Origin of the sequence: Weissella sp. LMG 11983, from assembly GCF_025908495.1 — a bacterium.
GTDB classification, from domain to species: Bacteria; Bacillota; Bacilli; order Lactobacillales; family Lactobacillaceae; genus Weissella; species Weissella fermenti.
On record NZ_JAOZFD010000002.1, the window covers coordinates 403700 to 461370 of the forward strand.

Consider the following 57671-nt stretch of genomic DNA (forward strand, 5'->3'; position numbering starts at 1 on the left):
TGTTTTCCATCAAGATCAACAGCAATTCGTACTCACGCTTTGTCAAATTAATGATTTCGTTACCACGACGGGCAATGCGGTTTTCCTTTTCGACCGTCAAATCACGGTAACGAACAACGCTTTGGTGCGTGCTGTGCTCTTCCGTCTCAATGTTAATACGACGCAACAAAGCGCGAACACGGGCCAACAATTCTTCGATGGCGAATGGCTTAACGACGTAGTCATCCGCACCGTAATCAAGTCCAGAAACACGATCAATAACTAAATCGCGAGCTGTCATCATGATGATTGGTGTGTTCTTCACTTCGCGCAAACGACGTGCTACTTCTAAACCACTCAATTCCGGCAACATCAAATCCAACAAGATCAAATCGTAATCATTGTCCAATGCAGCTTGCAATCCACCACGACCGTTGTCTTCTACGTGCGTTTCATAACCTTCGTGTTGCAACTCTAGTTCAACGAAACGCGCCAAATTTACTTCATCTTCAATAACAAGGACACTACTCATGTGCGATACCTCATCTTACTTTCTACAGGATACGGTCACTCCCCTGAAGTCATGACATTTTAAAATTAGCATAACATGATTTTCTAATAATTCCTAGTCTTTTGCCATTCTGACGGTCATTCGGACTCTGAAAATCCATTAGATTTCCGGTTATGTTGATAAACAAAAATTGCTAACGTAATTGGCAGTACCAAAATGACACCTAAAATCGCGTACAACAATGACAACATTGATGACGTAAATAATTTCGCATTCATAATCTCACCGATGGTGTAATGCAATTTACCAAACCAAATTGCTAAGCTCAAAAAGTCAGCCATAAATCCAAATAAGACGGTGTTAACAGCCGTTCCAATGATTTGCTGACCAAGCTTTTGTCCTGTACGAATCAGCTGACTGGTCTTCATGTTTGGTTGATCATGACGTAGTTCGCCGACACCAGCAGCAATTGCGATGGCCGCCTCGGCAATCGCACCAAGGGTTGCAAGCAAGGCAGCTACGATACCTAACGTGACGAAATTAACATTAATACCTAATGATAATCCTTCTAGTTCTTCTGAATTTTCTTCAGCGAATCCTTGCGCCATCGCTAAATGTTCGGCTGGCAAAATCAGCAAAACCAAGGCGATCATGACAATGAAACTTGCAATCAAGGCGATTGACGTTGTTTCTTCATCGGCACCAGAACTCAAGATGGTGATGGTCAACAAAAAGGCACCACCGACTAGCAAAACTGCCATGGCGTTGAATTGGAAGTTAATCAACATAATCATGACAATCATGATACCAAAATTAACCCACAAGCTAGCAAAGGCGCCAACCCCTTTACCACCACCGATGGCGACCATTAAAACAAACAAAATAATGGCTAATACCATGGTTACTGTCATCTTGGCACCTCCGTCTTAATTCGGGTGAACCTACGAACTAGCAATACCCACATGATCCCGGCAGGCACCGTTAAGACAATCCCAATGGCACTAATCAACGTTTGCACCAACCCCAGTGACATATTCATCATGTACGTGAAGCCCCAATCGTTACCATTGCGCAAATACAAGACAGCCATTGGAATCTGTTCAGCAATGAAAATTAAGAATAGCGTATTACTCAAAGCACCGAAAATTTCTTGGCCAACGTGGCGACCGGACTGGATAATTTCACGAATTGTGATATTGGGACGTTCGCGTTCTAGGCTAAACAACGTCGCAATCATATCGGTTGCTTCATCCATAACGGCGCCCAAAACACCGACTAGGGTCATTGCCATAAACAACGGCTGCGGTAGCTGCGTAATAAACGACATCAGTTCAAAGTGCAAACCATGATTATTGGTCATCTTAAAGACAATCGACGCAATGATCATCGCCAATGCAGTTGCTGTCAAAACATTGGCGAACACGACCCAGGTCTGGCGTTGGCGGAACCCCATAACTAACCCCAGCGTGATTGCCGATGCTAGCACACTAAATAACATGAACAAGCCAAGGATATTGCCATTAGTCGTATGTAAATCCAAGGACACCGTCCCAATAAAGAGCACCACATTAACAGCCAGGGAAATCACGGTTAGGCGACCGGCGTGACCCATTGAAATAATCAAAATACCAAGTACTGCAATCATGATCGGTACCCAAACGGTATCACGTTTCATGGTCTGGACCGTCCAAGTTTGATGGTCAGCGCGATTTAAGAAAATTTGATTGCCAACTTTAAATGGTTGTTCAATCGCCATTGCGGCATCCGATGTATTCTTCACTGTGATGGTTTTACCGGCTTGATTGGTATTCAACAACTTTACGCGTAAAGACTGCGTGGTCTCTTTAACGTCATTGTTGTATTGGTCTGTTAATCGGTTGGTTTGTAGCACCTTGACCTGCGTCACTTGGCCCAGCGGCGTACGATACCAGCTAGCGTTGTGACGCAAAACAACCATACTTGTCAGAATAAGCAATATTAATACAAGCCAAGGCCACCACTGTTTCTTCTCAACATACTGCTTCATTAATCAAATACCCGACGATTGTCGCCAGCCATTTGAATTTCTTTGGCCAAGAAATGAATGCGTTGCATCAAACGTTCTGCCTTAACAGGCTCTGCACCACTCTTGGTAACTGTGAAATGCTCTTTTTCTAGCTGGTCCATTGAGAAGTTCGACGTGAAGAAAGTTGGTAACTCATTTTGCATACGATATTCAAGGATAACGCCCAAAATATCATCACGAATCCAAGCAGTAATCGATTCTGCCCCAATATCATCAAGCACCAAAATTGGCACACGCTTAATGGCATTAATCTTATCTTGTGGATTTTCCTTTGAATCAATTGACCCACGCATTTCAACAGCAAAGCTTGGGAAGTGCACCAACGTCACTGGAATGCCTTCTTGGGCTAGTTCGTTAGCCATGGCGCCCATCAAGTGGGTCTTACCGATACCGTATGACCCGTGAATATATAAACCACGGTGATAAGCCTTTGGGTCAGCGATATAAGCACTGACAAAATTGATAACTGCCGTTAATGCAGCTAATCGATCACCATCATCCTCAGAAAAGTCGTCCAAACGTGCCCGTTCAATGAGCTTTGGCATTCCAATTGATTGCACCAAATTTGCTTGCATTTGCAAACGTTGGGCGGCCAGTGTTTCTTCGTCAGGTTGGTAAACAATCACAATACGATTTTCAGTCACTTCAAGCATTGGCTTATAGCCACGGTGCACAACCGGCTTCCCAGCTGCTGCGTTCTTAACTTGTGTGTAGAATTCGTACAAGACGGCAAAGTCACGGTTCACAATGTCACGTGTTAAAACGTCCTTGTTTTGCTCGAAAAAGGCTTTGATACCAGGCTCAGCAAAAACCTCTTTTTGAATCGCCGCGTAACGGGCGTGTAAGTTCTTTTTGTTCATGAATTGATCGAGCGCTTGCCCAACATCCATCGGGTTATCCGAATCATTTTTGACGATTCAGATGAAATGTTTCATCAGCCATTGTTAATTCTCCTTGTTAGTCTGTTGTCGACGAGCGCGGAGTTGCGCCAGTTGATCCTTAGCGGCCTGAGCAGCCTCTTCAGAAACAGTTGAAGCTGTTTGGTTTTCCCAATCGGGTCGCGTTTCCTTAACCTGCGCTGGACGTTGCCATTGACGACCATTTGATCGACTCGCAACTTGCTTTTCTTGCTTGGTTTGGCGTGACTTCGCACGGCGTTGCAAGTACTCAAGTGCGCCGACAGCAGTGGTGACCTTTGCTTGTGCCCAATCGTTAACAATTGTTTGTAGCAACGCTTTATTCAGGGTTGCCTTCTTTTCAACAACTGTCAATTCGTAAAGCATCACATTCAAGACTTCCGGTGCTACTTTGTCTAATTGTGCAATGTCTTCCAACGCCTTGACTTCAGCATCGGTCACAAAGCCACCACTCACTTCGCGCAAGTTTTTTAAGAATACAAGTGGTGCGGTATTCTTAGCAGATTGAATAATCGCTTCAGCTGGACTCTTGACGTTCGTATCCGGCGTCGCCTGCGTTGCTTCGTCTGGCTTTGAGGTCGCCAATTCAGTATGGTGACGTTGGTCAGATTGATAGCTCTTTTTAAGCATTGTGCGAATCGCATCCATATCAATGCCGTTGTCAGGCGTAATCGTCGCCTGAATAACGCGTACCAAATCAACATCCCCTAAGCCATACAAATTTTTAACAATCGTCAAGTCCGCCTCATGCTTGCGAACGGTCGACGCAGACACACCAAATGTGCGTAGCATGTCAGTCAAAAGTGCCACGTCAACGGATTTGGCCGATTGATGCAGTTGCTTTTGCAAGTCGCTCTTCGTGTCGTCGTTGTTTAAGGGTGCTTCTGGCAACTTTTCAAATGACACATTACCCATCATGTCAAAGAAGGTTGTTGAAACATTCACACCCGGAATCATCGCGTCCTTTGGCTTAATGTCATCGACCAATTGTTGGAATAGTTCATCACCCAAATAATGCGCAAGTAAACTTGATAGCATGGTATCAGCCAAAAAGGCCTTCATGGTCATCGGTGGAAAGAGACGATAAACCCATTGTGACCCGAAACTTGTGTCTTGGCGATAGGTCTTAATTAGGCCCATTCCTTCCAGGTTCTGACGAGCTGACAAAAAATCGTGTTGGCTAATTGCTAATTGATCAAGCAAATCAACGTGCAGATTCTGAGCATCTGGCGTTTCGCCCATCATTGCCCAGGCTAAATAAAGTGTAAACGCATCACGCCCAATAATTGGCAAGTAAACCTTGGTTAGCGATTGTACAGCGCCAAGGTCAATTGGTTCATCATACATCAGCCGATAATGCTGACGAATTGAAAACTCAGCCATGTCGGCCTCCTTGTTAATTTAGTGTGGTAATGCTGCTAAAACAGCATCAACTTGTGCATAAGTTTCAGCAATAGTGCCTGAATTGTCGATGACATAGTCAGCTAATTTTTCTTTCTCTGCCATTGGCATTTGCGAATTCATGCGTTTGCGAGCCTCATCGGCCGATAATTGGTTACGAGCCATTAATCGTTCCTGCTGGACATCAGCCGGAACCGTTACAACCATGACTGCATCTGCGCCGGCTGCATTCTTCCCTTCCAATAACAATGGAATGTCCAACACAATGAGTGGTACACCTGCTGCTGCGTATGCGTCAGCCTGTGCTCGCATGCTTGCTTGGACACGCGGATGCGTAAATTGATTTAATTTCGCTAATTTCGCTGGGTTACCAAAGACAACAGAGCCTAATGCTTTGCGGTTCAGCGTGCCATCTGGTTGCAACATCTCTTCACCGAACTCAGCCACAATATCCATTAGTGCGGGTTGTCCAGGTTCGACAACTTCACGCGCAATGACATCCGCATCTAGTACCGGAATACCTAGTTCTTTAAAGTGGTTGGATACAGTTGACTTACCGGTCGCAATGCCACCAGTTAATCCCAATTTAAACATGTTTTTAATCCTTTACTACTTGGCAAACAGGGCAATAAGTTGTCCCACGTTGTGCAACTTTCATCTTCTCAAGTGGGTGTCCACAACGTAGACACGGTTCACCAACGCGACCGTATACTTGTAACTCGTTTTGGAATTCGCCTGCTTCACCAAACGCTGTTGTAAAGCTGTGCACAGTGGTGCCGTGGTGTTCAGTCGCGCGGGTGATTTCATGAATGATATTCTCACGCAAACGTGCCAGTTCATCCTCACTTAGCTTGTTAGCCGCTGTTAACGGGTGAATTTGTGATTGCCATAGTGTCTCATCAACATAAATATTGCCTAAACCAGCAATGTGGCTTTGATCAAGTAAAAATGGCTTGACGTGCATCCGTGACTTCGCAAATTCACTTACCATATATGCCAACGACAAATCCTTTTCAGTTGGCTCTGGACCAATTTTTGCCAGTCCAGCGACCTGTAATGCGTCAGCATCTGGAACCAGGTTCATGCGGCCAAATTTGCGTGTATCACGATAAAACAGGTCAATGCCCTCATCAAGATGGAATGTGACCAGGTCATGCTTACCAGGTTCAGTACCCGCTGGAACAGTGTAATAAGCCCCTTCCATACGTAAGTGTGACACCATGGTTAAGCCACCAGAGAATCGGAATAGCAAATATTTACCGCGTCGATCCACTTTTTCAATTGTTCGGCCAACTAATTCAGCATCAAATTCTTCTGGTGCCATGCCGCTGATTGTCTTTTCCCAGCGCACCTCTGTACCGAGTACTTTACGTCCTACTACTAGTCGTGTCAGACCACGACGAACTGTCTCAACTTCTGGTCCTTCTGGCATGATTAACCGCCTTTCCGACCGTTTATTTCATCTACGGTCATGTGTCATTTATCTTATTTAGTTTACCATTTTTAACAGGTGACGGTTAGACATAAAATACAATCTCAGCAACATAAATTTTTAGGTAAAAAACAGGTAACGTATATAAAAAGACTCGGCAAATGAATTGTCGAGTCTTCAAAATATCTATTACTTAGCGTCGTACCAGCTCTTACCTTCGTGACTAGCAACTGATAGTGGCACATCCAACTTAACAGCAGAATCCATGATGCGTGGCACAAGCTCATGCAATGCTTCAATTTCGCTTGCCGGAGCCTCGAAGATCAATTCGTCGTGCACCTGAAGCAACATCTTAGCTTGCAACCCGGCATCAGTAATGGCTTGTTGCATGTTAATCATTGCAATCTTGATAATGTCGGCGGCTGATCCCTGAATTGGTGAATTCATCGCCGTACGTTCCGCAAAACTACGAGCGTTAAAGTTCTTCGCCTTAATATCAGGCAAGTAACGGCGGCGGTGAGCAATCGTTTCAACATAGCCCTTTTCACGTGCTGACGCAATAATGTCTTCTGACCATTGCTTAACACCTGGGTATTGTTCAAAGTACGTGTCAATGATTTGCTTAGCTTGCTTACGTGACACACCAATGTTCTTAGCTAAACCAAAGTCAGAAATACCATAAACAATCCCAAAGTTCACGGCTTTCGCTTGACGACGAATGTTGCCATCAACCGTTTCCTCCGGCACTAGACCAAAGATACGACGAGCCGTGGCTGCGTGAATATCTTCACCGTTAATAAACGCTTCTTGTAAGTGCTTATCACCCGTGATGTGGGCCAAAACACGCAATTCAATCTGTGAATAGTCGGCACTAAAAATCATCCAGTCATCTTGACGCGGAATGAAGGCCTTACGAATACGACGACCTTCTTCAATACGCACCGGAATGTTTTGCAAGTTTGGCTCAACTGATGACAAACGACCAGTCTGCGTCAATGTTTGCAGGTAACGCGTGTGGACCTTTGAATCAGAACCGTGAATCACACGTAACAATCCTTCAACGTAGGTTGATTGAATCTTGGCGATTTGACGGTATTCCAAAATTGACGCAACTAGAGGGACATCCCCCATTTGCTCCAACACTTCAACACTGGTTGAATAACCAGTCTTCGTCTTTTTAATAGGTGTGTAGCCCATTTCTTCAAACAAAATCACCCCTAATTGCTTAGGTGATTGAATATTGAATTCATGACCTGCTTGTTGATAAATCGTTTGCTCGAGTTCTGACAAACGTTCCGTCAACTTGCTACGCATTTCAAGTAACGTGTTGGCATCGACCGTAATACCCGTAGCTTCCATGTCAGCTAGCACATAGGTCAATGGCAACTCGATTTCTTCGTACAAATTCGTTTGCTCATGATCAGCTAACTTTTTAGTCAACGGCGCCTTCAAGTACTGAATAGCCATTGCTTTGCGTCCAAGGTGTTCAAACAAGTCCTCATCAGCTTCAGGAATGGCAAACTTAGCTCCCTTGCCATAAACCTCTTCATCAGTACGAACGGCATAGTAGCCGTTTTCGTGGGCTAATGCGCCTAAATCGTTGTTATTGTCGTTTGTGTCTAGCAAGTAAGCGACTAACAACAAGTCGAAATCAACTGCTGGGAACGTTACACCCAGACGACGCAACGCAACGATGGTTTCCTTAGCGTTAAAGACGTTCTTTTTAATGGCTGGGTCTTGCAACAGCTTGTTGACAGGTGTACCTTGCACCAACAACTCAATATCGCGGCTGACAAAGTAGCCATGTTCATTATTACCAATTGCGAAACCAACAGGTGCGGCTGTGTGGTAATTATCGCCATCAAGCTCTAGATAAAAGCTGACCTCATCACCCAATTGTTCAATATGGGTCAAGTTCGTAGCTGTTAACTCACGAACTTCCAATGCTGTATTGCTCATATCGTGAACAGGATCACCGTTCTCATCAGCCGCATCGTGTAGCGGTGCCGGAATAGTGTGACCTTGATTAGCCAGCTTCACTAGTTGTGCCTTGAAGTCTAGATGTTGATAAAACGGAATAATCGCATCATAGTCCGGCCCTTGATAAGTTAAGTCAGTCAATGTGTAATCAACTGGTGCATTCGTGCGAATTGTGGCCAAGTCACGTGACAACAATGCATCTTCCTTACCAGCGACCAACTTTTCCTTTTGCTTAGAGGCCTTCATTTCATCAATGCGCTCATACATTTCTGGAATGGTGTGGTATTCCTTCATCAACTTAATCGCTGTCTTAGGACCGATACCAGCAACACCAGGATAATTGTCACTCGTGTCACCTTGAAGGCCCTTAACCTCAACGATTTGGGCGGCTGTCAAACCATCATACACTTCAGCAACCATTGCTGGTGTGTAGTGGTCCATTTCAGTAATTCCCTTTTTAGTTACCCAAACAGAAACATCGTCGGTTACCAATTGCGTCATATCACGGTCTCCCGTCACAATCGTCACCGTATATCCGGCTGCTTCTCCCATACGGGCAGTTGTCCCGATGATATCGTCGGCTTCGTAACCAGGAAGTTCGTAAGACTTGATACCGTGCAATTCAACCATCTTACGCAATGGCTCAAATTGTTCAACCAATTCTTGAGGCGTCTTATCGGTTTCCCTTATAGTTGTCAAACTTTCCTGTACGGAAGGTCGTCTTACCGGCATCCCACGCAACCAACGCCAAATCAGGCTTAAACGGATCAACAATACCGTCCAACAGGTTATTGAAGCCTACCAAAGCGTTTGTGTGTAGTCCTTCGTGATTTACAAAACGGTCAACTTGGTTAATCAGTGCATAAAACGCACGAAAAGCCAGTGAGTTACCATCAATCAATAGTAATGTTGGTTTTGCCATGTTTATCTCATTTCCGGGTGACGTTTCACCCACCGTAGTCATATCTTAAGTGTAACAGAAAAGCGCCTCGCAAGTAACGAGACGCTTTAATATTTGTAACGGTTTTAATCGCGTGATCCACCGAATGCAGTGAACAATTGAATCATGTAGATGAACAAGTTGATGAAGTCCATGTATAGTGACAAAGCACCAGACACGGCCATACCTTGTTCCATATCTGCATCACCAGCAAATTGCATGTACATTGCCTTCAAACGGTTCATGTCGTATGCCGTAAACAATGCGAAGACAATCACACCAACAACTGACAAGAACATGTAGACAATGCTGTTAAAGAAGAACAAGTTGATAATCCCACCGATAATCAACGCAATCAATGAACCAAACAAGATAGATGACATTGATGCCATTGACTTCTTAGTTGTCACACCGTACAAAGCCATACCAGCAAACAAGAAGGCTGTCGTCAAAAACGCCGTTGCCAACGTTCCGATTGGTGTTACCATACCGATTACCGTGAACATCAAACCGTTCAGCACCGCAAATCCCATCAACATACCGAATGCTTGGGCTGGATTTTGGTAAACACGCTTACCGAACAAGTAAACGAAACCGAACACAACCCCAATCATGATGATTGATGAAATTGGGCTACTGAAAATCGTTGCGATTTGGCGCGCAAACATGGTAATACCCAAGTATGCTGTAACCGCCGTTACCAACAAGGCCAAAGCCATGTATGTGTAAACCTTCTTAAAGAAACTGTTCAAGCCCTGCATATCTGGGTTAACCAGACGTGGCTCTTGTTGTTCAAATCCAAAATTATCCATACTTTTAATACCTCTTTCGTTGTCCGCAGACAATGTTTTGGTTAACTACCCCAATGCTTATATTATAACAAAAACCTTAACCGAAACTCTATGGTTCAGTTAAGGTTTTTCGTTGTTTTTTACTGTAGGTTTGATTGCGTGTTGGCTAAATCTTTTCAAATGCAAACTCTGTGTTCTGCAAATCACCGGCACCCATGAAGATGAAGACACCCTCTTCGTGATCCAACAATGGTGCGACGTTAGTTGGTGAAACGATACCACCAAACTTTGAAATCTTAGCACCCAAGTCTGATGATGAAATATCACCAGCGGCTTCACGTGCTGAAGCAAAGATTTCCGTCAAATAAACCTTGTCGGCCAATTCAAGTGACTTAGCAAAATCATCTTGGTACGCGATTGTACGTGAGAATGTGTGCGGTTGGAAGACGGCAACCAGCTCACGACCTGGGTACTTTTGACGCGCCGCATCCAATGTCGCCGTAATTTCTGATGGGTGGTGTGCGTAGTCATCGATGATGGTTACGGGGCCAACTTGCTTCTCAGTAAAGCGGCGCTTAACACCCTTAAAAGACAACAACTCCTTGCGAACAAGGTCGCCATCAATCTTTTCGAAGTACGCAACAGCAATGACGGCCAAAGAGTTTAGCACACCGTGTTGTCCGAACAAAGGTACTTCGAAGTTACCCAAGAACTCATCATGGTAGTACACGTCAAAGCTAGAACCAGTTGTTGAACGCTTGATATCAGTTGCGTAGAAGTCATCTGTTTCTGGGTTTGTACCGTAGAAGTATACTGGTACATCCACCTTCATTTGGCGAAGTTGTGGATCGTCACCCCAGGCAAAGATCCCCTTCTTAACATTGTTTCCGAATTCTTCGAAAGCGCTACGTACATCATCAACACCTGTGTAGTAATCAGGGTGATCGAAGTCGATGTTCGTCATAATGGCATAGTCCGGTGTGTAGTCTTTAAAGTGGCGACGGTATTCGTCAGCTTCAAAAATGAAGAAGCGTGCGTCAGGCACACCCTTACCAGTACCATCACCAATCAAGTAAGATGTTGGGGCAATACCAGCCAAAACGTGGGCCAACAAACCGGTCGTTGATGTCTTACCGTGAGCACCAGCAACACCAATTGACGTGTATTGCTTAATTAGGCTTTCAACCATGTCAGGGTAAGTCACAACCGTCACTTGATCCCCCATTGCCAAGGCTGCGGCAACTTCCACTTGATCATCAGTAAAGGCGTTTCCACGAATAATCGTCATACCTGGCTTAATGTTTGCTGCGTCGAATGAATACATTGGAATACCCGCGGCTGCCAAAGGCTTTTGCGTAAAGGTATATTCATCAATGTCAGAACCAGCGACTTGTAGGCCTTGATCGTGAAGAATCAAAGCAAGCGCACTCATACCTGAGCCCTTAATTCCAATAAAGTAGTACAACGTATCTTTGTCCATTTTCATTCGTCCAATCTGTTTGTAAGTAAGACCTATTATACACGTAAAAAGACCTCCAGACAAAAACTCAGCGGAATGTAAAAAAGCCTTAACCATGGATAATTCACGGTTAAGGCTTCACAGTTATTTAGTCTTCGAAATACGATGTTTCGCTTTTAGCAGCCACGCTTGCTTCTTCTGATAAAATATCATCCAAACTCAAGCCCAGACCTGTTTTAACATGCGTGTGAGCATGCTTTTCATGGGTCACTACTGGTGCTTCGCTGACCGCAACTGAGGCAACTGGCTTGGTAGGGACTGCCTCCATTACCGCTTGCGGTTGCAATGTTTCCACAATAATTGGCTCAGTTGGTTCAGCCACGATTGGCGCTTCAACCACTTCAGGTTCAACTGCCGGCTCGGCAAGTACATCAACGGCGTCTTCAGACGAATTTGCCCACATGACATAAGCCGTCTTAGCTAACATCAAGTGCGCAACTTGCTCATCGTAGTTTTCCATTAGACGTTCATAAAAGACGATGGGACGACGATCAGCCATGCTGTTACCCCCGTCTTATTGGAACAACGCTTGGGCTTCGGCTGAGCTTGCGTCGAACGGCGTGCCCACTTCGGCAAAATCGTCAGGCAAAATCAAAGCACCTGGCACTTGTGGTGCGTTTGGTAAACGCAACTCACGACCAGACGTAATCATACCGTTAGAGGCAACGCCACGCAAAGCACCTGGCCAGATAATCAAACCTGAAGGCATCATGGCACCAACCTTAGCAACAACAACCTTAATACCTTGGCGCATGTTTGGTGAGCCTGACACGATTTGCACGCGTTCATCGTTATCTACGACCGTCGTTGTCACTTGCAAGTGATCTGAGTCTGGGTGTGGCTCTGCAGACTCAACGTACCCAACAACAAACTTAGGTGTCGTATCAGCTACCAATACATCCTCAAATCCAGCAGTTGCAAGCACATCGTTCAACTTGGCAACTTGTTCTTCAGTCAAAATAACTTGGCCGTTAACATCAGACAAATCAAGAATTTGTGAAGCGTTCAAAAAATTCAATCCCAAAAGGTTGTTGTCCTTATCAGCAAGGCGTACAACATCTCCCTTTTGTGTTGCGGTGTGCTCAGCTGCAGGCGCAGTCAACACAACCAAAACATCACCCATTCCTGCTGGGTTATAGCTGGCAATCAACATCTTGTCAGTCTCCGTTTCTTTTTTATTTATTAGTCACCGTAAATGATGTCATTTACAGTTGTCTTATCAAGCTTTTGTGCAAGTGTTTCAACCAGTGCTTGAGCAGCTTCAAAATCTGAAACTGACCAAACCGTCTGGTGCGTGTGAATGTAGCGTGACGCAACACCCAATGCAACTGATGGCACACCAGACAATTGTGATTGTGCGCCGTGTGCGTCAGTACCACCCTTGGCGACGAAGTATTGCAAAGGAATACCGGCATCATGGGCGGTATCCAAGACGAATTCCTTCAAACGCAATGGCATGATGACACCCGGATCGTACACGCGCAACAAGGCACCGTGGTCCATTTGACCTTGGCCTTGTTCTGATTGCGTATCATCAGCTGCAGATGAATCAAGGGCAAAGAAAATATCAGGTTGCAATTGGTTAACGGCCGGGCCGACACCACGCAGACCAACTTCTTCTTGGACGTTAGCCCCCATCATCAACGTATTAGGCAGTGCGACACCTTGTAAGTTCTCAAGTGCATTCAAAATCGTGACCAAACCAAAACGATTGTCCCAACTCTTTGACACAACGCGCTTGCCATTAGCCAACATTTCCGTTTTAACAGCTGGCACAATGAAGTCACCCGGGTGAACACCGAATGAAATTGCTTCATCAGCTGACGTAAAACCACCATCAAACAAAATGTCTTGAATCTTCGGTGCTCCATTCACACCACCTTCACGCAAAAAGTGTGGTGATACGGCTGAAGACACAACTGGGTATTGGTTATCGCGTGTAAAGAGTGTGAAGCGTTGCGCCGATACTGTATAAGGGTTCCAACCACCAACTGGGTCAACCACCAACATACCGCGTGGCGTAATTTGCGTCACGATGAAACCAACTTCGTCCATGTGAGCGCCAATCATGATACGTGGCGCATCAGCATTCTCGTTGTGACGAATGCCATAGATACCACCCAAACCATTTTGAACAACTTCATCAACGAGCGGCGTCAAATCCTCACGAAAGGCCTTGCGAACGGCATGTTCTTGACCAGAGGTTCCTTGCAACTCAGTATACTTTACAATACGATTCCAAATACGTTCTTCCATGTTGTGTCACACTTTCTTTTTTACTTGTGCAAATCTAGAATGGCGCGGATTTGCGCTTCCAACATGCCAATACCAACAACGTTAGCGCCACCTTCTGGCAAAATAATGTCAGCGTATCGCTTCGTTGGTTCAACGAATTGGTGATACATAGGCTTAACGGTTGCCAAGTATTGGTTTACAACTGATTCTGTCGTACGACCGCGTTCGACAATGTCGCGTTGCATGCGACGAATGAAACGCAAGTCGTCATCTGTGTCAACGTAGACCTTGATGTCTAACATGTCACGCAATTCTGGTTCAGTGAACAGCAAGACACCTTCAACGATAATAACGTCTGAAGCTTCAACCGTTACCGTCTTATCAGAACGCGTGTGCGCAGCGTAGTCATACGTTGGTTGTTCGATTGATTCGCGTTGCAACAATTGCTTCAATTGTGCAATCAACAAATCATTATCCAATGAATCTGGGTGATCATAGTTCGTTGCAACACGTTGCGTCATACTCTTATCACTTTGATCCTTGTAGTAAGCGTCTTGTGGAATCATAACCACAGACTCACCCTTCAAACGCTCGATGATTTCACGGCTAACCGTTGTCTTACCAGAACCTGAGCCACCAGTAACTCCGATAACAACTGGACGTGAATTAGACATAATACAATCCTCTTTCTTCAATTCAATTCTTTAAATATAACTTATTGTAGGGGTAGTGTCACTGTAATGGTTGTCCCAACACCAACCTGGCTATCCAAGTCAATGGTACCCTTAGCTTGATTCACTAGGTCATTGACAATGGCAAGCCCAAGGCCTGTGCCAGGTATCGTTTGATTACGTGACTTATCAATGCGATAAAAGCGCTCGAATATACGGTTTTGTTGTTCACTCGGAATCCCCAAACCAGTGTCTTTAACAGCCACGACAAATTCAGAAGCTGTGACCATAGCAGAAACCTTTACCAACCCATTGTGGCGGTTGTATTTAACAGCATTAACAATTAAGTTGGTTAAAATTTGACGAAGCACAGTTGCATCCTGCGTAACCGTAAAGGATGGCGCAACCTCATTCTGAAGTGTCAACTGTTGCTTGTCAGCATTTTCTGCCTGGGACTTGAATATATCATTCACCATATCCGACAACTTAATTGGTGTGGCAGTTTCCTGTCGTTCAGGCACTTTGGCGATTGTCAAAATATCTTCTGTCAATTCTAACAAACGATTCGTTTCCGTTTGAATAATCGTTAAGAACTCTTGGCGAGCCTCTGGATCCTCCTGAGCACCGCTCAATAGCGTTTCTGTAAAGCCAGAAATTGCTGTCAACGGTGTGCGCAATTCGTGCGACGCATTCGCGATAAAGGCACTCTGCATATCTTGCATTTGCGTGACCTCAGTCATGTCGTAAAGCAAGACCAACAATTCGTGGTGTCGTTCGCGTGTCTCGTAATAAACCAGTGACACATCGACAATTCGCGCATCTAATTTAACTAACTCGCGGACATGTGTTTGACGCTTAAGTGACTGCTCAAACAATGACAATAGTCGGTGATTCTTAATAACGTCATCATATTGTCGGCCGACGACATTTTGAGTCAAACCAAGAAGCGCTTGGGCTTGTGGATTTGTCTGAATAATCGTTCGCTCTGGCGTAATACGTAGTGCGCCAAGTGGCATATTAGCCATCAACGCAGCCAATGTACTACCTTGCTGTTGTAACAACTTGATGCGATTTCGATTGAGGCGTTGAACATCATTAATCGCTTCAGCCAACGGTGCCAATGAATCGTCAGGACGCATCAGAATGTGTCCGGCACGCGTATTGTCCGTTTGCAAATCGCGGAGTTTATCAATGAAAATGGCCATGTGTTGATCACGACGTTGCTGTTGTAAATCCAGTACTAGCGTTGCGACACCCGCCAAAATCATTGACAGCAATAACAGCAAATGTGCTTTTGGCATTCGCGTTTCATCACCTGTTAACGCAGCAACCAGGAAAAGCCCCCAGATTAGCACGAAGAACAAGGCCCAGAAAATGACAAAGCGTTTCGCATTATGCATTAATTCTGATTGCATGATAGTCCTCCCTATTCAGCTGTCGCTTGATTATCAAAACGGTAACCAAAACCACGAACCGTCTTTAGATGGACGGGATGTTTTGGATCGTTCTCAATCTTGTCACGCAGGTGCGAAAGGTGCATGTCAACCATGCGTGTGTCAGGCCCCGTAAATTCGTAGCCCCAAACACCGTGCAGAATTGTTTCACGACTTAATACACGTCCCTCACGTTCAGCCATATAAGCCAGCAATTCATATTCCTTCGGTGTCAGTTTAATAACCTCACCATCGCGCTGCACAACCATCTTGTCAAAATCGATTTTGATATTACCGAATTGCTTCGTCTTATTCTCGCTTTTGTTCTCAGGTGTCGTCACGTCGAAGCGACGTAGCACAGCCCGCACACGGGCAATGACCTCACGAGGGCTGAATGGCTTGGTCACATAATCGTCCGCCCCAATTTCTAGGCCCAAGATTTTATCAACTTCCTCGTCCAAAGCAGTCAACATGATAATGGGAATGCGGTTCTTTTCAGCACGCAATTCACGGGTGACTTCAACGCCACTTTTACCTGGTAGCATCACATCCAACAGCATAATGTCAATTGGTTGTTCTGCCAGGGTTGTAATTGCACTTGGCCCATCTGTAGCACTGACAACATCAAAACCAGACTTCTTCAGGTTATAAGTTAGCAGTGTCACCAGAGAAGGTTCATCATCAACAACTAAAACTGTCGTCATCACGGTAACTCCTGTAATTAATATTACTTCTAGTGTACCACGACTTTACCGGCTTCTGACTTGTAATTCTAATTTTTCGCCTTAAGTGAATGAACATTCGTTTAATTAAATAAGCAAAATAAAAAGGCATCACTGCCTTTTGTGTAAATCGCGTTATGCTTGCGCCAATTTCGACGCATGCTTGCGACTGATTTTCTTAATAACAAACATGCCAACGAGCATCATGGCACCAAGGAGGAACACTGTCCACTCCCTCATTTCTGAAACGCCATAACCAAACGATATTGTAATGATTGGTGCAAATAAATCGGTAGCAAAGAATGAAATACCAAACACACGCCCCAAGTATTCCGGCGCACTATCTTGTTGTCGGACGGTATTAATCTTAATGACAAATGACGCCCGTGCAAAGCCGTTCAAGATCACGAGAATGACGAATACCCACAACGTTTGCACAAACGTGCCTAATAAAAATGCAACGCCCAACACATAAAAGTCCCAGTAAAGGGTCTTCAATGAATTTAGATGTGGTAGACGGGCAAACAGCAGACCAGCCACGATACCGGCTACCGCAGCCAGCGTCAAAGCGGTCGAATAATCCGTTGCGGTTCCGTGATAACTGTGTTGAATCAAAAACGGCATTGCGATGATGAATCCTTCGAAGAAGAAATTGCTCCACATCGTTAGCAGCATTGATTCGAACAGCCTTGGCTGTGATACAACATAGCGATAACCACCGATCAAACTTTGCCAAAATGATTCTGAATGAACGCTCTCGTGTTTGGGCGTTGGTTGATACTTAATTGCCAGGTTCAATCCAACTGTAATTAACAACATCACCCCGAAGATTTGTAGGAATGATTGTAGGTCAATCCACTTCAAGTGTAATAGTAGCCCACCAACCAGCGGCCCAAAAGCTTGTCCAGTTGAAAAGGCTGCAGATGCCCAGGCGTTAAAGCGTGCCAAAGCACTCGTCTTAATGACATCCGGCAAAATAGCTCGTGCTGCCGGATAAGCCAATGAAACATCAACATTTAAGATGAACGTTAATGCAAACAATAACCAAAGTTGCGGATGTGCAGGATTAATCACCATCGACAACGTCAACGTCCCAATTGCACCGAACAAATCAGCCCCTAGCAATACCCACTTGCGATTAAAGCGATCCAATACCGAACCGACATACACATCATTCAGCAGATAAACCAGGAAGCCAAATCCGGTTAACCAACCCAATACTTGTGCGTTACCGTAACTTGAAACCAAAAACCAATTTAAGCCAAATCGGTACACCCCATCACCAAAAACTGATGCAAAATTCGAAGCAAGCAATGGAAAACTAAACTTCGCTAATTTCGATTCTCTTTCTTGCATGGTTACCCCTCTCTGAAAAACATAATGTGCTTAGTGTATCAAACTCTGCCTGACTCGTCACTGCCGAATTGTAAACAAAAACCAGAACCAACAATGCGGTTCTGGTTTAAGAATTTCAATTAATTATAGGAACTTAATGAAGACCACACCCGCAGCCATCACAACAACACCCAAGATTTGAATGCGTGACACACTGATCTTAGCTGATCGCCACCAGCCGAATTGTTGAACCAACATAGAACCAACAATTTGACCAATCAATCCCATTGTAATTGTCAATCCAGCACCAATTTGTGGCACTGACAAGACACTGGCAAAGACGAACAAACCACCAAGGATACCACCGAGCCAGTTCCAGCTCTTAGCTTGCTTCAATTCTGACATCTTTGGCAAACGCTTGTCCACGATCAAAGCAACAATCGTAATCAAGATGAAGCCAACGAAGAATGAAATGAATGATCCTTGGGCAGGTGCGTGTAGCAAAGCACCCAAGCGACCATTAATAGCTTGTTGCATCGCTGAGAATGCGCCGGCAATAATTGCCCATACACGCCAACCTAGCAATTCAGTGTGCGTCTCCTTGGCTTGGATTGCCTTATCCATCGCCTCAACATCCTTATTCAAGACGTTTGGCAAAACAACGGCAACGACCACACCGGCAATCAAAATAATCACACCGATAACACGTAGTGCCGTCAAAGGAATTGGTTGTGAACCAAACCAACCAAACGTATCAATAAGCGTACCCATCAAGATTTGGCCAAGGATTGGCAAAACAACTGTTTGAATAGCTCCCAAACGTGGGAATAGCAACACGTTTGATGTCAAATAAATGGCACCTAGTACACCACCCAACCAAATCCAAGCTGGGTTCGATTGAATAAAGGTCATCGTTGGAAATACTTGGTGTGACTTTACGGCACTAACAATCGCCAAAAAGACTGAACCAACCAAAAATGAGATCGCTGCTGAAATAAATGGTGAGCCCACCACCTTCTTCATATCAGCGTTAATAGGGTTTTGGTTCGCAAGCATGAAACCAGCAAACAATGACAAACCTAGAAATACAAAATTCACTGCTCTTCTCCTAAAAAATAAAATCGTTATTAATGAATGCTTTATTATTGTAAGCCTTTAAAGATGTAATGCAAGCATTTTGAGCAATCTATTTTGTGAAAAATAACGCTTTTTATTTTTAGAAACGCCTATTCTAAGCTGTTTTAAATTTTATATGATTGATTTTTCTTCACAAGCTTGTGAAATAAAAAAGAGATTAGTCATCGACTAACCTATTTTTTGACGATATATTAATCTTCCTTACGCTTCAAATCTTCGCGTGGTCCGTTGTGCTTACGACGGCGCTTTGGCAATAGGTATCGACCTGCCAAGAATACAACAACAAAGACAACGATTGGCCAGATTAATAGCTTCCACCAATTAGCTGGATTCTTCCAATCATCAGCCGAATTCACTTGTTGTCCTGCCAATTGTGCAACTTGCGCGGCAGTAACCTTTAACGTACGCGTTTCAGTTGTTTTAACATCACCTGACGCAACAGTCACGTGCACCTTATACGTGCCAACCTTGATTGACTTAATGTTCTTCTTAATGTCGAATGTAAAACTTGATTGTGGCGCGATATCGACGTTGCCATCTTTTTCGTAAACAACCTTATCATTCTTATCTGTCACACTAGTCGTGACGGTGGCATCCTTAACCAACGTGTTTGCCTTGTTGCTCAAAGTAACGCCCAATACACGGTCAGCTGACAAGTCGTTTAGGCTTGCTTTGCCCACTTTAAGCACAGGCTTTACTGGCGTTGTATCGTTTTGTAGAATAACTGGAATTTCAGACGCCGTATTTGAGGTTGTTGATCGTACAAACGAGACACCACCCACTAGTTGTCCCGCGAATGCTTGATCAGGCATCGTGATTGTTCCTTGAACTGACGTTTGGCCTTGAGCTGGAATTGTGACACTACTTTGAATGTCAATGGTATCACCAACCTTATATGGCACTTGTCCCGTTACGTTTTGGCTACCTGTAACGTAGTTCACCTTACCATTTTCGCGTGTTGTCGCTGTACCACCAGTCAAACGAAGCGTCATTTCTGAATCCGTATTGTTCTTAATATAGAACGTTACTTGCTCTTTCTGGCCTGGTGCCAGCTTCAAATCAATCGATGACAAGTTGTTCTTGTCAATTTGAGAAGCTGGAATGTCCGCTGTAATATCATATGCGGGCAATGTGTCTGCTGAAACCGGCTTCGATATGCCAATCAAAGCGAGTGCCAACCCCACCGCATAAACTGCATGTCGTAATTTCATAACCAATAAACCCCTATTTTCGCTTATTATACGTAATTATAATGACTTTTCTTTTAAAATGCACGCAAGTACGCTTTACAGGACTACTGTACTTGATACTTTTGAATAAAGATGTCTTATTTAACTAAGAATCGCATGTTTTTGAACCACATAACTGTCAAAACGATACCAACGATTGCAAATAAACTAACAGCGTATAATAACGCCTCTATGAATGGCACCTTTTTAGGATGTGCTTCATCTGTTGGCGCAGTCTTTTTTGACAGCACGATTTGCTTTTGCCAGGTTTGATTTGTCCCGCTCCAGCTTGCTTGCACCTGAATGCGGTATTTATTGCCTGTCAGGTGCTTGGCATCGTTTTTAACCCAATATGTCATAACTGAATTAGGCGCCAGCTGCGCGTTCCGTCGCGTCTCTACAAGAACCGTTTTATTTGTGGACACATCGATTACTTTTGTTGTAAAAGTTGCGCCGTTAATAAAAGATCCTGAGGTATTCGCAACGGCAATCGCAAAACCAGTTTGTTTATTGACAGTTTCATACGAAACGGCATGAAGTTCTGCCGAAGTTGCCGGCAAATTTCGTGTGTTTCGTGCAAGCACTGCAACGGTTGTTTCTACCGCATCCTGCTTTTGTGTCGCTGTCAGTGAGAAAGAGACTCCACCAGCAATAATCCCATCCACCGGTTCATTCGGCATGGTAATGGTACCAGTGACCTTTGCATCGCCCTTAGGCGCGACTTTAATCGTCTGCTGATCCAAATGAATTAAGTTTTCCATTTGTGGGCCAACGTTCCCAATCACGTGATGATCGTTATATGTGACTTCTCCTAGTGGCGATGTGGATGCAGAGCCCGCAGCAACGTTCAATGACAATTCTGAGTCTGAGTTATTTTTGACGTCAAACGTCACTGATTCAACTTGCTTCGGATTTAGCAATAAATCAAGGTAATTTTTATTTTGACTGTCCAGTTGGGTCTTAGGGATTACCGGCGAAACTGTGTATGGTGCATTATCGTCTGCGGAAACGTGGCGCATCGTCGTAAATGCCAGTATCAACGCCACCAATCCAAAGAGTATTTTTTTCATTTTCTGCTCTCCATGCTTTGACAAAAAAGAAAGGACGAGGTGCAACGCCCTCGCCCTTTTCATTTCGTCTTAATTAGTCCAAGAAATCACGTAATTGCTTTGAACGTGATGGGTGGCGCAACTTACGAAGTGCCTTAGCTTCGATTTGACGGATACGCTCACGAGTAACCCCAAATACCTTACCAACTTCTTCCAAAGTACGCGTACGACCATCTTCCAAACCGAAACGCAAACGCAAAACGTTCTCTTCACGGTCAGTCAACGTGTCCAAAACTGATTCCAATTGTTCCTTAAGCATTTGGTAAGCAGCTGAATCAGCAGGTGAAATGGCTTCATTATCTTCAATGAAGTCTCCCAAGTGTGAGTCATCCTCTTCACCAATTGGTGTTTCCAATGAAACTGGCTCTTGTGCAATCTTCAAAATATCACGGACCTTGTCAGTCACGATGTCCATTTCGGCACCGATTTCTTCAGGCGTAGGTTCGCGACCCAAATCTTGCAACAAGTTACGTTGAATACGAATCAACTTGTTGATTGTTTCAACCATGTGCACAGGAATACGGATTGTACGAGCTTGGTCGGCGATTGCACGAGTAATCGCTTGACGGATCCACCAAGTTGCATAAGTTGAGAACTTGAATCCCTTACGGTAATCAAACTTCTCAACCGCCTTCATCAATCCCATGTTTCCTTCTTGAATCAAGTCCAAGAATTGCATACCACGACCAACGTAACGCTTAGCGATAGAAACAACCAAACGCAAGTTAGCCTCAGCCAATTCTTGCTTAGCAGTTTCATCACCTTGCTCAATACGCTCGGCCAAGGCAACTTCTTCATCACCAGTCAACAATGACACACGTCCGATTTCCTTTAGGTACATACGAACAGGGTCATTAATCTTCATGCCAGTAGGTGCATCAGCAGCTTGCTTCAATTCCTTTTCTGACAACTTTGTCTTCTTGTTTTCAAGCGCACGTGCGGTTGGCTCGCCGTTTTCATCAACGACAGAGATACCAGCTGATTCAATCTTCTCGTATAGTTCATCGATTTGATCAGCATTCAAACGCATTGGCTTTACCAAAGCATCTTGGAGAGCATTTTCTTTAATTTCCTTGTCGGCCTTGAACTCCTTGATGATGTTCTTAACTGCCTTATCAAATTCAGCTTGATCGAACTTTGCTGAATTTGGTGCTTGCTTTTCTGCCATAGCGGCCTCCTTAATTACTTGTGGGTCTGTTGTTCACGTAACGCCGCCATATACTCAACACTAAGTTGAGCGACTAGCGCGTCATTGTGCATTTGATTAGCTTCTTTAATCTGACGCTGTAACCTATTAATTCTATCAGATAATGGGGCATCGTGGCTAATAAATTGAATATACATGCCAACTTGACTACGATCAGCGAATAATTCGTCATCAAAATCATCAAGAGTCGCCAAAATACGTGTCAATTCAGGTTTCTGAACAAAGTCCATAAAGCCTGCCATATCAACAATTGGCTCATTGCCATGTGTCTCACGATAGCCAGTTGCCAACATCAACAGCGTTTCGTATGGTACGTCAACGAACGTAAAGTCTGGTGTGCCAGTCACTTGCAACCAAACATCGTTATCACGGAGCATCCAAGCCAACAGCATTCGTTCAGCTTTTTCAACTCGTGAAATCGTTCGTGGCGTTGGCGCCGGAATTGGTGCCGGTGCATTAGCTTGCCAATCTCCGTTCGGCGCGACCGGATAATTAGGCTCTGGTCGACGGTAACCCGATTGACGATTATTCGTCGACCTAGGGTTAGAACGATTGGCCTGCTGTTGCAGTAGCAATGGACGCAATTGATCTTGCAACGCCTCCATGCCAATGTTGAATTCATCAGAAATTTCACGTAGATAAGTCTCGCGCATAACGGGTTCTGACACCGTTGCAATGACACCTAATACATCACTTACGTAAGCAAACAACTCGGTTTGGTTATTCAGATTGCGATCCGTCTTTAAATAGCGGATATTAAACGCAACTGGATCTTCAGTATTATGTGATAGCACATTCAAAAATGCACTGACATCATTAGCACGTAAGAACTCATCAGGATCTTGATTATCCGGAATGTGAATCACATTCGCCGTAATGTGCCCGTTTTGCGCAACCAAGTCTAACGCACGCTTTGTCGCCTTTTGACCAGCTGCATCAGAGTCATAACTAATTGACACGTTATCAGCCATGCGAGAAAGCACTTGCACCTGTTCTGGCGTCAACGATGTTCCCATTGAGGCAACTCCATTTTGCACGCCGGCTTGGAATGCGGCAATAACGTCCATGAACCCTTCGAACACAACTGCGTGTTTTTGCTTACGAATTGCACCCTTGGCAAGGTCCAAGTTAAACAATTCTTGCGACTTGTTAAACAGTGGACTCTCAGGTGAATTCATGTACTTCGCTTGGGTGTCGTCATTTGACAAACGACGTCCAGAAAACGCGATTGGGTGACTAGCACTATCACGAATTGTAAAAAGCACACGGTTCGTAAAGCGATCGTGCAACGTGCCATCATCCCATTCAATGAACAATTCCGATGAACGTAGCAACTGATAATCTACTTGTTGTTCTTGAAAGTAGTTAATCAACACATCATTTTCAGGTGCGAACCCAAGCATAAATGCATCAATTGTGCCATCATCCAAGCCTCGATTATGTAGGTAATCAAGGGCACCCTCACCTGCCTCGGTATTAACTAGCAAGTGGTGGTACAACTTTGTCGCGTCTGCGTACAATTCACGCAGCGCCTTAATTTGTGGATCAACCACTTCCGTTGCTTCGTCAGATGTGTATGATGCATCTAAATCAACCCCGGCAAATGGGGCAACCTTTGCCACAGCTTGTGGGAAGGTTGCATTATCGATATCCATGATAAAACTAAAGACGTTACCACCACGACCGCATGAGAAGCAGTGATAAATTTGTTTATCTTCATTAACTGAGAAAGACGGTGTACGCTCATCGTGGAACGGGCAAAGCCCAAACAGATTGCGTCCCTGTTTCTTCAGTTGTACATATGGCGAAATGACATCAACGATATTAACACGTTGTCGAATTTCTTCGACCAACTGTTCTGGAATACGTGTTGCGATTGTCATCACCCCCAACTCTAAAAATGACCATTTCCAGCTCTTATAATTATACGCTTGAATGCACAATATGCAAGTAAGTTTGTCAACCCCCATTGAAAGGCTTCAACCGTTGATAAATCAAGGTTTCAATTTTTCAATTAAAATATTATGTAAACTAAAAAGCCACGGGGATTGTCAAGTATCTAACGTAACTTTTTCTTGAAAAAATACCTAACTGCCATCGTAAACGCCTGTATAAAGGCGTTTTTCAGTGCTTTACAATTTGATTACAAAACTCACGATTTAGTGTCCTGAAAATAGGAGGCCTGTATATCAGACAATTCGAAATTGATATATTCATTTTAACGAATATTATTACCGTTTTTATTCATGTTACAAAACATCTCTTTTTGTCACAATTGACACCCAGTTTTAGGTCACACTAAAAAGATCCAATCTTCCACTCCTAAAAATTGGACGCTGAATTTATCTTTTTATTACAATCCGATGACAGATGATCACTGTAGTGCTATGCCAACACCCGTCGAATTCGTGCCATCTGGCGATGCTTTTCAACTGCTCTCTTTCGTCGCATTAAGTCACTGAAGACTTTCCGGGGCGTTTGCCAAGATAAAACTTCCCTTGGATAGTGGTTGATGATGTTCTCTACTCGCTTAATTTCAGCTGGCAGAATTGGTGCCAATGACTGACCTTTCGGGAAAAATTTGCGGATGTCCCGATTGATACGTTCAATGGTTCCCTTCTCTCCTGGACTATAGGCATGCGTGAAATATACCTCGACGTTTGCTTTTGTTAACAAGGACAGCACATTGCTATTGGCAAACTCATGCCCACGATCTGTGGTAATTGATTTCACATTATCTCTTTGCCGATGCAAAAAATCTTTCAGCGCTATACCTATTTGATCATAGCGCTTATGACGCACTTTATAGATTTGAACATATCTTGACTTACGCTCGACAAAGACAAGGAGACTTGTCGACACCCCTTTAGGTGAATCAATGCAATCCATTTCCCAATGACCAACGTTTTGGCGGTTATTGATTTTGAGCGGGCGCTGATCAATTGAGCGTTTAGTGATGAGTTCGCTTTCTTTGTTGGAACGCATAATTTGGGCCATACTAGGAGCGGGCTTATGATATTTATGTGGGATATAAGCGTTTAGTGCAGACACGCCCCGTTTCAGATACCGGTACAATGTCGGCGCCGTCGGCGCGTGTTTAACACCATGTGCAATCATGGGGATTGACCATTTTTTGTCCTCTATCGCTTTTCTGATTCTCGTGAGCGTGGCCTTATCGGTCTGGATTTTCCCCTGTTTGCGGGCGACTCTTCTCCGATAAGCAATCATATCCGCGTACTCCGGATCGTATGGTATTTTGTCTAACGCGACATCAGGTCTTGGACGATTATTTTTAACCTCCGCATAGATTGTCTTCGGTGGGCGCCCTAGTTTAATCGCGATCTGTCTCAAATTTAAATGATGCTGGTAATACCATGACCAAATTAAAAACCGTTCACGACGTGTTATTCTGATATACGCAACCATCCGACTACTCCTTTACTTGTAGATAAATTTATTGTAGTCGATTTCTCCCTCACGATGCGTTAAGTGAACAGTCATTTATTTTTTAGGAGTTTATTAAGGTGCTTGCGCCGTTTTATGAGTGTCTGATATGCTTAATTTACCAAATGGCAATCTTTTACTACTGCAAAAAAATCAACGAAAGTGCCCCTGTAAACCACGATTAGGAGATTTAACGAAATGAAGATTGTCACGTTTTTAGCTGAAAAAGGTGGCGTTGGTAAGACCACTATGGCTTATGAATTTGGTGAGTATTTGGCCAAAGAAAAGCAACACAACGTGTTGTTGGTCGATGTCGATCAACAACTTTCACTCTCAGAAACTTACGGCCTAGTTGACCAACAACAACACTCTAGTGTCAATATGTTTCGCAATATGGATGTCAAAATTCACCACATGTCTGACAATCTAGATTTGATTCCTGGGAGCTTTTTGTTGGAATCACTAGATGTTGAGCTCATGCAACAGGATAATCACCTACATACTTTGAATTTTTGGTTAGAGGACTTTGATAGTATCCACAACTGGGAACAATATGATTACATTATTTTTGATACCCACCCAGATTTTAAAGCTGTAAATCGAGCGGTGGTCATGGCCTCAGATGTTATCATGATGCCGATTGAACCGGAACGGTTTGGCATCTCAGCACGCACAAAACTAGAGAATCGTATCGCTCTTTTTAAAGAGAACAATCGCAATCCATTGAATAGAAATGAGTCTTTGGTTACCGCTGAGTTGTTATTCTTCAATAATAAAATTAATAAACGCCGAATTCATTCACAGAAATTATTGGCAGACACGGCCGACGACCCCAAGGTTGTCGCTAATGTACCAGAGCGTGAGATTTTTAAACATTCCATCGATCAAAGTGTCTCATTAGTTGATATGGCACGTGGTCAGCTAAAAGATCCGCGTATGACTGACCTATTCATCCAAGTATTTGGTGCATTTGATAGTATGCAGGCAGCTATAGACAGAACAAATTAATACAGGAGACTAAAAGAGGTCCGATACGCATTGTATCGAACCTCTTTTTGTTAGGAATCGCAATTTATGCTGAGTTCAGTAAATTGTGATTATGACTTATCGCCGTTAATCTTGTCTTTAGCCTCTTCTACAAAGCCTTCGGCCTTGTCTTTGAGATTGCCCAAGGCTTCTTTGGCCTTTCCGGCAAGGTTTTGGGCTTTGCCCTCACCTTCTAGGTGCTTATCACCTGTAGCGTTACCTGCAAATTCTTTAGCCTTACCAGCTACCTTATCTACTTGATCATCAATTGACATAAAATTATTCCCCCTTTGTTAGATTGCTATAATCGTAGTGCAACCGTAGGCTGCACGTCAACTAAAATTTTGCCAGGGATAAGTGACAACTACCAATGCCAAGTTAATCATTGGTATTAAACTTGGCTAAGTTAGTCTCGTTCATAGATGGTCGCAACATCCAAATCGAAACAATGAATACAGGCAGGAAGGCAGTGATTAGGTCCCACCATGAACTGGTGCCACCGGCTGAACTGAAGTTGTACGTGCTGTCTAGCAGAGCGTGCCAGAAGATTGGTACCCACAAAGAGCCAGTACGGTAGTACATAACGGTGAAAATTAGGCCTAGGACAACTGCGTACAACACTTGTTGTACCGTTTCAAGCAAGCCTTGACCACCACCAATGAAGTTAATCAGATGTAGCAGTCCGAATACAATTGAACTCAATAAGGCCACATTGATAGCTTTGTATTTGCCGTTCTTAAGAATGGTTACTAACAAAACTAGCAAGGTTCCTCTCACTAAGAATTCCTCAAAGAAACCTGGCTGACTTCCCATTAGAATATTATAGATTGTTTCACTCAGACTAGTTTTGGGTAAGTTTGTAATCGTATCCGCAATTTGATCCCTAAACGACCAAGCAAAGGTTAAAAACAGTAGTGCCAATGATAGCCAGTCGATATCCTGACGAAGTCTAAAGTGGAATTTAATACTGCGCCAGTTTTTTATGATGTAGAGCGGTAAAACTGACAAGGCAAGAGCATATACAAAATAAATGACCGCCCCCAATAACGTTGGCCCATCGTTCTGCAGTAGTCCTAACGCTCTACCAAACAAACCGAAGCCTTTGTCTCTGACCACCACCAGTAGCTCAATGACTACATAGCTAATGATTAGCAATAAACTTATCTTAGATTTATACGTTAACTTCATAACCTTTTCTCCATCCGTAAATTTTCATTACCCAATGGATATTACAGAAATTTGACAAACTATACTAATTTACTTTTTGTGAGCTATAAGCAAAAAATAGTCAGTATGTATTTTTTCTCGCCTTCTTTGGGTTTCAGCGTGGCTAGTAGATGTTGCTGATTGCAGGATTTTAGTGTCCGTCACACTCGCTTAGGATTGCTATTGATTAAAAAAGACGATCATTTTACGACCGCCTTTTCTACATTATTTTGGTTAATTATGTGTCTTAATCACTTGTTGTAACGTCTTGTTATGCCCTTCATTTGCAGCTGCTAAACGCTTGGCATCATCGAGACGTTGATTTGCGATAAGCAATTGACCAGCAAGCAAGGTGCGCGCTTCAGTCTTCAAGTCGGCGTCTTTAAATGCTTTGTCGTAGACATCTAGTTTGCCGGCATTCAGATCTTCATCCAAATCGGCCAATGTTGGTTGATTGGTATTAGTTGCTGCTTTTGATTGGCTCGTTGCAGTTTGGTTAGCTTGTAAAGTGGCTGTGCGCTTTTCTTGGGTTGCCAGGCTACTCTTGAGGGTCGCAATTTCATCTTTGGTTTGGCGATTATTCTCCTGAGCCGACATGGTCATGTAGGTGCCACCAACACCAGCTGATAGTGCCACGATAGTGGCTAACACACCACCTGCAATCCAACCAGTGTGTTTACGTGGCTGTTCAGGTGCTGGATCCGGTTGCTGCTGTGCCTGTTGTAAAATAGGCGTGACTAATTCTTGCATGGTCTCAGTTGCTTTAATGGCTTCATCTGCTTTGGTAAACGCCGCTTGCGAACCACGTAACTCTGCCTCACGCGCGATAAGTTGTTGTCGCAATTGCGCATTTTGTTGTGTTAGCTCATCAACGGTTGATTGTAAGGCTTCTTGCCCGTCAGTAATTCTTTGTAGATTAACAGCCTCATTTTGGGCTGCAACAACCTGTGCGTAATTGGTCACGGCCTCATTGTGCTCTGCTAGGAGTGCTTTCTTTTCAGATTTAAGCAGGTCCTCTTGCTCATTAATTAGCTTTTCTAGCATACCTGTTGCATTAGCGCGTAGCTCTTCAACCAACTTATCGATTTGTGCTTGCGCTGTTGCCATTGTGGATTGTACTTCCCGTGTCACGGCCTGTTCACGATCTTGTTGTGCTTCGGCCATCAACGTTTCAATCTTTTGAAGACGCAAAGCGTCGTTCTCTTCAAAAATCACCTGAGGTAATGCTTTTTCTTCTGACTCCGCTTTAGCATCGATTTTGGCCAATTCCGTTTCATGACGTTGCTTTTCAGCCTCAATCGCTTGTTCATGGTCCCGCTTGATCTTATCACGGCGAACGGTTAACTGTTCTTCAGCTCTTGTCGCCAGTTCTTCATCTACACGCTCTTCGACGGTTTGCTTAAGCACCAAATCTGTTGGTTGTTCTCGCCAGGGAACGGTAATTTGATCCTGTAAGTCAGCCACAAGCGCCTGTAGCTTTTGACGATTATTGGCATTAATCTGCTCTTGCATAATGAGGCGCGTGTCATTAAATTGCTTAGCTAAGTTCAACATTGACGCCTCAACGTAATGATCTTCGTGTGGCGCGGGAAGATTAATTTTATCTGGTACATCAAAAAGTGGTACCGTCAAGTCGACCTGATCAAGTGAAATTGACAGGGTTGGCATGTCACCTAAGGTGGGTGTCACTTGTGATTGTGTCTCCGGATTGACAGGATGTGATTCAGCAACCAGCTCCCCTCTTTGAATATCCGACAATGGCATGGTGACTGCCGTTGGCATCTCAGACGTCTCCGTTGCTAGTCCTTCACTTGTTTCACGCAATTCAGATGAATAATTGTCTACCGGCATTTGTACAGCCGAATCCAGCAAATCATGACCCTCAGTCATCTCGGGTAAAATTTCCCCAACGGGATCAACATGCGTGTCAACTGTGGTTAGGGTTGGATCATTAATAATACCTGCTACCGTAATCACATCGTGATTAGTTAAGGCTTTGGCATAATCTGCTTCTTTGGGTAAATTAATCGCTTGGCTGGCTGTTGGTCTGACCCCGTATAGTTTTTCAAAGGGTACCCCATATACTGAGTCATAGTAGTTTAAAATGGTCTCAATATAGCCAACACGTTCATCATAACCAACTCGCTCATCATTAACATTCATAATGGTATGCGCGATAGCATGTGGTAAATGGACAAAATCAGATAAATTAATCGTCAATTGGTGACGATCAACAATTTGCTTTTGTTCAACAACCTTATTGATTTGACCAGTTTGTGGGTAATCATATTCAATCAGCTCGGCCTCAATAGCCCCTTGCTGGTCCGTTAATGTGTCATCAGCAAGTGATAACTTGAATACATTGTCGAATGCTAATAGCGTCAGATAAGGCTTAGTTGCTGAAAACGGCTTGGTAAAGCCGACGCTTGCAAGCAGTGACTGATCATCTTCGTCTTCACACATTTTGTTAAAATGAGCGAGTTGCTTTTTGAGAACACCAGGATCACTGAGTGAGATTTGAAATTGATCGTCAATCAAAAAGCCGGAATCGGCACTTTGCGTGCTTGATTTCTTAAATAGTTTAGTTAGTTTCATACGTCCGAACTCCCTTTGTGTATTTTACAAGGCATAGCCTAACGTACTTTACGGCTCCTACAAAAAGTGTGCAAAAAAGGCTAGCTCCCCTAAAACATGGGGGCTAGCCTTTTTACTGGGTTCGAGAGTGGCGAAAGGACTTCCGACCTGATTTTCTATTTAACTTAATAATGTGTGTCTGATAGTGAAAGGATTTCTGTTGTAATGCATCAGCCTCATCAAACAACTCTAACAACTTTACGTTTCCAATATGCAAATATCTAGCTAGTTCCTCAATACTGTTTAGACATTTCGCATCATCAACTATATAGGTCCCTTTATCGGCATTTTCCCACAGCAGGCGGCCCCGCTGAAGCACGCGCTCATCGGTTAAGTCACCATTGGCAATGGCTAATAATTCAGGTATCCAATTCATTGTCCAACTCCTTTTTATCCTTGATATTAACGTACTTACCCGCATACAGGTATTGTAAAATTATCTGAATCTGATAAGAATTCGTGGCATAAAATAAAGCACTGCCTTCATCAGACAGTGCTCTACAAACTAATATTAGGGTCGTAAGAAAAGGTGGTTATTCTTTTGATACTAAGGATAGTTTAACATGCTAAATATCAGTAAACAACCTATTATCGACGTTTCAAACGTGTATTTTTTAATCGCTTATATGCACACTCCTGATCAATATTGTCGTCATTGAATTCCGCCTCAAACTCTTCAAACAAAGTCTGTGCTTGGAGTAATGGATCGTCTTTAATATCATCCCACCGTCGTGAAGCAAAAAAGCCGTCCCCCCATTCCCCCATTTCCGGTCTAGTTTCAGTTAGCCAACTCAAGACAGTCAAAATGGCCAGCTCATCATTATTATATGCTAAATTTCGAAACTTATTTAAGTCCATATCATCAGCTCCATACGCTTCATTTTGCCAACTACTTCAATAGAGTGACGAACCAGTTGATAGCTTGCTGCACCAAACCAGTTGAACCGGTATTCGGCAATTCCTTTGCAGGGGACTCTTCCTTTGCAGGTGTTGCTTGTTTTTCGGCTGCTGAAGTGCTGTTAGTAACAGTATTCGTGACCTTATCGTTGTCGTTAAGTACCATGTGTGCAGTGTTCTTGAAGTTGACACCATCTTGGTTCGCCTTAACGTAAATCAGCACCGTGTCATTCTTGTATGCGGTTGTTTTGTCTGCATTTTCAGCATCTGTCGACTTCTTATCGATCTCGAACTGACGATTATTGTCTCCCTTATACTCATAATCATCAGTGACATCCTTGCCGTCTGCATTCACGACCTTATACCCGATGTAATCCACATAATCAGGCAAGGTATCTTGCCACTTCAAACCATTAATGTCCGCAGCTCGGTTCGCAGGCAAATCATCGGCTGTTAATTCATAAGTCAACTCTTGCCCATTCTTAACAGCTTTACCAGCAATACTTTGACCCGTGGCAGTATCTTTCACACCTAATTCGATATCCTTATGGGCTTGGAAATCCACAACTGACGACTCAACTTCGTTTGATTCGAAATTGGTGCCGTCAACAACCAAGTTGTAAGTATTCGCCAACTTAACGCCGTCTTTTTCAGCAACCCCGTAAACCTCAATGGTTGCAATTGGCGTTTCCTTATCAGTATTTCCGTTGATTGTCTTTAGAGCTTCTTCTGTATAGGCAGCCGAGAACTTGCCATCCTTTTCGGAAAATGTGAACTGATCACTAATATCCTTACCATCTTTATCAAATGCCTTCGCACCGGTGTAACTAAACCCGTCTGGTAGCGGATCCTCGTACGCTAACGACTTATACTGATCTCGTCCAGCTGGCAACGCTGATGCACTGAGGGAGTAGCTTAGTGCATCACCAGTCATAAAGACTTGTCCATTAGCAGAACCGTCAATATTCCCCGCGTTAGTTCCTGCGTCGACATCCTTTTGAACATCAGGCACCACTACCAATTTCGTCTTTTGCACAGTCACTTTTGTAGTTGGCTTATCAGGTTCTGTGGGTGCTTAAATCTTTGCTGTTGGTGCAGTTTCTGTCCAACCAGCATATTCATTTGACCCAGTACCTTGTCGATTTCGCGTTAACAAACGCCCGAGGGTCCAAGTGCCATCGCCGTTGTCCAGCGCATTGTATGGAACGCCAACTGACTCGTTGTTCTTAATCACATACTCATCGGTCTTATTGTTGTGTGAAATGAACTCATTCACCCCATACTTCTCATCTTTGACACTGTCGTAAATGCTTTGACCAGTATAAGTGGTATCCGCTCCACCTGAGATTTCTCCCTTAGCCTCATCCTTTGGGATACTTGCCTTAGGGCTTTGGGCAATGACTGTATCCCAGAATCCTGCCCCAAACTTCTCGGGGTTTTCCTTGCTAAAATCATACTTTACGTTTGTGACCACAATGGTGTTTTTCTTAGCATCGTAATGGTATGTGTATTGATAATTCAACTTACCATTCAAAAAACCACCATAATAAGCATTAAGGTTGAACACGCCACTTGATGTTTGATCACTTGCGAGCGCATTCATTTGCTTTTGATAATCGGCTAACTGAGATTGGTAGTTTTGGTATTCCGAGGTCGCCTTGTTGAGTTGATCAACTTGCTTTGCGTAATCTTGCTCGATAGCTTGCTTTGCATCGGCCGCTTCACTTGCCTTAACAACCTTTACCTTTTCAGTACCTTCATTAACCGACACACCCGCTGACTTGGCATCTGAAACTGCCTTATCAAGGTTTGTTGCATCCGGGGTCACAGTCAATCCCTTTTGCGTATCATCATTGCTCGACGTTTCGGTGTCTTTACCCGACTGAGTTGAGGCACTACTACTTGAAGAACTATTGTCGGTTGTTTTATCGGCTGCTAGTACGCGCATTGCTGGTAGTGTCGCAACACCCGCCAACGTTAACGTTGCCATCGCCATTGTGGCGTGACGCTTGAATTGCTTTGTCTCCTTATGACTCATTGTCTTCATGTTTATTCTCCCATTTCAATATCAAATTTAAACTAATTTCCTAGAATAATTGTGGAAAGAGGGCTCTCTCCGAATCACTTGCCTGACTAATTGGTTCACTCTTCACCAAATGACCTCGTAGCAACAAACGATTTTCTGGATGCAACGTAAATAATCCAGGCTCATCACACGTAATCATTGTTAATATTGCTTTCCCATGGCCAACGGAATCGTTCAAAACGTCCCCTTGCTTATAATTGACGACCTTACGTCCCGATACCTCATCTGAGGTCTTATTAAACTCATATGTGTAAAGACGTTTTCCATCCGTCAAATAAGCTTTGGGGGATTTATTAACATCAATCCCCTTTTGCATCGGGCTAAAGTATGTCACCCCATTGCCAAAGTTGTGGGCCGCAACTGAGAAGTTACCTTCACCCATGACCTCGCCAGCTGTTGGCGTACCCGCACCAGTTGCGAGTACTTTATTGCTAGCACCTTCATTAATGGGCAGGCTGCTAATGGGTTGCGTAACACCTGCTTGTTTTGGAACGGCAATGTAACCACGGCCATATAACTTTTCTGGTTCGTTCCGATACTTCTTCAATTGTGTTGCATTCGGAACCCCATTGTTTTGACTACCGTAGGCCAAGTTTTTCGCTGACTTCAGGCTTTCAGTAGACGCAATTGTTGTCTTAGACTTCTTTTGTAACGCAGCGGACACTTCTTGCACCTGATGATTGTTATACATATCGTAGCCAACCGCCGATACCGTCACTAAAGCCAAAACCGAACCACCAACAACCACCCATTTGCGCCAACGTGGTCGTCGTTTTTTCGTTGCCACAACGGATTGCTTTACTTCATTATGTAAAGGCATCTTACTCTCCTTTCTACTTTAAGCTATGCCAGCACAGCCATATCATGATCAAAATTGCAACAAGTGACGTGACATCAAAGACTCTTTGACGCCGCAAGCGTTTCTGTTGTCGCTTTAACATTTCTTGCCGTGTCACTGGCCTTGTCGTGTCGTTAAAGGATACCTTCCAGGGATCTTGACGTTTAACGACATAAAGTGGCATGGTACTAATCCCCCTTTCTAATAGCATCACCAGAAGGTCATATCGCTTTAACAGTACACCGAGAGTTTAACCCAAAAATCCGAGCACAAAAAAAGTGGTCAACCATTGCTGATTGACCACTGAGTATGTTTTGGACCATTTATATTTCCACTCGGGTAATGTTAGGACTGTTCATCTAACTGATAACCATCATCGTCAAAATGACCGATATACTTCAAAATTTGACTGTCAGTCAAAATCGTGTCCGGCTGTTCTTCACGATACTGCTTAACAAACGCTTCTGTCCTTAAGTATCGTTGATATTGCGCCTCAAGCTCAGGATTATCCGCGTTCAAAGCCATTTGCTTAGCAACGTCTTCCTTGGTTGGCAACCATTTTTGCCGCTCGCGTTGTTCTTGGGCCAGCCGATCACGTTCAATGCTTGGTAGTGAGACACGTTCATGGTCTTCATCTACCCACCCTTCGGGCATGTCCTCAGCCGCTACCCAGGTAATGTCTGGGTCTAAATCAACAACCTGAATGACTTGGGTCCAATCTTGACCGTAACGAACAGTTACTGCATATTCTCCCCCTTCATATGGTTCTCCCGCAGGGAATAAGGTGAGCAGGTCGTTACCGGGGATCACAAATGTCATAGTTTTAGTGTGATACTGAAGCTGATCTTCATCAAATAGCTGCAAAACAAGTTCAAACTTATCGTGGTATGGATTCTTTTGATAACTGATTAATTCACCACTATACTCTTTTTCATCATACATTATCTGCTTAACCCCTTTTCTTTGTGAATGACTGGTTGTGGTAATTCTACCTGAGAGTTAGCCAATTGACGAGTCAGATATTTTGTGATTTCTGTACTAGCTAACGTGATTTCATCAATGACATTACCGGGCCGGTCGGCGTACGCGGCTAACTTTTCCAATCCATTCGTCCACTGGCTCATATATCGCTCACTAACCGATCCTGGTTCAATGCCAAGATGTTTAAGAACAACATAGCTGGTCATTTCTGCTTGTAACTCTTTAATGTGGCGTGGATGTGAATGCTTGTCAGTGTTAACATGCAAAGACGCATGCCCTAATATTCATGAGCTAAAACACCAATACGGTCAGTTAACGGCAAGTCTGGTCGTAAAATAATGCTTGGTTTATCATTTTCTGATCGAGGTCTCACAAATACGCCTTTGGCAATCCCGTCGCGACTCATGGCTCTCCCCTGAGACAATAGCTTAATGGCAGACTGATCTTGATCATAAATCGTAATATCATGTTCCTTGGCAAAATCTTTTAATACCTGATAAATCTGGTGTAACTCATAATCAGATCGTTTTGTTTCCCGAGTTATCGGGCGATTTGGCAGTAACTTTGGTAAATCAGCTTCTTTGGCGTTTGTTTGCTTAATATCAAAAACAGTGCGATGTGGATACCATTTCTTTTCAAACGTCTCAAACTTACCATCTTCAGCGGCTTGACGCTGCTCAGGAGTCGCGATCGACCATTTAATCTCCTCTACTGGTGACAGCGCAATAAACTTGGTGATTTCTGGTTCACCATAAATACGTATTCCTGTCTCACCTTTATTCACTTGGATCCCATGTTTTTGGAATTGTTGATACCCCATCACAATTGTGGCATCCGGCCGTTGTGCGTAGATCAGACGCGTATTTTTGGCTGAATAATTTAAACCCTGGGCAATGAAGTCCAAATAGCGTTGGATTTCTTGGGGATTATCTTCATACTCACGAACGCGTTTCAGGGCGGCATGAATCAGTTCTTCATTGCGTTGATAGATGGCTTCCTTGCGTTCCTGACGATTCATCCGTTTTGAACGATCACGCTTGCGTGATTTTCGGGGGACCTTTGTCGCTTTTCTAATGACACGTCGTTCTTCATTCTGACGTGTCACAACTTCTGCCGTAGGAGTTTCTGAGTCAACGTCGTTACCTATCTCAGGCGTTTGAGGACTTAAGTCTAAATCACGAGGCTGTTCTCCTAAGGTGGCCTCAGAAGGAACATCCATTGCGCGAACCTGTTCAGTAGCTAACTCCGTAACACGCAGATTTTGCGACTTTAGGGCATCATTCCAATCCTTACTATCAGTTGGAATTTCACGTCGCCAAGTAAATTGCTCATAATCAACGGACATGATGCGTTTGGCTACTTCGTGGCCTGCCTGGTCATTGTCTGTGGCGACAATCACCTCATGGGGTAACTGGCCATTAATCGCCAACATTCGCTGTAATTGTGGCAATACCTTCTCATGCTTGGTACCTGATAAGGAAAATAATGTCGCGTTCTCATGCTGTAAAGTCTCCCAATGCATTTGAGCATACGACAATGCATCAATCGGTGCTTCAAAAATAATCAATTTATCTGCACCGTTTCCTGTGGTGAAAGAATGACCATACTGCTCATTCGAACCTGCTGCACTCCGTTTTTCGGTTCCACGTTTGGGATAACGCTGATAATCAATAATAGTTCCCTGAATATCAGCACCTACAACTTTCCCCGATTCATCACGCCACGGAAATAGCATAGGTCCGAGCTGACCTTGCTGGTTCCGATTTTTTCGAGGTAAGGTTTGTACGAAAACGCCTCTATTTCTCATCTCTCGCACGAAATCAGGATTCAATCCCCTTTGTGTGATCAAATAAGTTTCGGCTTGCCAACGAGCTTTGTGACTGGATTCTAACGGCCAGCGTCCCCAGTCAAAATGATACTGGCGTTGCGCCACGTTCATTTGACTTTGGTAGTGCGCTTTTTTATGCTCGTCCTCACCCAAATATTGTTCACTAAACGTTTCCCAAGCTTTCCAGGCTTAATTCTTATCCAGATTATGCCACGCAGCAATAAAATTTCCTAAGTCACCAGCCTGTTGTCTAGAATTCCAATAAAATAGATTCTTTTTAAGCGAAAAAACGAGACTATCATGTTCCACCGAACGTAATTGCTGGTGTTCACGTGTATAACTAATGCCTTCATGGGCTCTGATGTCAAGACTCCGGACCTCTTTTTAGAGCCCGCTAGGGCTCGTACCACGAAAATTTTTCAAAATGACCTGATTTCGTACAGATTTTGGGTCATTTTTTAATGGGGTCCAGGGGTTTTGCCCCTGTGCCTGCCGGAGGCTATGGAGTTACGGTGGTCTAGTTTGGATTTTGTTGAATTTCACAAGTCTGAGGGTATAGCAAATAAGCACTTGTCAGAGTGATTTTTGGACTTCACAAAGTCAGTGCTTGTAAACGCCGGTGTATAGGCAAATTTGTATAATCGCGTTTATGTCATCTAGAAATTGGTCTAGGCGGCATCACGGAGTGATATACGATTGTTGTTATACCAGTTGACGTACCATCCAACAGCGGCTTGCACATCAGCGATACTCTCGAAATCCTGTTGGTAGATCAGCTCCCTCTTGAGTAACGAGTGAAAACTTTCGATGCGGGCATTATCGTAAGGGTGCCCTTTACGGGAGTAAGAGTGCCTAATACCTATGGACTCCAGTGTATTTTCAAACAATTCGCTGGTATACTGGCTTCCCATATCGCTATGCACATACAGTGTTTTTTCACCTCGTCTTAGCGCCTTAACGATTACTGAGGTTGCTAGTTGAGCTGTCATCGTATCTGCGATTCGATACGACAGCACCTTACGGTCTTCCGGATCATATGCACTAGCCATGTAAACCCATGTCTTATCGGTCAACTGGATATACGTAATGTCAGTTGTAATTACGCCACTTAGGTCATCCAGATTGATAATGAGATTTGGCATCTGATCTTTGTCATTGACTGTTGTAGGCTTGTTATATCGCTTTTGCATACGCGATTTCAAGCCAGCTTCACTCATCAATTGCCATACAAAGCGGTCGCTGATTGCTAGTTTGAATAAGTCGCGCATGGTTTTAGCAATTCGTCGATAACCATAAATGCCTTTATTGGCTGTGTAAATTGATTCGACGGCAATTCTCAATTTGTTGTGTTGTATTTCTTGTGCGCTCGGCTCCCAATGGATCCAGTCAGAGTAAGTGGACATTGGAATTTTCAAAGCACTCAGAACGCGTGTGATGCGGTGCCCCTGTACCAAATTTTTGTGGATAATTGGTAAAACAACACTTCTACCGCGCAAAACTAATGTTTTGCCAGCAACACCGCCGCACGTTTTAAAATTTCGAGCTCTTCTTTCAAAATTGCGTTTTCCTTACGCAACTTCTTCAATTCATCAGCTGATATTGATTCGCCATTCACTTCTACAGGCGCATATTTTTTGACCCAATTCCGAATTAAATCGGCTGAAGGACCGTATTCCTTGGATAATTCATCGGGCCGACGGCCCGCTTTAACCATCTCCACGATGGACTTTTTAAAGTCCTCTTCATAACGTGTAACCATAAATAAAAATACTCCTATGATGATATTTTACCAAACTAGAAAAACTAGTCCGGAATCTCATCATAAGAGCAATGATCCAAATAGGCCTGAATTGGAATCGACTTCATGTCTTTAAGTTTGACCATACTAACACCTCCTTGTGTGCCTTCAGTTTAAATAAAAGGCTTGGACACACAAAAAGTGGTTAATAATTCTATTCCAATCAACATGCCCCAGACCCCGCTGGGCGGGGATCCATTTACCCCCAGTCCCCTAATATGGGGGTCTACTTGCCCCCGTCCCCGTAAACGGGGCCCACATACGGGCTTTCCGCCCGCTACCTGTTATATCCGGCTTGTGTCTTATGTGCCTATCATTTATAGCAGGTACCAGTGACTTCTAAGCCATTCGGCTAAGAAGCACTAGATCAAACACAAGGGTAAATGGCACGGCTAAGCCGCCCTTGTGTTTGACCTGCCACCTACTAAAAATTTCCCGTCACAACGACAAAAGCCAGCTACAACAGGTAGTAGCTGGTAGAAAGGTTTTCAGTGACGATTATTTTAGCAAGGAGACCATACACATGGCAGATAAATATTTCCAACGAGCCACCCAATTCGTTGCAACGCGTGGTCGTACCCCTTTTAACTTAGGTAATGGCACAGCACTTATGGCAGATGAAAAACCTGACGATAAAGGACGCTATGCCATTCGAGTTTGGGAAATTTCTCCAGACGGCACTATTGGCGACCCTATTACGACTGTTACTTTTTGGCGAGAACATAACCATAAACTTGTTGATTGGTTCAACATCAGCGATATTTTGCAAATTGCCATGAAATATGACGTTTTAAAATGAAAAGGAGCGACTATGATACTCAAAATATTTAGCTGGGACGTCTATCAACCCGAAGGATATGACGAACGAATTGTGTCACGAAACACCTTTGACGGTGTCCAAGAGTTGAATTTATCCGACAGAGAAGCAACAGAATTAATCAACTACATTAAACAAGCGCTCCACGAGAAGAGCCATGTAACTTTACGTTTAGAGAAATAAGGAGTTAAAAATGCCACGTCAATACTTTGATGATTTTATTAAGCTAACACTACCTAAAATGGCACAAGCCATTTCTGATATGACATACAACTACAAGGAAACCAAAGTACCAGCCAAGCACTATAAGGAGGCCCTATCAACTGGATATGAAGAAATGGTCGAAGCAAACGTCAGCGTTAAGCTGGTAGACACGATTTACAACGTGTTGTCAGGGCTTGAGAAAGAAAGTCCCCGACTGTTTTACCAAGCCTTATTACTGTTAGATACAGGCGTTAAACCAAATTCGTTGACTGCTGAACAGTATCAAGCCATGACGGTAACGGCGGACCGCTATGAACAACAAAAAGCGCAATCAAAACGAGCTCACATGCTCGAACAAGAAGCACATGATATTTTCAACGACGTCTTGAAAAATGGCGTTTTGTACCGAATTGAAAAGAACTCAGACGAAGGAGAATGACGTATGAAAGCGACTATCACATACGAAGAAATTTTGACACGGACAGTCGAAATAGATGTCGATACAAATCGAGATATATTGACGCAGGCACGTGAATATTATCTGGACAGCAAAATCATTTTAACCGGTGACGACTTGCAAGTCAGTTCATTCATGGTAGAGACGCCCAGTCAAATTTTTGACTGGCAAGAAATATAATCAGCACAGGCAGGCACCCTGTCTGTGCCCCTGCATACCCCAGGCCCCACACGTGGGGTTCTATTCCCCCCCAGACCCCGTAAAACGGGGCTCCAATGTGCTGCCTTTTGCAGCACCATCCAATGGGCCTAACTGAATATTTCTTTTTGACCTCTGTACAGTAATACAGACAGTTACTGCTAAGTGCATTGCACTAAGCAGAACTAGGCAGCACGACAAGGGTAAATTGCACGGCAAAGCCGCCCTTGTCGCGCTGCGCTGTCTGTATAATGTAACGCCTGTCAAAACGAAATAATCATTCAGTTATCCCATTGGATAGCTGATAGAAAAGGAGCCCTGGACTATGCCACCTTCAACACTACTGTTTTTTATTGCCGTTACGCTGTTTACCGTCATCTATTTGATTGTGTTAATAATTTTTGAAGGCATCCTAACGGCCTGCCAACACGTATTCGAAATTGGCCATGATTGGCATCAAAAGCATTATCATAGTAGATAACCAACGATGCTTCATACAACGTCATTAGGAAAGGAAGGTATCACTCATGTCAATATTTGAAATGTCTATCACACCACAACGATTTTTAGCGATTAAAAACAACAAATTGCGGGCTTTGGTAACTAGTCATGATACCCATGACTACGCCATTGGTGATATTATACTTGTGTTCCCGTTTGATTCCGATGCGCAAACATTCCTACGCTTCGATGAATTTTTGGGACACTTAGTGCCTCTAGCTCAAGCAACCCAACAGCCACTATCTTCAGAAGGGCTATTACTGGAGATTTGCTATATCGATTCAATTGATAGCCAACATTACGCACTTAGTTTCCAATTGGTAACGCATCATATGAAGCGCACAGCCATTTTTGCTAAACTTGAAGCACAAGGTAGACAATTATTAAAGTGATAAACCAGTAAAGGACTGATATTTTGAACTCACTATTTGTGGACTCTAACGTACAAACCCTCCAAATTTATTTTATTGGGATTACGCTCCCATTTGTAGCACCAGACGGTACCATCCAGGAAACCCCAACGCGCTGGTTAAAACTATCAAACGACTTATACGCAGCACTCAAGCATGATCAACTAGAGGTTTCGTTTCTACTAGACAAGCTCATCAATGTCGAATCTGGTAACCATCGTCAAATCAGGTTAGCCCGTATTGTTGCGACTGCCACGTCTGATTTTGAGTATATACAGCGCCAGACATCCTTACAATTACGAAAAAAGACTGATCTGATTGGCGCTCGATCACAATTCATTTTCCCAGAACGCTTGCTGTCTGCTTACGTCTATGATGCGTTAACTTACCTTTACCATGACTACTCGCCAAGAAGTCATCGCGCAATTTATCAGGATGCGGCTTTATGGCAACGTAAAATGGCGCAACATGGCCATCCATCTGCCCTTCGCTTAAAGTCGATAGAAGAACTACGTCTGGCAGCTCGTTTGCATCGCCAATTGGCAAAGCAACACGAAACTCGTTGATGTTTAGTTGAGGACTGTGATAGTCTAATGCTAGATTGGAATGTGGCCGCCATTAAAGATCGCATCTTTTAGTAGCAAACATCTTACCTGGGATGCTATATCAAAAAATCATGACTGATAGATAGTTTTGTGTTAAATCCTCCTTGAATATATATACGAAACGCTACTAACAAAAGGGACCTTAGATTTAAACAATCTAAGGTCCCTTTTGTTAGTAAATCAAGTTAAAGTGAACGTTCTGACGTGCAAATTAGTGCATAATTGTCCATTTGCGTCTATTTTTGAAGCTCTCAGTGGGTTTCTCAGCACCCTTTTAACGATAAAAATCGAATATATTTATGCTACTTCTTAAATTAAACAACGTAATTGCTCATTGCATTAATACTTTAGCTTCAAAATACTAGGGTATTTTTTCATCGTATAGTACAGTCCAAGTGCTACAAGCGTATATAACAGAATAGCAGGCAACGATGTTTCAATACCAAAGTCACCGCCACTAAGCAGAAGGTTACCCTTTAGCGAGTCGTTAAAGGACAATGAAAAAAGTGGTGATTCACTTAATGGTGAAACTATTAAAATATCCCAAACAGAGTGTACCAAAGCACCGGCCCAAATGGATCCAGTTGCGATTCTAATCATACTAAACATAATACCTACCGCGGTCCCACCTAAAAGTAGCATAATTATGCTTGCAATACTTATTGCCCCATTTAAAATGTGTGCTGCTGCGAACACAAATGATGGGAAAATTACAGCTACTAATGTTCCTGAGTATTCTTTTACCTTTGAAAATAGTAGTCCACGGAAAATCATTTCTTCTGTAAAGCCAGCCGTAAGACCAGATATGATTGCTGCAATCAAAGTAAATATTGCATTGTTGCCTGAAAGATTTGGATCAGGAACGATACTTCCATGAAGAAGAACCATCATAACCAGGTTTAGCACCCATGGTAATACCAGTGCGAATACAAACCACCACCATTTTATGCCGATAAAATTAAATCCAAGTGACTCCGGACCACCTTTTTTAAATCGAGCGAATAACATTAACGTGATAAAAACGAACAAAAGATATGTAAAATAGCTTACGATACCTGTGAATTTTTCAGGAAATACCGGTGCAACCATAGCACCGATGAATTGGCCTAAAATCAAATAAGCGACTCCAAAAATACTGATAGCAATTGTTTTTAATGATCTAACTAACATAGAATCCTCCTCTTATAAAACAAAGCGCAATAAATATAGCATTTTCATGATATTGAAAATAACTAAGTATTTAAATTCTATCGGAACTTTTAGTCGTTTACCAAACCGCTAATGATTACTCAAATTAATGCTGCTACTAAACTTTTCGTCTAATCGGCTTACTAGCTTGACGTTTCCAAAAGCGCGTTTCTTAATGCTATAAACACCATTGTAAAGTACCGGAACTCCAAGCGATTTCGAACGTGTTTCATTTCCAACGTGTCCCCCATGGCTATTTCCGATTAAGTACACAGGCGCTGATGTCAAGACTTCGTACCTTCCCCAAAAAAATTTTCAAAATGGCCTGATTTCTCGAATTCTTTTTTATATCGAATCGTATGAAAAATGATCCTCTGTTATTAATTTACAGGACGGGAAAAATGATCCTTGAATTTACAATTCAAGTGCAACACTAAGCTAAATAAAAACTGACTCATAATGAACCAGCGTAAAATGTAGTTTGTCTAGAACATACAGAACGCGAGGAAACATTATGAGTCATTATCATCAGCTTACCGCATTTGATCGCGGACGTATAGAAGTTTTACTCAGAGAAGGGTTGTCAATGCGTAGCATTGCAAAAGAAATTGGTAGAAGCGCTTCGACAATCTCTCGTGAGATTGCCCGCTGTGTTGGCTCAACTTATGAAGCTGAGGATGCCGATCAAAAGCACATGCTTGCTCGAACGAAGTCGCATAAACACCGAAAGTTAGATAACACTGAACTGCGAGAACTAGTTATATATGGAATTAATCAAAAACATTGGTCGCCTGAACAGATAGCTGGTCGACTAAAGATATCAAAAGGTCATACGATTATTAGCGCAAATACAATCTACCGAGCGATTTATAGAGATAACTTGGGCCAGCCGGTGAAAAGTCACAAAGCTCGGGGCATTGCTCGTGCGCTTCGGCATAGAGGAAAAACTCGACATACTAAAGGTCATGTCGAGCGTCGAGGTAAGATTAGAATTCCAAATACGATTGACGAGCGACCTGCAGAAGCAGGTTGTCGCTCTCGAATTGGAGATTGGGAACTGGACACTGTTATTGGCCGTAAAGGCGGTCAAGTATTGGTCACAATGGTTGATAGGAAGACCAGAATATTACTTTCAAAACGAGCGGCATCAAAGAAAACCGTCGATGTTATGAGAATCATAGGTTCAATGCTAGATTCCCTTCCAACTAGTCAGATACAGACTTTAACTCCAGACCGCGGAAATGAATTCAGTGCGCAAGATGAGATAACAAAGAAATTCGATGTCCAGTTTTACTTTCCTGATCCCCACGCTCCATGGCAACGTGGGACCAACGAAAATACAAATGGGCTAATCCGTGAGTACGTCCCTAAAGGGACTGCAATCGAAGATTATTCAGACGAATACATTGAACAAATGGTTGAGCAAATTAATAGCCGACCTCGAAAGCTTTTCGGCTGGAGATCGGCTAAAGAATATTATTTATCTCAAGTGTTCCGGTTGAATTGACAATTCACCTCTTAAAACTTATTGGCACTCGGTCATAATTCATTTGCTTACATCTAGGATGGGTTAAATTACCTTTACCATGACTGCTCGCCAAGTAGTCGTCGTGCATTTTATCACAATGCTGCTGTATGGTAACGTTAAATGACGTAACATGGCCATCCATCTACCCTTCGATTAATGTCGACAGCAGAACTACGTCTGGCAGCTCGTTTGCATCGCCGACTAGCCAAGCAACATGAGACACGTTGAGTGTTGCATGCTTGTGTGGTAAAATTCAGCTAACTTGGAATGTGGCTGCCATTAAAGATCGCATCTGTTAGTAGCAAACATCTTACCTGGGATGTCGTCTTAAAAAATCATGATTGCTAATTATTTGTGAAGTCTCCTTGAATATATCAAATCGCTACTAACAAAGAAGAGCACTGGATTGATGCAGTCTAGTGCTCTTTTCACATTAAATATTTACTAACTAATTTAGCTGTAAACTTACTAACACTTTATTGGGTAAATACAAGAGGCGTAAAAAAAGTTGCACATTTTGGACAAAAACGTGCAACTTTTCACAACAGGGTAGACACAAATAACGCTAAGCGTTAGAATGGTTTCTATTGATGATTAGTTGATACCTGCAACTAATCATCAATAGGATGTCTCATCCTAACAATTTATTAGTTACCCACGAGTGAATTCCGTCAAGTAACCCTGTACTTGTTATCAAAAAGGACATCATATATGTGAACTCACCTCAAAAAACCACTTACATGATGTCAGCTATAATGATAATCGAAATCAGAGTGACTGTAAACTAATTCTTGTTAGGATGTAGTGAGCCCCCGAAAGTTGTAACTTACTTTCGGGGGCTCTTTATGTTGTTGTGAAAAAACGTTATTCTTCTAAAAAGTCTGATTAACACTAAAATATGCCATTATATAAACAGGCGTTCTCTCCTATCAATTCGTGCATAGTTGCCCATGTTAGTCTACTTTTGACGCTCTCAGCGCGTCTCTCAGCATCATTTTATGGCGAATTATGGCGAAAATTTGGTGTGTTACTTGCCTAAGTTCAAATCACTAGAAAATTTTTCGTCCAATCTAGCAACACGGTTCACTTTATCAAAATCCTGAGTTTTGGAGTTGTAGCTACCGGCATATAGCACCGGGACTCCAACAGAATTGGATCGTTTTTCATCACCCAAGTGTCCCCCATGAACAGTGCCAATTAAATATACCTGGTTCGTATCTTCACTTTTCAGGTCATTCAAACTGACGAATGATTGCTTGTCACTCATGTACGAAGTCAACTTCATGGTATCAATGTAGCTATGTCCTGTTCCATCATCGTCATTAGGCAATAATGCAGTTGCATTTTCAGCACCTAACCGTTGCGCTAAATCTGTGCGATTTTGATTATATTGTTTCGCAGACTTGTACTTTCCCAAACTGTCCAAAATCGTACTACCTTGCTTTTGAATTTCAGTCAAATCATCGGCTGTTTCTTGATCACGGTTATTAGTTGCTAACATCCCATCCTGATACAACTTCGTTGCGGATTTGGTCTTCTCTTGAACGCGTTGATATTGGTGCCGCTTACCGGCGAAAGTCTTGTGACTTGCCTGATTTTTTGCAACGGCGCTCACTGTTAGCAGTGCAGCCCCAGCTATTAGAAACACTAACAGACCAAGTAAGTATTTGTCGCGACGTGTCATCATCTAATTACTCCCTTTATCGTAGTATTGATATCCAGTAAACCTATTCTGGTAGGCATCATACTGCAATATCATCATATGGGCCTCAGTTTGATTCTCTTTGAAGATAACCATAACGGGGACATCGGTGTAGTCGGTGACTGCTGATACTTTGATGTCAACATCATCGCCACTTGGGTAAGTAGTCGATATGATGGGATCACTACGTTTAGTTGATGCTGGTAACAGACCGCTTTTTTTAATCAACTGATAACGCAAGTTTACATCACCATTGTCGACCAGAATGTTAACTAATTTACGAGCCGACTCTTGCGCACGGTTTAATTCATCCGTCAGATTCATTTTTTGAAGTTGTTTCGTCTGACTTTGTATCTGCTTTAATTGTAATGTGGTGTCACTTGTCTGTTTTGTCATGGCTTCAACTTGAGCATTTGTCTGCCTCGTGTCAGCTGATAGATAAAACGTTGTGCCAACTAGCGTCAAAAGAGCCATCACTAACGCAGCATACAACCACCCAGTCCAAATTTTACTCATATCATTTTTGTCTCCCTTTACTACGCCATTTGCTATTACCACTTTAAGTGATACTGACTGTTATCTCCTGGATAAGCATAAACGGCTTGGTACTTCTCCATATACTCTTTTGAAACAACCTCAAAGTTCCAAGTAAACCGCTCGCCATTAGCCGCTCCAGACATCCCAGGAACATTCTGCTCTACAATCAGCATATCACCATTTTCAAACACGTGTTCGACAATCCCCGTGTGTCCAGCCGGGGTGTTGTTACCACGTGAGAAAATAGCCCCAGCCTTCGGCTTGGTGGATAGTTTTGTCATGGATTGATCCGCAAATCCTTTAGCCGTATCAATCCCATTTCCCATCTTATTGCCGGTTAACCCCCAAATAGCATTCCCATAAGCAACTGATAAGCCGACACATTGATCGTAGGATGCCGCTGAAACACCAGCTGCAATCCACTTCTCGCCGTTACCACGAGGACCAATCAATTTAGCCGGATCGTGTGCGTACTTTTTAACATCGGCAGGCAGCTCGTCATATGTCTTCCATGCTCCCTTTGCAGCTTGGCCAGTGTATTCTTCATCAGCTGACGCATCAACGTCACAGCCGCTATTCGCTTCATTAGCAAGGGCTTCATTGTTATCAATGGTATCAGTCACCGTGTTATCTTGATTAGAATCATCCACCGGACTGCCTGTAATATTAGCACCACCAAATAACTGATAGGCAGCTTGGGCAGCGCTAGATTTGCGATCGTCGTATGCCGCACCTCGCTCATATAACTTAAACCATGATTTTGAGGCCTCGACCGGATCGGTCAATAAGCTATAATCATGACGCCAGCTTGCCTTCTGAAGCTCGCTAGTCCACACAAATTCATTTTGGGCGTTAGTATCTAGCTATTTTTCAGATCCCAATGGGGCAAACTTATCATACGGTGTGAATTGATAGTACCCGCCACCTCCACCGACTGGTACAACACCTTTAGAAATTTGAGAAGAGGCATCGTCAGTGTAGTGACCTTGCGCTCGATCAGGAATTGAGAAACCACCTTCAACATCTACGTTTCCTAAAACGCCAGCGCTAGCTGCACCACTGAACCCTTTACCAACCCAATAGTCCCAAATTTCCTTGGCGTGTTGGTTGGCAGTTGTACCCTGTACAGTCCAATTACCAGTGACGGTATCACCACCGCCACTATAGTTTTGTTGCGTGGTCGTACAGTCCGCATCGTTAGACATGAAAATAGTCATGGATACGACTAGACCAAAAAACAACAGTAGTGTCATCAAGCATGCTGCAATGATGAATTTTACCTTGAACGATAAGGCGTACCATAGTCGCCAAAATCCTGTTGCAAAATGACTTTGTTGATTCCGTTGTCTCATTGGCATTACTCACCTCCGTCAAAACGTCGCAACTCATCATTTGTAACAGTTACGCTGAACAAGTAATTACGATAGTTTTGAATATTGAGTAGTGCTTGTCGCTTCTGTAACTTTGGAACTTGGGCCAATTCCGTCACGGTGATGGAATTTCCAAGCACAATTTTAAGCGCGGTTGCATCACTATCAGGTAAGTGGAAGAAAAATCTGTATTGCATCAAGCCAAATAATTTATCCACGTTCTTAGTAAATTCTTTCATCGCCACATCCGGTGATGATTTATCAATCAGGACGACGTCCTTAATGGTTGGCATCGCCATCATGAGCGCGGCAAAATTCTTTCGCATTTGCTCTAGAACGGTCACGATGAACTTGAGATTATAGGCATTGTCCAACGAAATATAGTTTTGCGCTTCATCCAGTACCAAGACGGTATGTTTAACCTCATCAAGAGAGATTTTGTTCTCACGTCGCAATTGGCGTTGTTGGCGACCATTTCGAATGATGTAGTGGTTTTCCATCGCTAGAACTGAGTAAACTTGTGCATTAAATAAATCTTTTGATTGCAAAATACCGCTTACATCGTAACAAACCACATCTTCCTGCGATAAATCCGGGGCGGTTGTATAAGCGTTAAAAATGTTGCCATATTGCTTTTCCATATTGCTAAAAGTTGCTTGCAAGCGCATTAATGACCTTTGGGTCACTGGTAGCTTTTCACCATACATCCCATCTGAATTCATACGGGCGGCTGAATTAAGCCATACATTGAAGTGGCTTAACTTAGGAAATTCGCGTGGCTGTCGTTCAAAGAGGCTCTTCACAATGCCGGGGTTTAGTTGTGGCGCATCGGTCCATAGTCCTTGATCAATATAAAACTTCGTCAGTAAAATTTTCAAACTAATGCGATCATCTGACAACTGTTCCTGCGTTAATCCTTGACTCATGAATCCGTAAATGGCCAACAACTTTTCAATATGTTGGGCGAAGGAATTAACATAATCAACTTCACCGTTCTCCAACGTCTCAGTGACAAATACTTGAAAAGGGTTAATGGTCATACCATCGCCATTAAGTGAATAAATCACCCCTCCAGCTGACTTTGTCAGAGAATGATACTCTTTTGATGGGTCAAACATTGCCACTCGGTGGCCACGTTTAATAGCATCTTCAACCAATAACTTTTGCAACGTTGACTTACCATAACTGGGGTCTCCGGCAATCAACGCAAACGGGGTCACACGACTCTTACCGTCACGCGTGTAAAGATTAAAATTCATCATGCCACCAGTAAATGTTGAGCCAATAATCGACCCATATGGGTCCTCTAATTTGGTTTGATTAGCCCAATAGGCACCGCCCAAGTCCAAACTACTAATTGACAAACCGGGCTGGGATTCATCTAATTTTTCAGACTGTAACAACGCTGGTAACCATTGTGATCGGTATTCATCAGTTTGAAATCCGCGTAATACCGCAAATTTAAACCGGGGATACTTGGCAATCAATTCACGTGTGCGTTGTTCTAGAGCTCGCTTCGTTCGAGCAAATACGAATAGTCGAATGTAGAGGCGCATCGCTTTTGCATTATTCTTCAGCATGTTGTACATCATCATCGCATACGCACTATCCGAAGTATCGAATTGTTTGGAAAGTTTAGGAATGCCGCCATCTCGACCATCAGTAATTTTATTGACGTAAGCTTTATCAAGCTTATCTTTGAATGGGCCGGTCATTTCGACCCCTGTGTCAATATCCAGAATAACGTTATGCTCTTCAGACAGTTTTCTTAGGAAATGATTGGCGTAATTATCATTATCCAAATCGTGCACATACAGGACACGTTGGTAGCCACCAGGAACTTTGGCATAGGTTGGAAAAATTTCCACTGGCCCTTGAGGTTGTGTATCTAGAATCGTTTCAAAATCATAGCCCAATGCTTCCCATGCTTGTACATTAGCAATCGTGCCATCTTTTCTTGCCATGGTCGTATCTCCTTCTTATTTTGATGAGTCCATTCTAACGACCATTGGTGTATCTGAAAAAAGTGGCTAATAGATGGCAAAGCTAAAATTAATGAAAAATACTGGACGCCTCTCATACTTGGGTGTATTCATTTGACCAAGCACGCAGGAAGTTTCTTTGAGAAACTAAAAAGCCAAGTAACAAAACGTTACTTGGCTTTTTGTGCTATCTTGAACAAACAATTCATTCATGATAGACTTTGGTTATAAAAATTATATAACTCTATGTGTTATTTTTGATTTCGCCGTCAGAAACGCAAAGAGTTGGAGTCAACTTGACTATACTGAAATTATATCAAAATTTCAGACTATGCTCAAGAATTTTAATGTGCTCCAATTCACACATAGAGTGGATTGGGGCTTTTATAATGGATTTTACTAACGCCTATACTCATAACCTGTCTCTCATAAGTGGTAGACAGGTTACTTTGTTAGATTCCTATAAATATCATGGCGGGTTGATTGAAACATATATAACCAATACACCGGACATCGGTAAAGACTTTGTGAACATGTATTTGATCGTCACTGATTCCTCGAATACCACAGAATCTCTCAAGAACATCGCAGTATCAGCAGAAAATGGTAAGTACAGGATGAATGGATACTGGCCAACACAGTCTTTTTCTAACGTATACTCTACCCTTCAGACGAATAATTCACTTATTCCTTTCCTGCAATCGTGGATTACGCGTATGGAAACCATATCGCTTCAAATACTTCTCCAAATCGATCGAACCGAGGTTCGTAATAAAGTAAATCGGGTATCTAACAACAAAAATCATGCACGAAAGGGGACTGATTTGCATATTTATCCCATGAGCCTTCATCGCCGAGTTGTCGACCCGATAACGAATAAAAGACATCGTATAGGCAAAGAACAGCAACAAAAGATTATTGACCAGTTCGGATACGAGGCGTTACACAATCTGGAACAAAGTATTTTTACTGTTCACTTTACAGAAGATCCTTTGAAACAAAAAACCATTAACTTGATGGATTTGCCCGAACAAAACTAGCATTCAAAGCATTGTAATTGATTGTGCGATAAATATGATGGTGGACTTGTTTAGCTTTGTCGGATTAAATTTCATATACCCGGCGACATCAACAAATTTACCGATTAAATTTTCAAAATTCTGCAAATGATAGTTCGAGGGACTTTCGCTGTCCTCAAAAAAAACTGCGACATAGGAGGAGTGCATCTCATAGTCTTCCCCAAAATTAAGTCTTAGTTTTCCAATAATCCCATTGTCAGACATATCTAAATCTGCGTGAACTACGCAGCCCACGATATGAACCCAGTTGCTTTGTGTTATCTGTGCCATTTATTCACCTCATGCATGTTTTAATACTAAGCGCCAAGTGACCATGAAGCGCCTTGTCGTTTTTTAGCATTGCTAATGCTACTTATACACTCACTGACTCACAAGACATTAAAATCGTCTGCAAAGAGTTCGACTTCATTTTGATCACCAGAAGAAATAATGAGAATATGACCTGTTACAGTCACAAACTCCCCAACAAGATATTTAAAATTTTCAACGGTAATAGCTCCAAAATCCTGCTTCTGAGGCATTGCGTTGTCATAAACGTCCTCGAATCTAATTCTGATTCTTGTGTCATACATCAGGCCACCATCCGGAGGAGTCTCAATCCCTGGTAGCCAACCAATATACAGTTGTAAGTATCCTTCTTTCCACACCATGTTGCGACCAAAGTCATGTGACTCGCCTTCGTCCATGTAGACCTCGGTTACCTTGCCAGTTAACTTAAACTCGGCATTCTTTCGCAAAGATATCATTACAATAAATGTCCTTTCTTTTGGACTACCAGCCAGATTCAGGTTTGGCTCTTTAAAAACATTCCAGCCCAGTCATAAGAGCAACAAGTACGAAACAAAGTAATTATTTTAAAGTAGTGTCAACCATTGATTTAAAAAATTCGGATCAAGTACTTGTAACATATCAAGGATTCGCTCTTGGTTATTCATTCCTGATCTGTAGCGCATCTTCCGTAGGATGCTGACACACGGATGACTGTTGCATCTTGGTAGCGTTCAAAGAATCGGTTTAGAAAATTTTCAAATAGAGAGTGCTCATTATATTCTTCAAATAGTATTGCCTTCGTTATGACCGGCGTTGTCTTAATATTTTCTAAATGCAAATACTCATCATCAATCATTTTTAGAGGCCAGTCTGAATTGAACGTTAAATACTCATGGTTAGGCATTTGGATGACAAATAACTCGACGTCATTTTTAAAATTATTTTGTTGTTCTTGATAGAACCATTTAGTCATCAAATCTTGCATCAATTTCCCTTTCGTTTAGCGTATTTATTATCAGTGAAACCACCTGAAAAGGTGTTTTTTATATTGCATCACTGTCAATCACTTCAAACTTTCTTATCCTATACCAGACTAAATGACTGTTAGGTATATTTGCCATAATTGACTGGGCCAGTGTATGGCCTGAATTGCCATTATTATTGATGTCAAATTGCATCGCATTAGCAAAGAAACAAGTTATCTCAATGCTATCAAGGGACAAGTCGCTTGTCCGTTCCGACCAATCGGACAACGTCGCATACGACGGTTCTTTAATATACCACCCTTTTGTAATTTCAATAACAGATACCGCATTCTCAAACGTTGTTACCACTTGTTTCATTGTCAAACTAGGATCATTTTTCAACATCCAATCAAGAATTTTGAGTGAGTCCGACTGAGGATCTTTTTTTAAATCAAATACAAAAGCCTCGTCTATATTTCCTGTTGTATGATAGTTAAGACTACCAACCCATTTATCATGGACCATATACTCTCTGAACCTAGAATCAAACACCACATACCGTTCCGGTAACCTTTCAACCACGGTGAACGTCCCTGCCTGCTTAATTTCTTGCTGCTCGCTTCGTAAGGCGTCCATAGCGGCTACTTTAAATAGTTCTGTGTCATCTTTTCTTGCCATGGTCGTATCCCCTTCTTATTTTGATGAGTTCATTCTAACTACTATTGGTGTATCTAAAAAAAGTGGCCAACTATAGCAAAAAGAGATACCTGTACAGTATCTCTTTGAACATGTTTGATAATCTTGACATCAGCGCCCCGTGACAAAATTATCATTATTCACTAACTGTTCACCAACACTCTTTTTGACGTCTACACTCTGTAAGGATTTAGAGCAAAATTACATTGATGTTCATGTATCTTTGTTTCAACTTTGATGAATCAAGTGGGACCTCATTGTTCTTTTCATCCAGTCCTAAGCCAACTTCAATTCCTTCATCGTTGAAATAATGCTTAAATCCCACACCACCAGCAATCATTTCAATATCGTCTGTGAAAGCAGCAAACGCAAATCCTTGACCAATTGGTGCGAGGCTAGTAGATATGACAATGACTAGATCTCCAAAATTCAAGTCATGCTCATAGAGCCTGATAACCATCGTTTGAATGCCATAACCTGTGTACTTAGCTACACTACTGGTTTCAATAAACAAACCGTCATCGCTTAATGAACTATTCGTTTCTTGCAATAACTTCTTTAGAACAAAGTAGTCATCAAATACCTTTTGAAAGTCATTATTTGTTACGATTCGACTGTTGATTCCTGATAGAATTTTGCGATAGTTAGGGTCTTGTGCGATTTTTTGTAGGTTCTTAGTTTGCTCTTATGATGAGATTCCGGACTAGTTTTTCTAGTTTGGTAAAATATCATCATAGGAGTATTTTTATTTATGGTTACACGTTATGAAGAGGACTTTAAAAAGTCCATCGTGGAGATGGTTAAAGCGGGCCGTCGGCCCGATGAATTATCCAAGGAATACGGTCCTTCAGCCGATTTAATTCGGAATTGGGTCAAAAAATATGCGCCTGTAGAAGTGAATGGCGAATCAATATCAGCTGATGAATTGAAGAAGTTGCGTAAGGAAAACGCAATTTTGAAAGAAGAGCTCGAAATTTTAAAACGTGCGGCGGTGTTGCTGGCAAAACATTAGTTTTGCGCGGTAGAAGTGTTGTTTTACCAATTATCCACAAAAATTTGGTACAGGGGCACCGCATCACACGCGTTCTGAGTGCTTTGAAAATTCCAATGTCCACTTACTCTGACTGGATCCATTGGGAGCCGAGCGCACAAGAAATACAACACAACAAATTGAGAATTGCCGTCGAATCAATTTACACAGCCAATAAAGGCATTTATGGTTATCGACGAATTGCTAAAACCATGCGCGACTTATTCAAACTAGCAATCAGCGACCGCTTTGTATGGCAATTGATGAGTGAAGCTGGCTTGAAATCGCGTATGCAAAAGCGATATAACAAGCCTACAACAGTCAATGACAAAGATCAGATGCCAAATCTCATTATCAATCTGGATGACCTAAGTGGCGTAATTACAACTGACATTACGTATATCCAGTTGACCGATAAGACATGGGTTTACATGGCTAGTGCATATGATCCGGAAGACCGTAAGGTGCTGTCGTATCGAATCGCAGATACGATGACAGCTCAACTAGCAACCTCAGTAATCGTTAAGGCGCTAAGACGAGGTGAAAAACCACTGTATGTGCATAGCGATATGGGAAGCCAGTATACCAGCGAATTGTTTGAAAATACACTGGAGTCCATAGGTATTAGGCACTCTTACTCCCGTAAAGGGCACCCTTACGATAATGCCCGCATCGAAAGTTTTCACTCGTTACTCAAGAGGGAGCTGATCTACCAACAGGATTTCGAGAGTATCGCTGATGTGCAAGCCGCTGTTGGATGGTACGTCAACTGGTATAACAACAATCGTATATCACTCCGTGATGCCGCCTAGACCAATTTCTAGATGATATAAACGCGATTATACAAATTTGCCTATACACCGGCGTTTACAAGCACTGACTTTGTGAAGTCCAAAAATCACTCTGACCAGTGCTTATTTGCTATACCCTCAGACTTGTGAAATTCAACAAAATCCAAACTAGACCACCGTAACTCCATAGCCTCCGGCAGGCACAGGGGCAAAACCCCTGGACCCCATTAAAAAATGACCCAAAATCTGTACGAAATCAGGTCATTTTGAAAAATTTTCGTGGTACGAGCCCTAGCGGGCTCTAAAAAGAGGTCCGGAGTCTTGACATCAGAGCCGTTACCTTGTCCATTGTGTTATCTCCTTGTTAAATTGACTAAGGCGGCGCTTAGAATAAATTTGTTTTTGTAGCTACCAGACTCCTTTCTAATAATTCAAAGCTCAACCAACGCAATTACAGGGAGCGTTATTGTCGCTCCTTCCTGCTTATTTGGCTTTATTTCTTGTCCGTTCTCATCTGCCCAGAACATGTTTTTCAAATGATAAGCCGCCACTTTACGTTTTGCGGCTTGATATAACTTCTCTAAATCAGGAACCTGTAGTATCCCGACCACTGTTGATTCTTGAATACTTGTGGTTCCTAGAAATTCAATGCGTTCCAGCGCAAAGAATGTTCGACTCTCACGGCCAATGTAGCGTCCATAGGGATATTTATCAGGATCATCTGTATCTCTTTGATAGTATCGATTTTGTGCATACTCAGAATATTTGACGACCTGATATATTTCATGCAGGGGGAAATTGACGATTTCAAAGAACACATCAGACACGTCGATTGTCCCATATAGATCAATATTCTCGCCTGTTTCTACTGGCGTAAAACTAGTAGATAGATAACGATTTCTAAGTTCAGCAATATACTTTCGCTGGACTAACGTCCAATCCAAACTACTACTCATCGTATATCTCCTCGTCCTCATCCATACACTGAGTCGGATTATTTAACGCAAATAACCGCTCTTTCTTTTGTTGCCTGGTCAACTTGGAAAATCTAAACGGCTTTGTTCCTTCTCCGTTTCCAAATGATTCCAGTGTCGCAATTAATTCTGTCAACTCAGCAACACTGTTCGCAAAAGGCACCATCAAGTATTCACGCGACCAAACATTCTTTTCAAGCTGTTGCTGCTTGTATAATTCGTTATCAATCATCGCTAAGCGCGCCTTAATTTGTCGCTGCCTTTGAGTATCAGTGGTCGTTGACAATTGATGTTGCAAACGATTTCTACGTGCTGCCCAATTTTTCTGTTGGTGTAACGTTGAAACACGGTAAGAATATGATTTAAAAGAAATAGATGTCCCCATTTCTAATCCGGTAAAGACACGTCCAGCATCTTCCACAATCATATTGCTCAAATCCATCGGTAGATTGGCGATTGCAGCTCCATCTAGTAATAGTAAATCTGAGTAAATAAGCCCACCTGTTTCAGAAGATGTATTACTAATGATGTAAGCTTCCGGTCCCTTTGTCATCCCACGGTATCCTAAGAAGTAGGGCGCCGTTTTCTGCTTGAGTTTTGGATCCTTGAAGTTTGAGGCTGGTGGTTCCCAAAAATATTCTTGTACCTTAAATTCATTCGCTAACGGCATTATTCTCCTCCTCGTTTCAAATCTTCCGGCCGTAAGGGACGGTATGCCGACACCTCACCAATCTTAAATAGTGACTGGAAGAAAACTTGTCCGCGTATTTTTTCTGGGGCATATTTTTCTGGTTCTGGTAGTACTAAATAAACTGTCAGAACCAATAGCAGGATTGCGGTGATAATCATACCTAACCAGTCTGACGTCGGATACTGGCTTAAAATCGCCAACGTTATTAAGAAGCTAAGGGCGCCATACTTCACCTGTGTCGTCGACAAATTAATGCCTAACCACGTTCCTACTATCGGAATCTTGCTCCACCAACCTGTTTTACGCACGCGACCGGCGACATGCC

The 57671-nt window shown here is 42.9% G+C and carries 59 protein-coding genes and 1 pseudogene (2 of these 60 running past the window's edge); 10 read left to right on the forward strand and 50 right to left on the reverse strand.

The annotated features are described in order from the left end of the window. The 23 genes and pseudogenes from OIT45_RS11570 to OIT45_RS11680 form a co-directional block, all read right to left on the reverse strand. Nucleotides 1-511 carry the 5' portion of a response regulator transcription factor gene (locus OIT45_RS11570; RefSeq protein WP_264330275.1) on the reverse strand. It extends 179 nt beyond the left edge of the window, so only the first 511 of its 690 coding nucleotides appear in the window; the start codon lies at nucleotides 509-511; its stop codon lies beyond the left edge, outside the window. Nucleotides 512-627: 116 nt separating this feature from the next. Further along, nucleotides 628-1401 (reverse strand): YibE/F family protein, encoded by a 774-nt coding sequence (locus tag OIT45_RS11575; RefSeq protein WP_056973464.1) that lies wholly within the window; start codon nucleotides 1399-1401, stop codon nucleotides 628-630. Then, nucleotides 1398-2516 (reverse strand): YibE/F family protein, encoded by a 1119-nt coding sequence (locus tag OIT45_RS11580; protein WP_199404389.1) that lies wholly within the window; start codon nucleotides 2514-2516, stop codon nucleotides 1398-1400. The genes OIT45_RS11575 and OIT45_RS11580 overlap by 4 nt, the downstream gene beginning before the upstream one ends. Further along, nucleotides 2516-3445, reverse strand: coding sequence for a primosomal protein DnaI (gene dnaI / locus OIT45_RS11585; RefSeq protein WP_039968374.1), 930 nt, complete (start codon nucleotides 3443-3445; stop codon nucleotides 2516-2518). The genes OIT45_RS11580 and dnaI overlap by 1 nt, the downstream gene beginning before the upstream one ends. Before the next feature lie 54 nt (nucleotides 3446-3499). After that, the gene (locus OIT45_RS11590) at nucleotides 3500-4855 is read right to left on the reverse strand and encodes a DnaD domain protein (protein WP_199404390.1); all 1356 of its coding nucleotides are present in this window, start codon (nucleotides 4853-4855) and stop codon (nucleotides 3500-3502) included. 18 nt (nucleotides 4856-4873) lie between these two features. After that, the gene (coaE, locus tag OIT45_RS11595; RefSeq protein WP_071707269.1) at nucleotides 4874-5467 is read right to left on the reverse strand and encodes a dephospho-CoA kinase; all 594 of its coding nucleotides are present in this window, start codon (nucleotides 5465-5467) and stop codon (nucleotides 4874-4876) included. A gap of 4 nt (nucleotides 5468-5471) precedes the next feature. Next, complete coding sequence (gene mutM, locus OIT45_RS11600) at nucleotides 5472-6305, reverse strand: bifunctional DNA-formamidopyrimidine glycosylase/DNA-(apurinic or apyrimidinic site) lyase (protein ID WP_199404391.1); 834 nt, start codon at nucleotides 6303-6305, stop codon at nucleotides 5472-5474. Nucleotides 6306-6494: 189 nt separating this feature from the next. Further along, nucleotides 6495-9207 (reverse strand): annotated as a pseudogene (gene polA / locus OIT45_RS11605) (DNA polymerase I). A gap of 104 nt (nucleotides 9208-9311) precedes the next feature. Continuing rightward, on the reverse strand, nucleotides 9312-10037 hold the full coding sequence (locus OIT45_RS11610) for a Bax inhibitor-1/YccA family protein (protein ID WP_003609382.1): 726 nt from the start codon (nucleotides 10035-10037) through the stop codon (nucleotides 9312-9314). Nucleotides 10038-10182: 145 nt separating this feature from the next. Further along, on the reverse strand, nucleotides 10183-11496 hold the full coding sequence (gene murC, locus OIT45_RS11615) for a UDP-N-acetylmuramate--L-alanine ligase (protein WP_264330339.1): 1314 nt from the start codon (nucleotides 11494-11496) through the stop codon (nucleotides 10183-10185). Nucleotides 11497-11623: 127 nt separating this feature from the next. Further along, entirely contained in the window at nucleotides 11624-12034 is a 411-nt protein-coding gene (locus tag OIT45_RS11620) for a hypothetical protein (protein WP_264340095.1), read from the reverse strand. Between the two features lie 15 nt (nucleotides 12035-12049). Further along, nucleotides 12050-12688, reverse strand: a complete 639-nt coding sequence (ytpR, locus tag OIT45_RS11625; protein ID WP_003609376.1) for a YtpR family tRNA-binding protein — start codon at nucleotides 12686-12688, stop codon at nucleotides 12050-12052. A 29-nt stretch (nucleotides 12689-12717) separates the two neighbouring features. Next, nucleotides 12718-13791, reverse strand: coding sequence for a glutamyl aminopeptidase (gene pepA, locus OIT45_RS11630; protein WP_003609374.1), 1074 nt, complete (start codon nucleotides 13789-13791; stop codon nucleotides 12718-12720). A gap of 20 nt (nucleotides 13792-13811) precedes the next feature. Beyond that, nucleotides 13812-14444: a uridine kinase gene (udk, locus tag OIT45_RS11635; protein ID WP_003609372.1), complete on the reverse strand. Its 633-nt coding sequence runs from the start codon at nucleotides 14442-14444 to the stop codon at nucleotides 13812-13814. A gap of 41 nt (nucleotides 14445-14485) precedes the next feature. Then, the gene (locus tag OIT45_RS11640; protein ID WP_199404394.1) at nucleotides 14486-15856 is read right to left on the reverse strand and encodes a sensor histidine kinase; all 1371 of its coding nucleotides are present in this window, start codon (nucleotides 15854-15856) and stop codon (nucleotides 14486-14488) included. Between the two features lie 11 nt (nucleotides 15857-15867). Further along, complete coding sequence (locus OIT45_RS11645; protein WP_003609369.1) at nucleotides 15868-16578, reverse strand: response regulator transcription factor; 711 nt, start codon at nucleotides 16576-16578, stop codon at nucleotides 15868-15870. A gap of 153 nt (nucleotides 16579-16731) precedes the next feature. Beyond that, on the reverse strand, nucleotides 16732-17952 hold the full coding sequence (locus OIT45_RS11650) for an MFS transporter (RefSeq protein ID WP_199404395.1): 1221 nt from the start codon (nucleotides 17950-17952) through the stop codon (nucleotides 16732-16734). A gap of 123 nt (nucleotides 17953-18075) precedes the next feature. Further along, the gene (locus OIT45_RS11655) at nucleotides 18076-19029 is read right to left on the reverse strand and encodes a DMT family transporter (protein WP_003609365.1); all 954 of its coding nucleotides are present in this window, start codon (nucleotides 19027-19029) and stop codon (nucleotides 18076-18078) included. 230 nt (nucleotides 19030-19259) lie between these two features. After that, on the reverse strand, nucleotides 19260-20279 hold the full coding sequence (locus OIT45_RS11660; protein WP_135485622.1) for a WxL protein peptidoglycan domain-containing protein: 1020 nt from the start codon (nucleotides 20277-20279) through the stop codon (nucleotides 19260-19262). A gap of 116 nt (nucleotides 20280-20395) precedes the next feature. Continuing rightward, a complete protein-coding gene (locus OIT45_RS11665; protein WP_199404396.1) occupies nucleotides 20396-21367 on the reverse strand; it encodes a WxL protein peptidoglycan domain-containing protein in 972 nt (323 codons plus the stop codon). Between the two features lie 73 nt (nucleotides 21368-21440). Beyond that, entirely contained in the window at nucleotides 21441-22574 is a 1134-nt protein-coding gene (gene rpoD / locus OIT45_RS11670; protein ID WP_199404397.1) for an RNA polymerase sigma factor RpoD, read from the reverse strand. Nucleotides 22575-22588: 14 nt separating this feature from the next. After that, nucleotides 22589-24496 (reverse strand): DNA primase, encoded by a 1908-nt coding sequence (gene dnaG, locus OIT45_RS11675; RefSeq protein WP_135485620.1) that lies wholly within the window; start codon nucleotides 24494-24496, stop codon nucleotides 22589-22591. 502 nt (nucleotides 24497-24998) lie between these two features. Beyond that, complete coding sequence (locus OIT45_RS11680; protein WP_199404398.1) at nucleotides 24999-26039, reverse strand: IS30 family transposase; 1041 nt, start codon at nucleotides 26037-26039, stop codon at nucleotides 24999-25001. Nucleotides 26040-26255: 216 nt separating this feature from the next. On the opposite strand from OIT45_RS11680, the gene OIT45_RS11685 reads away from it, so the two are divergent. Continuing rightward, nucleotides 26256-27065, forward strand: coding sequence for a ParA family protein (locus OIT45_RS11685; protein WP_199404399.1), 810 nt, complete (start codon nucleotides 26256-26258; stop codon nucleotides 27063-27065). A gap of 89 nt (nucleotides 27066-27154) precedes the next feature. Here the strand turns inward: OIT45_RS11685 and OIT45_RS11690 are convergent, their stop codons facing one another. The 13 genes from OIT45_RS11690 to OIT45_RS11750 form a co-directional block, all read right to left on the reverse strand. After that, nucleotides 27155-27358 carry a CsbD family protein gene (locus OIT45_RS11690; RefSeq protein ID WP_264330286.1) on the reverse strand — a complete coding sequence of 68 codons (204 nt, stop codon included), beginning with the start codon at nucleotides 27356-27358 and terminating at the stop codon, nucleotides 27155-27157. Between the two features lie 103 nt (nucleotides 27359-27461). Further along, nucleotides 27462-28271, reverse strand: a complete 810-nt coding sequence (locus OIT45_RS12600; RefSeq protein ID WP_277426395.1) for a CPBP family intramembrane glutamic endopeptidase — start codon at nucleotides 28269-28271, stop codon at nucleotides 27462-27464. Nucleotides 28272-28523: 252 nt separating this feature from the next. Then, a complete protein-coding gene (locus OIT45_RS11700) occupies nucleotides 28524-30884 on the reverse strand; it encodes a hypothetical protein (protein WP_199405040.1) in 2361 nt (786 codons plus the stop codon). Between the two features lie 112 nt (nucleotides 30885-30996). Continuing rightward, nucleotides 30997-31299, reverse strand: a complete 303-nt coding sequence (locus OIT45_RS11705; protein ID WP_199405054.1) for a hypothetical protein — start codon at nucleotides 31297-31299, stop codon at nucleotides 30997-30999. A gap of 212 nt (nucleotides 31300-31511) precedes the next feature. After that, nucleotides 31512-31781 carry a hypothetical protein gene (locus tag OIT45_RS11710; RefSeq protein ID WP_199405053.1) on the reverse strand — a complete coding sequence of 90 codons (270 nt, stop codon included), beginning with the start codon at nucleotides 31779-31781 and terminating at the stop codon, nucleotides 31512-31514. A gap of 31 nt (nucleotides 31782-31812) precedes the next feature. After that, nucleotides 31813-32856 carry a hypothetical protein gene (locus OIT45_RS11715; RefSeq protein WP_264340096.1) on the reverse strand — a complete coding sequence of 348 codons (1044 nt, stop codon included), beginning with the start codon at nucleotides 32854-32856 and terminating at the stop codon, nucleotides 31813-31815. Between the two features lie 39 nt (nucleotides 32857-32895). Then, entirely contained in the window at nucleotides 32896-33867 is a 972-nt protein-coding gene (locus tag OIT45_RS11720) for a hypothetical protein (protein WP_264340097.1), read from the reverse strand. A 40-nt stretch (nucleotides 33868-33907) separates the two neighbouring features. Then, nucleotides 33908-34726: a class A sortase gene (locus OIT45_RS11725; protein WP_264330291.1), complete on the reverse strand. Its 819-nt coding sequence runs from the start codon at nucleotides 34724-34726 to the stop codon at nucleotides 33908-33910. Between the two features lie 363 nt (nucleotides 34727-35089). Then, complete coding sequence (locus OIT45_RS11730; protein WP_264330292.1) at nucleotides 35090-35686, reverse strand: hypothetical protein; 597 nt, start codon at nucleotides 35684-35686, stop codon at nucleotides 35090-35092. Next, a complete protein-coding gene (locus OIT45_RS11735; protein ID WP_264330293.1) occupies nucleotides 35686-35931 on the reverse strand; it encodes a hypothetical protein in 246 nt (81 codons plus the stop codon). The genes OIT45_RS11730 and OIT45_RS11735 overlap by 1 nt, the downstream gene beginning before the upstream one ends. Nucleotides 35932-36002: 71 nt before the next feature. Further along, the gene (locus OIT45_RS11740) at nucleotides 36003-37706 is read right to left on the reverse strand and encodes a DUF3991 and toprim domain-containing protein (RefSeq protein ID WP_264330294.1); all 1704 of its coding nucleotides are present in this window, start codon (nucleotides 37704-37706) and stop codon (nucleotides 36003-36005) included. A gap of 515 nt (nucleotides 37707-38221) precedes the next feature. Then, the gene (locus OIT45_RS11745) at nucleotides 38222-39049 is read right to left on the reverse strand and encodes an IS3 family transposase (RefSeq protein ID WP_264330066.1); all 828 of its coding nucleotides are present in this window, start codon (nucleotides 39047-39049) and stop codon (nucleotides 38222-38224) included. A 2-nt stretch (nucleotides 39050-39051) separates the two neighbouring features. Continuing rightward, nucleotides 39052-39312 carry a transposase gene (locus OIT45_RS11750; protein ID WP_264329950.1) on the reverse strand — a complete coding sequence of 87 codons (261 nt, stop codon included), beginning with the start codon at nucleotides 39310-39312 and terminating at the stop codon, nucleotides 39052-39054. A gap of 562 nt (nucleotides 39313-39874) precedes the next feature. Between OIT45_RS11750 and OIT45_RS11755 the strand changes: the two genes are divergently transcribed. From OIT45_RS11755 to OIT45_RS11775, 5 genes are all read left to right on the forward strand, one after another. Continuing rightward, nucleotides 39875-40150 carry a hypothetical protein gene (locus OIT45_RS11755; RefSeq protein WP_199405066.1) on the forward strand — a complete coding sequence of 92 codons (276 nt, stop codon included), beginning with the start codon at nucleotides 39875-39877 and terminating at the stop codon, nucleotides 40148-40150. Nucleotides 40151-40361: 211 nt separating this feature from the next. Continuing rightward, nucleotides 40362-40811 carry a hypothetical protein gene (locus OIT45_RS11760; protein WP_199405028.1) on the forward strand — a complete coding sequence of 150 codons (450 nt, stop codon included), beginning with the start codon at nucleotides 40362-40364 and terminating at the stop codon, nucleotides 40809-40811. 3 nt (nucleotides 40812-40814) lie between these two features. After that, complete coding sequence (locus OIT45_RS11765; protein ID WP_199405029.1) at nucleotides 40815-41009, forward strand: hypothetical protein; 195 nt, start codon at nucleotides 40815-40817, stop codon at nucleotides 41007-41009. Between the two features lie 545 nt (nucleotides 41010-41554). Next, nucleotides 41555-41920, forward strand: coding sequence for a hypothetical protein (locus OIT45_RS11770; RefSeq protein ID WP_199405030.1), 366 nt, complete (start codon nucleotides 41555-41557; stop codon nucleotides 41918-41920). 23 nt (nucleotides 41921-41943) lie between these two features. After that, nucleotides 41944-42504, forward strand: a complete 561-nt coding sequence (locus tag OIT45_RS11775) for a hypothetical protein (RefSeq protein WP_199405031.1) — start codon at nucleotides 41944-41946, stop codon at nucleotides 42502-42504. Between the two features lie 378 nt (nucleotides 42505-42882). Here the strand turns inward: OIT45_RS11775 and OIT45_RS11780 are convergent, their stop codons facing one another. Beyond that, the gene (locus OIT45_RS11780) at nucleotides 42883-43713 is read right to left on the reverse strand and encodes a CPBP family intramembrane glutamic endopeptidase (RefSeq protein WP_199405032.1); all 831 of its coding nucleotides are present in this window, start codon (nucleotides 43711-43713) and stop codon (nucleotides 42883-42885) included. A 532-nt stretch (nucleotides 43714-44245) separates the two neighbouring features. On the opposite strand from OIT45_RS11780, the gene OIT45_RS11785 reads away from it, so the two are divergent. After that, nucleotides 44246-45238: an IS30 family transposase gene (locus OIT45_RS11785; RefSeq protein ID WP_264329956.1), complete on the forward strand. Its 993-nt coding sequence runs from the start codon at nucleotides 44246-44248 to the stop codon at nucleotides 45236-45238. 1048 nt (nucleotides 45239-46286) lie between these two features. Here the strand turns inward: OIT45_RS11785 and OIT45_RS11790 are convergent. The 5 genes from OIT45_RS11790 to OIT45_RS11810 all read right to left on the reverse strand — a co-directional run bounded on the left by OIT45_RS11790 (nucleotide 46287) and on the right by OIT45_RS11810 (nucleotide 50832). Further along, nucleotides 46287-46946, reverse strand: a complete 660-nt coding sequence (locus OIT45_RS11790) for a hypothetical protein (protein ID WP_199404953.1) — start codon at nucleotides 46944-46946, stop codon at nucleotides 46287-46289. Then, nucleotides 46947-47477, reverse strand: coding sequence for a hypothetical protein (locus tag OIT45_RS11795; RefSeq protein ID WP_199404952.1), 531 nt, complete (start codon nucleotides 47475-47477; stop codon nucleotides 46947-46949). Nucleotides 47478-47512: 35 nt separating this feature from the next. After that, nucleotides 47513-48334 carry a CHAP domain-containing protein gene (locus OIT45_RS11800; RefSeq protein ID WP_199404951.1) on the reverse strand — a complete coding sequence of 274 codons (822 nt, stop codon included), beginning with the start codon at nucleotides 48332-48334 and terminating at the stop codon, nucleotides 47513-47515. Between the two features lie 27 nt (nucleotides 48335-48361). Then, the gene (locus OIT45_RS11805; protein WP_264340098.1) at nucleotides 48362-48703 is read right to left on the reverse strand and encodes a phage tail tip lysozyme; all 342 of its coding nucleotides are present in this window, start codon (nucleotides 48701-48703) and stop codon (nucleotides 48362-48364) included. Nucleotides 48704-48855: 152 nt separating this feature from the next. Then, nucleotides 48856-50832 carry a conjugal transfer protein gene (locus OIT45_RS11810; RefSeq protein ID WP_199404949.1) on the reverse strand — a complete coding sequence of 659 codons (1977 nt, stop codon included), beginning with the start codon at nucleotides 50830-50832 and terminating at the stop codon, nucleotides 48856-48858. Between the two features lie 407 nt (nucleotides 50833-51239). Between OIT45_RS11810 and OIT45_RS11815 the strand changes: the two genes are divergently transcribed. Further along, nucleotides 51240-51890 carry a hypothetical protein gene (locus OIT45_RS11815; protein ID WP_199404948.1) on the forward strand — a complete coding sequence of 217 codons (651 nt, stop codon included), beginning with the start codon at nucleotides 51240-51242 and terminating at the stop codon, nucleotides 51888-51890. A gap of 3 nt (nucleotides 51891-51893) precedes the next feature. On the opposite strand, the gene OIT45_RS11820 is transcribed toward OIT45_RS11815, so the two are convergent. The 5 genes from OIT45_RS11820 to OIT45_RS11840 all read right to left on the reverse strand — a co-directional run bounded on the left by OIT45_RS11820 (nucleotide 51894) and on the right by OIT45_RS11840 (nucleotide 54410). Then, the gene (locus tag OIT45_RS11820) at nucleotides 51894-52199 is read right to left on the reverse strand and encodes a hypothetical protein (protein ID WP_199404947.1); all 306 of its coding nucleotides are present in this window, start codon (nucleotides 52197-52199) and stop codon (nucleotides 51894-51896) included. A gap of 98 nt (nucleotides 52200-52297) precedes the next feature. Further along, nucleotides 52298-52615: a hypothetical protein gene (locus OIT45_RS11825; RefSeq protein WP_199404946.1), complete on the reverse strand. Its 318-nt coding sequence runs from the start codon at nucleotides 52613-52615 to the stop codon at nucleotides 52298-52300. A 245-nt stretch (nucleotides 52616-52860) separates the two neighbouring features. After that, on the reverse strand, nucleotides 52861-53184 hold the full coding sequence (locus tag OIT45_RS11830) for a hypothetical protein (protein ID WP_199404945.1): 324 nt from the start codon (nucleotides 53182-53184) through the stop codon (nucleotides 52861-52863). 58 nt (nucleotides 53185-53242) lie between these two features. Continuing rightward, a complete protein-coding gene (locus tag OIT45_RS11835; protein WP_199404944.1) occupies nucleotides 53243-53842 on the reverse strand; it encodes a hypothetical protein in 600 nt (199 codons plus the stop codon). A gap of 208 nt (nucleotides 53843-54050) precedes the next feature. After that, entirely contained in the window at nucleotides 54051-54410 is a 360-nt protein-coding gene (locus tag OIT45_RS11840; RefSeq protein ID WP_264330298.1) for a hypothetical protein, read from the reverse strand. 201 nt (nucleotides 54411-54611) lie between these two features. Here OIT45_RS11840 and OIT45_RS11845 point away from each other — a divergent pair, with 201 nt between their 5' ends. Further along, entirely contained in the window at nucleotides 54612-54872 is a 261-nt protein-coding gene (locus OIT45_RS11845; RefSeq protein ID WP_264329950.1) for a transposase, read from the forward strand. 2 nt (nucleotides 54873-54874) lie between these two features. Next, nucleotides 54875-55702 carry an IS3 family transposase gene (locus OIT45_RS11850; protein WP_264329899.1) on the forward strand — a complete coding sequence of 276 codons (828 nt, stop codon included), beginning with the start codon at nucleotides 54875-54877 and terminating at the stop codon, nucleotides 55700-55702. A gap of 410 nt (nucleotides 55703-56112) precedes the next feature. Here the strand turns inward: OIT45_RS11850 and OIT45_RS11855 are convergent, their stop codons facing one another. The 3 genes in view from OIT45_RS11855 to OIT45_RS11865 are tightly spaced (each overlapping or abutting the next) and all read right to left on the reverse strand, a layout consistent with a single transcriptional unit that may run on beyond the window. Continuing rightward, nucleotides 56113-56637 (reverse strand): hypothetical protein, encoded by a 525-nt coding sequence (locus OIT45_RS11855; RefSeq protein ID WP_199404673.1) that lies wholly within the window; start codon nucleotides 56635-56637, stop codon nucleotides 56113-56115. Then, nucleotides 56630-57325, reverse strand: a complete 696-nt coding sequence (locus OIT45_RS11860; RefSeq protein ID WP_199404672.1) for a hypothetical protein — start codon at nucleotides 57323-57325, stop codon at nucleotides 56630-56632. Before OIT45_RS11860 ends, OIT45_RS11855 begins: the two co-directional genes overlap by 8 nt. Continuing rightward, nucleotides 57325-57671, reverse strand: partial view of a hypothetical protein gene (locus tag OIT45_RS11865; RefSeq protein ID WP_199404671.1) — the 3' portion only. The gene runs 16 nt beyond the window's last position; only the last 347 of its 363 coding nucleotides appear in the window; its start codon lies beyond the right edge, outside the window — the gene reads right to left on this strand; its stop codon occupies nucleotides 57325-57327. The genes OIT45_RS11860 and OIT45_RS11865 overlap by 1 nt, the downstream gene beginning before the upstream one ends.

Coding starts and splice junctions, on each gene's coding strand:
- OIT45_RS11575 (WP_056973464.1), bottom strand. CDS start 1,401: ATGACAGTAACCATGGTATTAGCCATTATTTTGTTTGTTTTAATGGTC.
- OIT45_RS11580 (WP_199404389.1), bottom strand. CDS start 2,516: ATGAAGCAGTATGTTGAGAAGAAACAGTGGTGGCCTTGGCTTGTATTA.
- dnaI (WP_039968374.1), bottom strand. CDS start 3,445: ATGGATGTTGGGCAAGCGCTCGATCAATTCATGAACAAAAAGAACTTA.
- OIT45_RS11590 (WP_199404390.1), bottom strand. CDS start 4,855: ATGGCTGAGTTTTCAATTCGTCAGCATTATCGGCTGATGTATGATGAA.
- coaE (WP_071707269.1), bottom strand. CDS start 5,467: ATGTTTAAATTGGGATTAACTGGTGGCATTGCGACCGGTAAGTCAACT.
- mutM (WP_199404391.1), bottom strand. CDS start 6,305: ATGCCAGAAGGACCAGAAGTTGAGACAGTTCGTCGTGGTCTGACACGA.
- OIT45_RS11610 (WP_003609382.1), bottom strand. CDS start 10,037: ATGGATAATTTTGGATTTGAACAACAAGAGCCACGTCTGGTTAACCCA.
- murC (WP_264330339.1), bottom strand. CDS start 11,496: ATGGACAAAGATACGTTGTACTACTTTATTGGAATTAAGGGCTCAGGT.
- OIT45_RS11620 (WP_264340095.1), bottom strand. CDS start 12,034: ATGGCTGATCGTCGTCCCATCGTCTTTTATGAACGTCTAATGGAAAAC.
- ytpR (WP_003609376.1), bottom strand. CDS start 12,688: ATGTTGATTGCCAGCTATAACCCAGCAGGAATGGGTGATGTTTTGGTT.
- pepA (WP_003609374.1), bottom strand. CDS start 13,791: ATGGAAGAACGTATTTGGAATCGTATTGTAAAGTATACTGAGTTGCAA.
- udk (WP_003609372.1), bottom strand. CDS start 14,444: ATGTCTAATTCACGTCCAGTTGTTATCGGAGTTACTGGTGGCTCAGGT.
- OIT45_RS11640 (WP_199404394.1), bottom strand. CDS start 15,856: ATGCAATCAGAATTAATGCATAATGCGAAACGCTTTGTCATTTTCTGG.
- OIT45_RS11645 (WP_003609369.1), bottom strand. CDS start 16,578: ATGACGACAGTTTTAGTTGTTGATGATGAACCTTCTCTGGTGACACTG.
- OIT45_RS11650 (WP_199404395.1), bottom strand. CDS start 17,952: ATGCAAGAAAGAGAATCGAAATTAGCGAAGTTTAGTTTTCCATTGCTT.
- OIT45_RS11660 (WP_135485622.1), bottom strand. CDS start 20,279: ATGAAATTACGACATGCAGTTTATGCGGTGGGGTTGGCACTCGCTTTG.
- OIT45_RS11665 (WP_199404396.1), bottom strand. CDS start 21,367: ATGAAAAAAATACTCTTTGGATTGGTGGCGTTGATACTGGCATTTACG.
- rpoD (WP_199404397.1), bottom strand. CDS start 22,574: ATGGCAGAAAAGCAAGCACCAAATTCAGCAAAGTTCGATCAAGCTGAA.
- dnaG (WP_135485620.1), bottom strand. CDS start 24,496: ATGACAATCGCAACACGTATTCCAGAACAGTTGGTCGAAGAAATTCGA.
- OIT45_RS11680 (WP_199404398.1), bottom strand. CDS start 26,039: ATGGTTGCGTATATCAGAATAACACGTCGTGAACGGTTTTTAATTTGG.
- OIT45_RS11685 (WP_199404399.1), top strand. CDS start 26,256: ATGAAGATTGTCACGTTTTTAGCTGAAAAAGGTGGCGTTGGTAAGACC.
- OIT45_RS11690 (WP_264330286.1), bottom strand. CDS start 27,358: ATGTCAATTGATGATCAAGTAGATAAGGTAGCTGGTAAGGCTAAAGAA.
- OIT45_RS12600 (WP_277426395.1), bottom strand. CDS start 28,271: ATGAAGTTAACGTATAAATCTAAGATAAGTTTATTGCTAATCATTAGC.
- OIT45_RS11700 (WP_199405040.1), bottom strand. CDS start 30,884: ATGAAACTAACTAAACTATTTAAGAAATCAAGCACGCAAAGTGCCGAT.
- OIT45_RS11705 (WP_199405054.1), bottom strand. CDS start 31,299: ATGAATTGGATACCTGAATTATTAGCCATTGCCAATGGTGACTTAACC.
- OIT45_RS11710 (WP_199405053.1), bottom strand. CDS start 31,781: ATGGACTTAAATAAGTTTCGAAATTTAGCATATAATAATGATGAGCTG.
- OIT45_RS11720 (WP_264340097.1), bottom strand. CDS start 33,867: ATGAAGACAATGAGTCATAAGGAGACAAAGCAATTCAAGCGTCACGCC.
- OIT45_RS11725 (WP_264330291.1), bottom strand. CDS start 34,726: ATGCCTTTACATAATGAAGTAAAGCAATCCGTTGTGGCAACGAAAAAA.
- OIT45_RS11730 (WP_264330292.1), bottom strand. CDS start 35,686: ATGTATGATGAAAAAGAGTATAGTGGTGAATTAATCAGTTATCAAAAG.
- OIT45_RS11735 (WP_264330293.1), bottom strand. CDS start 35,931: ATGACCAGCTATGTTGTTCTTAAACATCTTGGCATTGAACCAGGATCG.
- OIT45_RS11750 (WP_264329950.1), bottom strand. CDS start 39,312: ATGGTTACACGTTATGAAGAGGACTTTAAAAAGTCCATCGTGGAGATG.
- OIT45_RS11755 (WP_199405066.1), top strand. CDS start 39,875: ATGGCAGATAAATATTTCCAACGAGCCACCCAATTCGTTGCAACGCGT.
- OIT45_RS11760 (WP_199405028.1), top strand. CDS start 40,362: ATGCCACGTCAATACTTTGATGATTTTATTAAGCTAACACTACCTAAA.
- OIT45_RS11765 (WP_199405029.1), top strand. CDS start 40,815: ATGAAAGCGACTATCACATACGAAGAAATTTTGACACGGACAGTCGAA.
- OIT45_RS11770 (WP_199405030.1), top strand. CDS start 41,555: ATGTCAATATTTGAAATGTCTATCACACCACAACGATTTTTAGCGATT.
- OIT45_RS11780 (WP_199405032.1), bottom strand. CDS start 43,713: ATGTTAGTTAGATCATTAAAAACAATTGCTATCAGTATTTTTGGAGTC.
- OIT45_RS11785 (WP_264329956.1), top strand. CDS start 44,246: ATGAGTCATTATCATCAGCTTACCGCATTTGATCGCGGACGTATAGAA.
- OIT45_RS11790 (WP_199404953.1), bottom strand. CDS start 46,946: ATGATGACACGTCGCGACAAATACTTACTTGGTCTGTTAGTGTTTCTA.
- OIT45_RS11795 (WP_199404952.1), bottom strand. CDS start 47,477: ATGAGTAAAATTTGGACTGGGTGGTTGTATGCTGCGTTAGTGATGGCT.
- OIT45_RS11805 (WP_264340098.1), bottom strand. CDS start 48,703: ATGTCTAACGATGCGGACTGTACGACCACGCAACAAAACTATAGTGGC.
- OIT45_RS11810 (WP_199404949.1), bottom strand. CDS start 50,832: ATGGCAAGAAAAGATGGCACGATTGCTAATGTACAAGCATGGGAAGCA.
- OIT45_RS11815 (WP_199404948.1), top strand. CDS start 51,240: ATGGATTTTACTAACGCCTATACTCATAACCTGTCTCTCATAAGTGGT.
- OIT45_RS11820 (WP_199404947.1), bottom strand. CDS start 52,199: ATGGCACAGATAACACAAAGCAACTGGGTTCATATCGTGGGCTGCGTA.
- OIT45_RS11825 (WP_199404946.1), bottom strand. CDS start 52,615: ATGGACGAAGGCGAGTCACATGACTTTGGTCGCAACATGGTGTGGAAA.
- OIT45_RS11830 (WP_199404945.1), bottom strand. CDS start 53,184: ATGCAAGATTTGATGACTAAATGGTTCTATCAAGAACAACAAAATAAT.
- OIT45_RS11835 (WP_199404944.1), bottom strand. CDS start 53,842: ATGGCAAGAAAAGATGACACAGAACTATTTAAAGTAGCCGCTATGGAC.
- OIT45_RS11845 (WP_264329950.1), top strand. CDS start 54,612: ATGGTTACACGTTATGAAGAGGACTTTAAAAAGTCCATCGTGGAGATG.
- OIT45_RS11855 (WP_199404673.1), bottom strand. CDS start 56,637: ATGAGTAGTAGTTTGGATTGGACGTTAGTCCAGCGAAAGTATATTGCT.
- OIT45_RS11860 (WP_199404672.1), bottom strand. CDS start 57,325: ATGCCGTTAGCGAATGAATTTAAGGTACAAGAATATTTTTGGGAACCA.